Annotated in this window: 56 protein-coding genes (2 of these 56 cut by a window edge); 28 read left to right on the plus strand and 28 right to left on the minus strand. The window is 68.5% G+C overall.

The features are described from left to right. Both U742_RS0104130 and U742_RS0104135 read right to left on the minus strand, forming a co-directional pair. On the minus strand, window positions 1-119 hold the beginning of the coding sequence (locus U742_RS0104130) for a carbohydrate ABC transporter permease (RefSeq protein WP_029350318.1). Its footprint begins 754 nt before the window's first position; the window shows 119 of its 873 coding nt (coding positions 1-119); the start codon lies at window positions 117-119; its stop codon lies off the left edge, out of view. After that, on the minus strand, window positions 116-910 hold the full coding sequence (locus tag U742_RS0104135; protein WP_081852812.1) for a DeoR/GlpR family DNA-binding transcription regulator: 795 nt from the start codon (window positions 908-910) through the stop codon (window positions 116-118). Before U742_RS0104135 ends, U742_RS0104130 begins: the two co-directional genes overlap by 4 nt. Window positions 911-1041: 131 nt before the next feature. Here U742_RS0104135 and U742_RS0104140 point away from each other — a divergent pair, with 131 nt between their 5' ends. Beyond that, complete coding sequence (locus tag U742_RS0104140; protein ID WP_029350322.1) at window positions 1042-2361, plus strand: ABC transporter substrate-binding protein; 1320 nt, start codon at window positions 1042-1044, stop codon at window positions 2359-2361. A 68-nt stretch (window positions 2362-2429) separates the two neighbouring features. Continuing rightward, entirely contained in the window at window positions 2430-3524 is a 1095-nt protein-coding gene (locus U742_RS0104145) for an ABC transporter ATP-binding protein (RefSeq protein ID WP_029350324.1), read from the plus strand. A gap of 18 nt (window positions 3525-3542) precedes the next feature. Here U742_RS0104145 and U742_RS0104150 read toward each other — a convergent pair whose 3' ends face one another. Next, on the minus strand, window positions 3543-4262 hold the full coding sequence (locus U742_RS0104150; protein WP_029350331.1) for an SDR family oxidoreductase: 720 nt from the start codon (window positions 4260-4262) through the stop codon (window positions 3543-3545). Between the two features lie 94 nt (window positions 4263-4356). Here U742_RS0104150 and U742_RS0104155 point away from each other — a divergent pair, with 94 nt between their 5' ends. Beyond that, window positions 4357-5274 (plus strand): LysR family transcriptional regulator, encoded by a 918-nt coding sequence (locus tag U742_RS0104155; protein WP_029350333.1) that lies wholly within the window; start codon window positions 4357-4359, stop codon window positions 5272-5274. A gap of 110 nt (window positions 5275-5384) precedes the next feature. On the opposite strand, the gene U742_RS0104160 is transcribed toward U742_RS0104155, so the two are convergent. From U742_RS0104160 to U742_RS0104205, 10 genes are all read right to left on the minus strand, one after another. Next, entirely contained in the window at window positions 5385-6731 is a 1347-nt protein-coding gene (locus U742_RS0104160; RefSeq protein WP_248310252.1) for an amidase, read from the minus strand. 7 nt (window positions 6732-6738) lie between these two features. Continuing rightward, window positions 6739-8052, minus strand: a complete 1314-nt coding sequence (locus U742_RS0104165) for an amidase (protein ID WP_029350337.1) — start codon at window positions 8050-8052, stop codon at window positions 6739-6741. A 1-nt stretch (window position 8053) separates the two neighbouring features. Further along, window positions 8054-9070, minus strand: coding sequence for an ABC transporter ATP-binding protein (locus U742_RS0104170; RefSeq protein WP_029350339.1), 1017 nt, complete (start codon window positions 9068-9070; stop codon window positions 8054-8056). Then, a complete protein-coding gene (locus U742_RS0104175) occupies window positions 9067-10152 on the minus strand; it encodes an ABC transporter ATP-binding protein (protein WP_029350341.1) in 1086 nt (361 codons plus the stop codon). The genes U742_RS0104170 and U742_RS0104175 overlap by 4 nt, the downstream gene beginning before the upstream one ends. Next, entirely contained in the window at window positions 10149-11048 is a 900-nt protein-coding gene (locus U742_RS0104180; protein WP_029350342.1) for an ABC transporter permease, read from the minus strand. Before U742_RS0104180 ends, U742_RS0104175 begins: the two co-directional genes overlap by 4 nt. Next, window positions 11048-12001: an ABC transporter permease gene (locus U742_RS0104185; RefSeq protein ID WP_029350344.1), complete on the minus strand. Its 954-nt coding sequence runs from the start codon at window positions 11999-12001 to the stop codon at window positions 11048-11050. The genes U742_RS0104180 and U742_RS0104185 overlap by 1 nt, the downstream gene beginning before the upstream one ends. A 16-nt stretch (window positions 12002-12017) precedes the next feature. After that, window positions 12018-13622 (minus strand): ABC transporter substrate-binding protein, encoded by a 1605-nt coding sequence (locus U742_RS0104190; RefSeq protein ID WP_248310253.1) that lies wholly within the window; start codon window positions 13620-13622, stop codon window positions 12018-12020. Window positions 13623-13931: 309 nt separating this feature from the next. Continuing rightward, window positions 13932-14666: a GntR family transcriptional regulator gene (locus tag U742_RS0104195; protein ID WP_029350349.1), complete on the minus strand. Its 735-nt coding sequence runs from the start codon at window positions 14664-14666 to the stop codon at window positions 13932-13934. Window positions 14667-14687: 21 nt separating this feature from the next. Then, window positions 14688-14885 (minus strand): hypothetical protein, encoded by a 198-nt coding sequence (locus tag U742_RS0104200; RefSeq protein WP_248310254.1) that lies wholly within the window; start codon window positions 14883-14885, stop codon window positions 14688-14690. A gap of 11 nt (window positions 14886-14896) precedes the next feature. Next, a complete protein-coding gene (locus U742_RS0104205; protein ID WP_029350353.1) occupies window positions 14897-16348 on the minus strand; it encodes an amidase in 1452 nt (483 codons plus the stop codon). A 279-nt stretch (window positions 16349-16627) separates the two neighbouring features. Here U742_RS0104205 and U742_RS0104210 point away from each other — a divergent pair, with 279 nt between their 5' ends. The 3 genes from U742_RS0104210 to ybaK are packed head-to-tail and all read left to right on the plus strand — an operon-like array spanning window position 16628 to window position 19485. Continuing rightward, a complete protein-coding gene (locus tag U742_RS0104210) occupies window positions 16628-18421 on the plus strand; it encodes a monovalent cation:proton antiporter-2 (CPA2) family protein (RefSeq protein ID WP_029350354.1) in 1794 nt (597 codons plus the stop codon). Then, window positions 18418-18981 (plus strand): DUF924 family protein, encoded by a 564-nt coding sequence (locus U742_RS0104215; RefSeq protein WP_081852814.1) that lies wholly within the window; start codon window positions 18418-18420, stop codon window positions 18979-18981. Before U742_RS0104210 ends, U742_RS0104215 begins: the two co-directional genes overlap by 4 nt. 30 nt (window positions 18982-19011) lie before the next feature. After that, window positions 19012-19485 (plus strand): Cys-tRNA(Pro) deacylase, encoded by a 474-nt coding sequence (ybaK, locus tag U742_RS0104220; RefSeq protein ID WP_029350358.1) that lies wholly within the window; start codon window positions 19012-19014, stop codon window positions 19483-19485. 27 nt (window positions 19486-19512) lie between these two features. Here ybaK and U742_RS0104225 read toward each other — a convergent pair whose 3' ends face one another. The 3 genes from U742_RS0104225 to U742_RS0104235 are packed head-to-tail and all read right to left on the minus strand — an operon-like array spanning window position 19513 to window position 21616. After that, window positions 19513-20133, minus strand: coding sequence for a TPM domain-containing protein (locus U742_RS0104225; RefSeq protein ID WP_029350360.1), 621 nt, complete (start codon window positions 20131-20133; stop codon window positions 19513-19515). Between the two features lie 3 nt (window positions 20134-20136). Further along, a complete protein-coding gene (locus tag U742_RS0104230) occupies window positions 20137-20985 on the minus strand; it encodes a TPM domain-containing protein (RefSeq protein ID WP_029350362.1) in 849 nt (282 codons plus the stop codon). A 13-nt stretch (window positions 20986-20998) separates the two neighbouring features. Beyond that, complete coding sequence (locus U742_RS0104235; RefSeq protein WP_029350364.1) at window positions 20999-21616, minus strand: LemA family protein; 618 nt, start codon at window positions 21614-21616, stop codon at window positions 20999-21001. Window positions 21617-21918: 302 nt separating this feature from the next. Between U742_RS0104235 and U742_RS0104240 the strand changes: the two genes are divergently transcribed. Next, window positions 21919-23187, plus strand: coding sequence for an AmpG family muropeptide MFS transporter (locus U742_RS0104240; protein WP_248310284.1), 1269 nt, complete (start codon window positions 21919-21921; stop codon window positions 23185-23187). Here the strand turns inward: U742_RS0104240 and recR are convergent. Next, window positions 23184-23789: a recombination mediator RecR gene (gene recR, locus U742_RS0104245; protein WP_029350368.1), complete on the minus strand. Its 606-nt coding sequence runs from the start codon at window positions 23787-23789 to the stop codon at window positions 23184-23186. The two genes, U742_RS0104240 and recR, sit on opposite strands and share 4 nt — an antisense overlap. Before the next feature lie 169 nt (window positions 23790-23958). Here recR and U742_RS0104250 point away from each other — a divergent pair, with 169 nt between their 5' ends. Next, window positions 23959-25398: a sodium:proton antiporter gene (locus U742_RS0104250; protein ID WP_029350369.1), complete on the plus strand. Its 1440-nt coding sequence runs from the start codon at window positions 23959-23961 to the stop codon at window positions 25396-25398. Between the two features lie 22 nt (window positions 25399-25420). Here U742_RS0104250 and U742_RS0104255 read toward each other — a convergent pair whose 3' ends face one another. The 3 genes from U742_RS0104255 to U742_RS0104265 all read right to left on the minus strand — a co-directional run bounded on the left by U742_RS0104255 (window position 25421) and on the right by U742_RS0104265 (window position 28635). Then, window positions 25421-25954: a DUF3016 domain-containing protein gene (locus U742_RS0104255; RefSeq protein ID WP_197028167.1), complete on the minus strand. Its 534-nt coding sequence runs from the start codon at window positions 25952-25954 to the stop codon at window positions 25421-25423. After that, window positions 25954-27552, minus strand: coding sequence for a phosphoenolpyruvate carboxykinase (locus U742_RS0104260; RefSeq protein ID WP_248310285.1), 1599 nt, complete (start codon window positions 27550-27552; stop codon window positions 25954-25956). Before U742_RS0104260 ends, U742_RS0104255 begins: the two co-directional genes overlap by 1 nt. Window positions 27553-27903: 351 nt before the next feature. Beyond that, entirely contained in the window at window positions 27904-28635 is a 732-nt protein-coding gene (locus U742_RS0104265; RefSeq protein ID WP_029350375.1) for a HugZ family pyridoxamine 5'-phosphate oxidase, read from the minus strand. 271 nt (window positions 28636-28906) lie between these two features. On the opposite strand from U742_RS0104265, the gene U742_RS0104270 reads away from it, so the two are divergent. From U742_RS0104270 to ahcY, 6 genes are all read left to right on the plus strand, one after another. Continuing rightward, window positions 28907-29605, plus strand: coding sequence for a response regulator transcription factor (locus U742_RS0104270; protein ID WP_029350377.1), 699 nt, complete (start codon window positions 28907-28909; stop codon window positions 29603-29605). A gap of 70 nt (window positions 29606-29675) precedes the next feature. Further along, a complete protein-coding gene (locus tag U742_RS0104275; protein ID WP_081852862.1) occupies window positions 29676-31577 on the plus strand; it encodes a sensor histidine kinase in 1902 nt (633 codons plus the stop codon). A 12-nt stretch (window positions 31578-31589) separates the two neighbouring features. After that, window positions 31590-32045, plus strand: a complete 456-nt coding sequence (locus U742_RS0104280) for an HPr kinase/phosphorylase (protein ID WP_029350381.1) — start codon at window positions 31590-31592, stop codon at window positions 32043-32045. A gap of 144 nt (window positions 32046-32189) precedes the next feature. Beyond that, window positions 32190-32591 carry a PTS sugar transporter subunit IIA gene (locus U742_RS0104285; protein ID WP_029350383.1) on the plus strand — a complete coding sequence of 134 codons (402 nt, stop codon included), beginning with the start codon at window positions 32190-32192 and terminating at the stop codon, window positions 32589-32591. After that, a complete protein-coding gene (locus tag U742_RS0104290; RefSeq protein ID WP_029350385.1) occupies window positions 32588-32881 on the plus strand; it encodes an HPr family phosphocarrier protein in 294 nt (97 codons plus the stop codon). Before U742_RS0104285 ends, U742_RS0104290 begins: the two co-directional genes overlap by 4 nt. A gap of 154 nt (window positions 32882-33035) precedes the next feature. Next, window positions 33036-34442: an adenosylhomocysteinase gene (gene ahcY / locus U742_RS0104295; protein WP_029350387.1), complete on the plus strand. Its 1407-nt coding sequence runs from the start codon at window positions 33036-33038 to the stop codon at window positions 34440-34442. Window positions 34443-34528: 86 nt separating this feature from the next. Here the strand turns inward: ahcY and U742_RS0104300 are convergent, their stop codons facing one another. Next, window positions 34529-35020 (minus strand): GNAT family N-acetyltransferase, encoded by a 492-nt coding sequence (locus tag U742_RS0104300; RefSeq protein WP_029350389.1) that lies wholly within the window; start codon window positions 35018-35020, stop codon window positions 34529-34531. Between the two features lie 232 nt (window positions 35021-35252). Between U742_RS0104300 and U742_RS0104305 the strand changes: the two genes are divergently transcribed. Both U742_RS0104305 and U742_RS0104310 read left to right on the plus strand, forming a co-directional pair. Beyond that, entirely contained in the window at window positions 35253-36059 is an 807-nt protein-coding gene (locus tag U742_RS0104305) for an HIRAN domain-containing protein (RefSeq protein ID WP_156034122.1), read from the plus strand. A 115-nt stretch (window positions 36060-36174) separates the two neighbouring features. Continuing rightward, the gene (locus U742_RS0104310; RefSeq protein ID WP_051660852.1) at window positions 36175-36501 is read left to right on the plus strand and encodes a hypothetical protein; all 327 of its coding nucleotides are present in this window, start codon (window positions 36175-36177) and stop codon (window positions 36499-36501) included. A gap of 11 nt (window positions 36502-36512) precedes the next feature. On the opposite strand, the gene U742_RS0104315 is transcribed toward U742_RS0104310, so the two are convergent. Then, window positions 36513-37286, minus strand: a complete 774-nt coding sequence (locus U742_RS0104315) for a ferredoxin--NADP reductase (RefSeq protein ID WP_029350394.1) — start codon at window positions 37284-37286, stop codon at window positions 36513-36515. Window positions 37287-37346: 60 nt separating this feature from the next. After that, window positions 37347-38804, minus strand: a complete 1458-nt coding sequence (locus tag U742_RS0104320) for an APC family permease (protein ID WP_248310255.1) — start codon at window positions 38802-38804, stop codon at window positions 37347-37349. A gap of 260 nt (window positions 38805-39064) precedes the next feature. Between U742_RS0104320 and U742_RS0104325 the strand changes: the two genes are divergently transcribed. Next, a complete protein-coding gene (locus tag U742_RS0104325; protein ID WP_029350400.1) occupies window positions 39065-39475 on the plus strand; it encodes a VOC family protein in 411 nt (136 codons plus the stop codon). A 12-nt stretch (window positions 39476-39487) separates the two neighbouring features. Here the strand turns inward: U742_RS0104325 and U742_RS0104330 are convergent, their stop codons facing one another. Then, complete coding sequence (locus U742_RS0104330; RefSeq protein ID WP_029350402.1) at window positions 39488-40975, minus strand: sensor domain-containing diguanylate cyclase; 1488 nt, start codon at window positions 40973-40975, stop codon at window positions 39488-39490. Window positions 40976-41603: 628 nt separating this feature from the next. On the opposite strand from U742_RS0104330, the gene U742_RS0104340 reads away from it, so the two are divergent. Continuing rightward, window positions 41604-42221: an exopolysaccharide biosynthesis protein gene (locus tag U742_RS0104340; protein ID WP_029350403.1), complete on the plus strand. Its 618-nt coding sequence runs from the start codon at window positions 41604-41606 to the stop codon at window positions 42219-42221. 16 nt (window positions 42222-42237) lie between these two features. Here the strand turns inward: U742_RS0104340 and U742_RS0104345 are convergent, their stop codons facing one another. Next, on the minus strand, window positions 42238-42444 hold the full coding sequence (locus U742_RS0104345; RefSeq protein WP_029350405.1) for a hypothetical protein: 207 nt from the start codon (window positions 42442-42444) through the stop codon (window positions 42238-42240). A 246-nt stretch (window positions 42445-42690) separates the two neighbouring features. Between U742_RS0104345 and U742_RS0104350 the strand changes: the two genes are divergently transcribed. Next, on the plus strand, window positions 42691-43086 hold the full coding sequence (locus tag U742_RS0104350) for a DUF983 domain-containing protein (RefSeq protein WP_029350407.1): 396 nt from the start codon (window positions 42691-42693) through the stop codon (window positions 43084-43086). Here U742_RS0104350 and U742_RS0104355 read toward each other — a convergent pair. Further along, entirely contained in the window at window positions 43071-44462 is a 1392-nt protein-coding gene (locus U742_RS0104355; protein WP_051660854.1) for an aminotransferase-like domain-containing protein, read from the minus strand. The two genes, U742_RS0104350 and U742_RS0104355, sit on opposite strands and share 16 nt — an antisense overlap. 145 nt (window positions 44463-44607) lie before the next feature. On the opposite strand from U742_RS0104355, the gene U742_RS0104360 reads away from it, so the two are divergent. Then, window positions 44608-46008 (plus strand): TIGR03808 family TAT-translocated repetitive protein, encoded by a 1401-nt coding sequence (locus U742_RS0104360; protein ID WP_051660855.1) that lies wholly within the window; start codon window positions 44608-44610, stop codon window positions 46006-46008. Window positions 46009-46124: 116 nt separating this feature from the next. Here U742_RS0104360 and U742_RS0104365 read toward each other — a convergent pair whose 3' ends face one another. After that, window positions 46125-46988: a ChbG/HpnK family deacetylase gene (locus U742_RS0104365; protein ID WP_029350413.1), complete on the minus strand. Its 864-nt coding sequence runs from the start codon at window positions 46986-46988 to the stop codon at window positions 46125-46127. Window positions 46989-47088: 100 nt separating this feature from the next. Here U742_RS0104365 and U742_RS0104370 point away from each other — a divergent pair, with 100 nt between their 5' ends. The 6 genes from U742_RS0104370 to U742_RS0104395 all read left to right on the plus strand — a co-directional run bounded on the left by U742_RS0104370 (window position 47089) and on the right by U742_RS0104395 (window position 53726). After that, a complete protein-coding gene (locus U742_RS0104370) occupies window positions 47089-48132 on the plus strand; it encodes a glycosyltransferase family 2 protein (RefSeq protein ID WP_081852819.1) in 1044 nt (347 codons plus the stop codon). Then, window positions 48129-49868, plus strand: coding sequence for an ArnT family glycosyltransferase (locus U742_RS0104375; RefSeq protein WP_051660856.1), 1740 nt, complete (start codon window positions 48129-48131; stop codon window positions 49866-49868). The genes U742_RS0104370 and U742_RS0104375 overlap by 4 nt, the downstream gene beginning before the upstream one ends. An 8-nt stretch (window positions 49869-49876) precedes the next feature. Beyond that, the gene (locus tag U742_RS0104380; RefSeq protein WP_029350419.1) at window positions 49877-50287 is read left to right on the plus strand and encodes a GtrA family protein; all 411 of its coding nucleotides are present in this window, start codon (window positions 49877-49879) and stop codon (window positions 50285-50287) included. A 150-nt stretch (window positions 50288-50437) separates the two neighbouring features. Beyond that, window positions 50438-50863 carry an Hsp20/alpha crystallin family protein gene (locus tag U742_RS0104385; RefSeq protein ID WP_029350421.1) on the plus strand — a complete coding sequence of 142 codons (426 nt, stop codon included), beginning with the start codon at window positions 50438-50440 and terminating at the stop codon, window positions 50861-50863. 13 nt (window positions 50864-50876) lie between these two features. After that, on the plus strand, window positions 50877-53324 hold the full coding sequence (gene lon / locus U742_RS0104390) for an endopeptidase La (protein WP_051660857.1): 2448 nt from the start codon (window positions 50877-50879) through the stop codon (window positions 53322-53324). Window positions 53325-53546: 222 nt separating this feature from the next. Continuing rightward, window positions 53547-53726 carry a hypothetical protein gene (locus U742_RS0104395; protein WP_029350425.1) on the plus strand — a complete coding sequence of 60 codons (180 nt, stop codon included), beginning with the start codon at window positions 53547-53549 and terminating at the stop codon, window positions 53724-53726. A 101-nt stretch (window positions 53727-53827) separates the two neighbouring features. On the opposite strand, the gene U742_RS23115 is transcribed toward U742_RS0104395, so the two are convergent. Then, window positions 53828-53992 (minus strand): hypothetical protein, encoded by a 165-nt coding sequence (locus U742_RS23115; RefSeq protein ID WP_156034123.1) that lies wholly within the window; start codon window positions 53990-53992, stop codon window positions 53828-53830. A gap of 185 nt (window positions 53993-54177) precedes the next feature. Here U742_RS23115 and U742_RS0104405 point away from each other — a divergent pair, with 185 nt between their 5' ends. Both U742_RS0104405 and gndA read left to right on the plus strand, forming a co-directional pair. Next, a complete protein-coding gene (locus U742_RS0104405) occupies window positions 54178-54459 on the plus strand; it encodes a hypothetical protein (protein WP_029350427.1) in 282 nt (93 codons plus the stop codon). 50 nt (window positions 54460-54509) lie between these two features. Next, window positions 54510-55005 carry the 5' end (the start) of an NADP-dependent phosphogluconate dehydrogenase gene (gndA, locus tag U742_RS0104410; protein WP_029350430.1) on the plus strand. Its footprint extends 938 nt past the window's final position, so only the first 496 of its 1434 coding nucleotides appear in the window; its start codon is at window positions 54510-54512; its stop codon lies off the right edge, out of view.

Consider the following 55005-nt stretch of genomic DNA (forward strand, 5'->3'; position numbering starts at 1 on the left):
GTGAAGCTGGCATAGAGCGAATAGACGAGCGGATAGATCAGCACCACCGTGAGGAAGACGGCGGCCGGCAGGAAGAACCAGAGGCCCTGCCGCCCGGTGCGTGCCTTGGGGCCGATCATGCGCGCGCACCCTCGACGGCCGAGACGATGTCGATGCCGGCCTCGCGCATGCCCTGCGGCACCTCGCCGAGCGGGCATCCCACCATGAGCTGATGCGCCCGGCCGAGCGGCAGGCCGCTGACCCGCGCCACCGACATCAGCTTGGGGCGGGTCGCCACCACCAGCACGCGCCGCGACTGCTCCGCCATGCGGCGCGCCAGCGCGGCGTCCTGCGCGTTCATGAAGGTCAGGCCCTGCTCGGGATGCACGCCGTCCGGCGAGATGATCGCGAGGTCGGCGTTGATCTGCGCCGCCATCGCCTCGGCGAAGGGGCCGCTGGTGGCGAGCGAGGTCTGCCGCACGAAGCCGCCGAGCAGGCAGGCGGTGACCTCCGGGCTTTCCGACAGCGTCGCGGCGACGTTCACGGCCGGGGTCGCGACGAACAGCTCGATGCCGCTCTCGACGATCACCTTGGCGATCGCCATCACCGTAGAGCCGTCATTGAGGAACAGCGTCGAGCCCGGAACCAGCAGCGGCACCGCCGCCTCGGCGATGGCCTGCTTCTCCGCCGCGTCGCGCGCCTCGCGCTGGGCGAAGTTCTGCTCGGCCTCGCGCAGCAGCGGCACCACGGCGCCGCCGCGGCTGCGCTCCAGCTCCTCGTTCTGCTCCAGCGCCGCGAGGTCGCGCCGGATCGTCGCCGGCGAGGCGTTCAGCAGGGCACAGAGCTCCTCGACGGTGGCCGCCTGCTGGGTGCGCAGGATGCGGCGGATCTCGGCGCGGCGCACACCGGGGGCGCGTTTGGACTTTTCCATATCACTCACTATAGAGCACCGATTTCGCCAGTATCAATCACTATCGATCATTCTATTTGCCATTCATGATCATTTTCCCCTAGTCTGGTGGCATAGACGCGATCCTGGAAAACCGGACAGAGGGAAAAACCATGAAGATCAAGGGATTGACGCGCCGCGCCGCGGCCGCGCTGCTCGGCGGCGCTTTTCTCATGGGAGCGACGGCCGGCTTCTCGCCCGCCCGCAGCGCCGAGGAGCTGAGGATCATCGCCACCGGCGAGCCCTACGGCCTCGGCCTCAAGGCGCTGGCCAAGGCGTTCGAGGCCAAGACCGGCGTGAAGGTCACCGTCGACCAGTTCCCCTATTCCGACGCCTACAACAAGGAAGTCCTGCTCGGCACCGCCAATTCGGACGAGTACGACATGATGGTGCTGGACTGCATCTGGCTGCCCATCTTCGTGAAGAACAAATGGGTGCAGCCGCTCGAGCCGCTGGAGGCGAAGGCCAAGCAGAAGATCGAGTGGAACGCCTTTCTGCCGGGCATCGTCGACGCCTATGACGTGATCGACGGCCAGCACTGGGCGGCGCCGATCGACTTCTTCATCGAGGTGCTGGCCTATCGCACCGACCTGTTCGAGAAGGCCGGCCTCAAGGAGCCGCCCAAGACCTGGGACGAGTTCAAGGCCTATGCCGCGAAGCTGAACGACCCGGCCACTAATGTTTACGGCGTCGTCTCCATGCCCGGCGAGCAGGATGGCGGCTATTCCGAATGGACGGTGCGCCTCGCCAGCCTGCCGATGCCGCCGAACTCCACCCAGTTCGTCTGGGACCGCGATTTCAAGCCGATGCTGCTGAATGACGGCAACGGCGCCAAGGCGCTCGCCCGCTGGCTGGAGATCAAGCCCTTCACCGCGCCGGGTGCCAACGAGATGGGCTATGCGGAAGCCACCAACGCCTTCATGCAGGGCAATGGCGCCATGTATGTGAACTGGTTCGGCTTCTTCCCGGACATCGAGAATCCGGATTCCAGCAAGGTGATCGGCAAGGTCGCCTACGCCCTGCCGCCGGTTGAATCGCTCTCGGCCAAGCGCCACGACTATCTCGGCGGCTACCAGATCTCGGTGGCGGCGAATGCGCCGAAGCCGCAGCTCTCCTACGACTTCATCGCCTTTGCGACGAGCCATGAGGGCCAGGAGATCATGCTGGAGGCGGGCGCTTCCGGCGCCTACCGGACGGACGTCTATTCGAACCAGAAATGGCTCGACAAATTCCCCTTCCTGAAGCCGGTGAAGGATGCCCAGACCCTGGTCCCGCTGACCTCGGGCCTGGCCGAATATGTCGAGATGCAGCGCATCGTCTACGACCAGCTTTTCGCCGCCTGGGTCGGCAAGATCGACCCCGCCACGGCGATGACGCAGGCCAATAAGGGCCTCGACGATCTGATGAAGTCGCTCGGCTACCAGAAGAAGTGACGCGAGGGGCCGGCTTTCGGGCCGGCCCATCCCTTCAAAGCGATACGATACGGTAAGCGACAAGACACATGGCCGACGTCAACTTTCGCCGCGTCTCGAAGAGCTTCGGCGCCACGCAGGTGATTCCCGAGCTGGACCTGACCATCCGCAGCGGCGAGTTCACCGTCCTGCTCGGTCCCTCCGGCTGCGGCAAGACCACGCTCTTGCGCATGATCGCCGGGCTTGAGGACCCGACGACGGGCACGATCTCGATCGGGCCGCGCGAGGTGACGCATCTGCGCCCGAGCGAGCGCGACATCGCCATGGTGTTCCAGAGCTACGCGCTCTATCCGCATTTGTCGGTCGCCGACAATCTCGGCTTTCCGCTGCGCGTGAAGGGCGTCGCCAAGGCCGAGCGCGCGCGGCAGGTGGAGAAGGTCGCCCGGACCCTCGGCCTCGACGCGCTGCTCGACCGCAAGCCCCGCCAGCTTTCCGGCGGCCAGCGCCAGCGCGTCGCGCTCGGCCGCGCCATGGTGCGCGAGCCGGACGTCTTCCTGTTCGACGAGCCGCTCTCGAACCTCGATGCCAGCATGCGCGAGGAGATGCGCTCCGAGCTCATCCGCTTCCACGGGCAGCAGAAGAAGACCGTCGTCTATGTGACGCACGACCAGGTCGAGGCGATGACCATGGCCCAGCGCATCGTCATCATGCGCGGCGGCGTCATCCAGCAGATCGGTTCGGCCCGCGACGTCTATAAGCATCCCGCCAACACCTTCGTGGCGCGCTTCATCGGCAGCCCGGGCATGAACCTGCTCGACCTCGATCGCGCGGGACCGGCCATCGCCATCGGCGGCGCGCCGGCCGAACCCACGGGCGGCTATGCGCCGCCGGCGGGTGAGCGGCTCATCCTTGGCTGCCGGCCGGAGGACATCCGCATCGAACCCTCGGACGAACCCGGCATCCGCTTTCCGGCCACCGTTTTGGCGCTGCAGCCGCTCGGCGCCTCGCTGCTCGTCGATCTCGAGACGGCCGGCGGCGCCGAGCGGCTCGTCGTGCTCACCGCCTGGCGCGAGCCGATGCCCGAACCCGGCCGGTCGGTCACCCTCTTCGCTCCCGCCGACCGGCTCCGCTATTTCGACGCGCAGACGCATGTGCGGGTCGAGGAGGACGGAGCGAAGAGCTGACGCGATCCTTGCAGTGTGTCAGACCAGCAGGCCGCCGCCCTCGACCACCAGCGTCTGGCCGGTCGCATAGGTCTGGTTCATCAGATAGACATAGGCGCTCGCAATGTCCTGCGGCTCCGCCACATGGCCGACCGGCAGGCGCCTGGCTTCCGCTTCATAGAGCGCGTCGCGCGCCTCGGTCGTCATGTCGCGCCAGAGCGGCGACTTCACCACGCCCGGCGAGACGATATTGACGCGGAGCGGCGCCAGCTCGAGCGCGAGCGCGCGGGTCATCGCCTCCATCGCCGAGCAGATGCTCGCCGCCACCGACCAGCCGGGGCCGGGACGCATGCCGGCGACGCCCGAGGTGAAGACGATCGAGCCGCCGGGGCGGATCAGCCGGTGCGCGTGCTTGGCGGCCGAGAACGCCCCCCAATAGCGCAGCTCGAAGAAGCGGCGGGCGGTTGCGAGGTCGGTACCGTCCAGCGGCGCGAGCTGAAGCGCCTCGCCGGCCGTGTAGACGAGATGGTCGAACGCGCCGGTCTCCTCGAAGAACGCCTTCATCGCCTCCTCGTCGGTCAGGTCCAGCGATTGGCCGCTGGCGCTGCCGCCAAGCGTGGCGAGCGCGTCGGCGACGCGGGCCGGATTGCTGGACGCGACCACGATGCGCGCGCCTTCCGCCGCCGCGGCCTTCGCGACGGCGAGGCCGATGCCGGACGTGCCGCCGAGGATAATAATCTTCCTGTTCTGCAAGGTCATGAGAGCCTCCTGTGTTGGATGCTCAGATCAATGCCTTGGCAAGGAGCGTGCTTCCAGCGCATCATTGTCCAGTCTGTATTGACTGGAAATCATCATGGGTTTCGATGCGCGGCTGCTTTCGGGAATCGGCGTGATGATGGCCGTGGTCGAGGGCGGCAGCTTCGTCCGCGCCGCCGACATTGTCGGGCTCACGCCGTCCGGCATCAGCCGCGCGATCGCCCGGCTGGAGGCCAGGATCGGCGCCAAGCTGTTCCACCGTACCCCGCGCTCGGTCGCGCTGACCGAGGAGGGGCGCCGCTTCTTCGATCAGGTCGCGCCGCTGCTGGCGGGCATCGAGGAGGCGGCGGAGGACGCCGCCGGCGCCGGCTCGGCCGTGCGGGGACGCCTGAAGCTGAGCGCCGATCCGTGGTTCGCCCGCGTCGTGCTGGCGCCGCGGCTGCCCGAGCTCACCGCGCGCCACCCCCTGCTCCTCACCGAGATGCTGACCACCAATCACCGCGAGGAGATGATGGCGGGCGGCGTCGACCTCGCGGTCCGTTTCGGAGCGCCGGACGCCTCCAGCCTGATCGCGCGCAAGCTGCTCGACACCCGGATCGTGACCTGTGCTTCGCCCGATTATCTGGCGCGCCGCGGCGTCCCCGCGACGCCGGCCGACATCGCCGATCATGAATGCGTGCTGTTCCGCGATCCGCAGTCCGGCCGGCCCTTCACCTGGGAGTTCCATCGCGCCGGCGACGTGGTCGAGGTCGATGTCGCCGGCCGCTTCGTCACCGACGACCCCTCCACCGCACTGGCGGCCTGCGAGGCGGGGCAGGGGTTGTTCCAGAGTCTCGAGCTCGGCCTTCGCCCATGGCTCGAAAGCGGCCGGCTGGTGCAAGTCCTTCCCGACTGGTCGGACGAGCGTTTCCCGCTCTACAGCTATTATCCCTCGCGCCGGCTCGTGCCGTTGAAGGTGCGGGCCTTCCTCGAATTCCTCGACACCATCTGCAGGGCGGAAGCCGGCGGCGCGTGAGCCAATGACGAACGAACGGGACGCCCCCGAAGCTCACGGACCGTCCTGCTGTTCGTGATCCCGACCGGGCCGGCCTTCGTCCTGGCTACCCGCTCGCCGGGACTGAACACCTATCCCGTCGGACGGGACCGGCCGGTCGCATCGTCCAGAAGGATCTCGACCGCGGACCCGATGGCGAACAGCTTCTCGTCCTCGAAGCGGCGCGCCACGAGCTGGATGCCCAGCGGCATGGCGTTCGGCCCGCGCCCGCAGGGCAGCGTCAGGCATGGCGTGTAGAGCAGGGTCCAGAGCGAATTGAACCGCGCGTCCCCCGTGCGGGCGAGACCGCTCGGCGCCTCGCCCGCGCTGGCGGGCGTCAGCACCACGTCGAACGCGTCGAATGCCTCGTCCATCCATGCGCGCATGGCCTCGGCCCGGCGCTGCGCCGCCACATAGGCATCATATGGGCAGCGCTCTCCGTCCAGAATCCGGCCCTCATAGAGATCGGGGCTGATCTTGTCCGCGAACAGCCGCTTCTCATGCCCGAAATTGCGGCTGGCCTCGAAATTGGCGATGCGGCGATGCTCGTCGGACCAGCCGGCAAACAGCGCGGCCGGCAGATCGAGCTCGACCACCTCGACGCCGGCCTCGGCGAGCCGGCGCGCGGCGTCCTCGACGGCGGCGCGCGCGCAGGGTTCGGCCGCGTCCCAGTCCGAGGTCCGGCACAGCGCCGCCCTGAAGCTGGTGCCGGCCGGGCTTTCCGGCCGATAGGGGATGCCGACGAGCACCGCCCGCAGCAGCTCGACATCGGCGACGGATCGGCCGCACAGGCCGAGCGTATCGAGCGAACCCGATTGCTGCTTCACCCCCACGCGGCTGATCTCGCCGAAGCTGGGCTTGTAGCCGACGATCCCGCAATAGGCGGCGGGCCGGATGATCGATCCGCTGGTCTGGGTGCCGATGCCAAGCGGTACCTGGCCATCGGCGACCGCGGCGGCGGAGCCCGAGGACGAGCCGCCGGGCGTGCGGCCCGCATCGTGCGGGTTGCGCGTGGGGCCGGGATACCGGTTGGCGAACTCGGTGGTCACCGTCTTCCCGAGGATGAGCCCTCCGGCCTTGCGGATCATCGCCGCGCAGGCCGCGTCGGCATCCGGCACATAGTCCGGGTAGATCGGCGAATTGAAGCCGGTCGGCATGCCGGCGACATCGATGATGTCCTTCAGCCCGACCGGCACGCCGTGAAGCGGCCCGGACGGTGCCGTGGCATCGGCCTGCCGCGCCTGCGCCAGAGCCGCGTCGGCGTCGAGATGTGCCCAGGCCATCACCGCGTCGTCCCGTTCGGAGATGCGCGCGAGGCAGCTCGCGACCAGTTCCCGCGAGGACAGCTCGCGCCTGGCGATCGCCCCCGCTGCCTCGACGGCCGAGAGGTCGCAGGGCTCCGCCGCGGCTGTGCGCCGCATCGTCGTGCTGATCGTCATCATGTCCTCAATGCGCTGCGAGAATCCGGTCGGCCCAGGCCGCGAAGCTCAGATGCCGGTCGTCGTCATGGCGCCGGCCGACGAACTGGACGCCGACCGGCATCCCTGCCGGACTGGTGAAATGCGGCAGCGTCACCGCCGGCATGTACATGTGCGTCCACAGATAGTTGAAGGTCGCCTGCCCGGTGGAGCCGAGCCCCTTTGGTGCCTCGCCCGCCGCGCTCGGGGTGAGCAGCGCGTCGATCTCCCGCTCCGCGAGCGTCTGGTCCATCCAGGCGCGGGCGCGCTCGCCGAGCCGGATGGCATCGCGGAACTCGGCGAGGGTGGCGGCGGTGCCGACATCGACGCGCTCGCGCTTGAAGTCGTCGCTCACGAGGTCGGGCCAGCGGCCGAGCTCATGGGCATAGTTGCGCACGCTCTCGAAGCCGCAGATGAGCCGATGGGCGTGTTCGAGGCCGTCGAACAGCTCGGCCGGCAGGTCGAAATCGACGATCCCGGCGCCGGCCGCCTCCAGCATCCGGCGGGTCTTATCCAGCGCCTCCCGGGTCTCCGGCTGCGTCACGTCCCAGTGCGGCGTCCGGCAGAGGCCGACCCGCGGGCGCGAGACGTCGTCCGGGCGCGGCGGCGCGTAGGGGAGTTGGCCGACGGCTGCCTTGAACAGAGCGAGGTCGTCGACCGAGCGGGCCATAAGCCCGACCGTGTCGAACTGCTCGGTGTTGGTGCGCACGCCGGCATTGCCGAAGAGCTGGAAGCTCGGCTTGTAGCCGTGGACGCCGCAATAGGCGGCGGGGCGGATCACCGAGCCGCCGGTCTGCGTGCCGAGCGCGAGCGGCACGTGGAAGTCCGCCACCGCCGCCGCCGAGCCCGACGACGAGCCGCCCGGCGTGCGGGTCGGGTCGTGCGGGTTGCGGGTCTTGCCGGCGTGGCGGTTGGCGAATTCGGTCGTGACGGTCTTGCCGAGCGCGATGCCACCCTGCGCGCGGGCAAGGGCGACGGTCGCGCTGTCCCATGGCGGGCGATGCTCGCGGTAGATCGGGGAGCCGTAGGTCGCCGGCTGGTCGCAGGTGTCGAGGATGTCCTTCACGCCGAAGGGGATGCCGTGCAGCAGACCGCGCGACGGGCTGGAATCGAGCTGCCGGGCCTGCGCCAGCGCGCCGCCCCGATCGACATGTTCCCAGGCCCGGACGATGGGCTCGCGCCGCTCGACCTGTTCGAGGCAGGCGGCCACCAGCCGGCTTGCCGTCAGGCGGCCATCGTCGATGCGCCGGCGTGCTTCCAGCGCCGTGAGGCGCGTGTCGTCGCCTCGGATCTGCAGGTTCATGTCAGCTTTCCTGGAACTCGCCTGTCGGCGTGGCGGCCATATCGGCGGCCCGCAGGCAGGCAACGATATGCGAGGGGGCGACCTCGCAGGGCTCGGGCGCGGCAAGCAGGCATTCGTCGGCGCGCCGTACGCAGCGCGGCGCGAAGCTGCATCCGGCGGGCAGGCGGCCGAGATCCGGCGGGGCTCCTCCCAGCTCGCCCAGCGCGGCATCCCGATAGCTGCCGCGCACGACGCAGCGGGTGAGCGCCTGGGTGTAGGGATGGCGGGGCGTGAGCAGCACCTGATCCGCGCTGCCGTGCTCGACGATCTGGCCGGCATACATGACGGCGACATCGTCGGCGATTTCGGCGGCGACGCCGAGATCGTGCGTCACGAACACCATGGAGGTGCCGCGTTCCTTCTGGATCTCGCGCAGCAGCAGCAGGACCTGGATCTGGACGGTCGCGTCGAGCGCGGTCGTCGGCTCGTCCGCCAGCAGCAGCTCGGGCTCGCAGCTCATCGCCATGGCGATCATCGCGCGCTGGCGCAGGCCTCCGGACAATTCGTTCGGATAGGCGCTGAGCCGTCGCGCGGCGGAGGGGATCTGGACCAGCTCGAACAGCTCCTTCGCCATGCCCATCGCACACTTCCACGTCGTGCCGCGGTGGCGGACGATGGTCTCGGCGATCTGGTCGCCGATGCGGAAGACCGGATCGAGCGCGGTCATCGGCTCCTGGAAGATGAAGCCGACCCGTCCGCCGCGAAGCTGCCGCAGCTCGGGGTCGGACATCGTCGTGACGTTCCGGGCGCCGACGCGCACCTCGCCCTCGACCCTCGCCCCCTCGTCCCTGAGCAGGCCGACGATGGATCGCAGCGTCACGCTCTTTCCCGAGCCGGATTCGCCGAGCAGCACCAGCGTGCGGCCCGCTTCGAGCCGGACGTCGATGCCTCGGACGACCGGCGTCCACCCCGCCGCGCCGCGATAGGCGACGCTGAGGCTGGCAATGTCGAGGATCGGCGCCGCCATCCTGTCGCTCATTGAACCCGCTCCAGCGGCTTCGCGGCGAGGCTGTGGCCCGACCCGGGGACGGCGGCCCAGCACGCCACCTTGTGGACGGCCGCGCCGTCCTTCGCGGTGTCGTCGAGGGGAGGCGCCACGGTGGCGCAAAGGCTCTCGGCGATCGGGCATCGCGTGCGGAAGCGGCATCCGCTCGGCGGATCGATCGGGTCCGGCGGGTCGCCGGCGAGCGGCGCCGCCTTCACCCGATGGCGCGGATCGAGGGAGGGCCGGGAGGCGAAAAGCGCCCGCGTATAGGGGTGCTTCGGCGTCGCGAAGATGTCCTCGGACGTCGCCTCCTCGACGACCTGCCCGAGATACATCACGGCCACCCGGTCGGAGATGTAGCGGACCACGTTGAGGTCGTGGGAGATGAAGATGTAGCTGAGGCCCAGCTCCTCGCGCAGTTGAACCAGCAGGTTGAGCACCTGCGCCTCGACCGACTTGTCGAGCGCGGAAACCGGCTCGTCGAGAATGAGCAGCCGCGGCCGCATCGCGACGGCGCGGGCGATGTTGACCCGCTGGCGCTGCCCGCCGGAGAGCTGGATCGGGTAGCGCTCGGCAAAGCGCGCCGGCGGCAATCCGACGGCCGCCAGCAGGTCGCGCGCATAGGCATGGGCGGAAGCGGTCGGGATGCCGTGGGCGCGCGGGCCGAAGGCCAGAGTCTCGGCGAGCGTCATGCGTGGATTGAGCGAGGACGCGCTGTCCTGGAACACCATCTGGATCGCGCGGCGGCGCTCGGCCGTGATGCGGCTGCGCGGCGTCCAGTAGGTCTCGCCGTCGAACACGATCTCGCCGGCATCCGCCGGGGTGATCCCGGAGATGAGGCGGGCGGCCGTGGACTTGCCGCAGCCGGACTCGCCGACGATGCCGACCGTCTCGCCCTTGCCGACGGTCAGGCTCAGGCCATCCACCGCATGGACGGCCTTTCTGCCGCCGAAGAAGCCGCCGGAGAGGCGGAACGTCTTGGACAGGTCGCTCGCGGCCAGCAGCGGCTGGAGCGGTCCGCCGCGATCCGGGATCACCGGCAGCGGCGCTTCGAGCCGGGCGAGGTTCGCGCTCATCGCCGCACCTCCATCGCGCGGCGGATGCCGTCGCTGACCAGGTTGAAGCAGATGGAGGAGATGAAGATCATCGCGCCCGGCAGCGCGGCGACCCACGGATTGACGTAGATCGACTGCCGCAGCGCGGAGAGCATGAGCCCCCAGTCCGGATTGGGCGGCGACACGCCGAGGCCGAGGAAGCTCAGCCCCGAGGCGGCGATGATCGACACGCTGACCTGGCTCGAGGCGAACACCAGGATCGGACCGGCGACGTTGCTCAGGACGTGCTCGCGCAGGACCCGCGCCGTCGATGCGCCCGAGAGCCGCGCCGCGATGACGAACTCGTAGGAGCGCACCTGCGTGGTCACGCTCTCGGCCATGCGGGCGATCGGCGGGATGAACACCATCGACAGCGCCAGTATGCCGTTCTCCAGTCCGGGTCCGAGCGCCCCGGCGATGGCGACGGCGAGCAGGATCGACGGAAAGGCGTAGAAGACGTCCATGCTGCGCATGATCGCCATGTTGGTGCGCCCGCCCGCATAGCCGGCGAGGATGCCGAGGAAGCCACCGACGAACAGGCCGATCGCCACCGGCGCGATCGCCATGGTGAGCGAGATGCGTCCGCCATAGATGAGCCGGCTCAGCACGTCGCGGCCGAGCTCGTCGCCGCCGAGCAGCCGGCCGGGCGTGCCGATCTCGGCGAGGCGCTGGGCGACCCGCGTCTGGAACGGGTCCGCCGGCGCGACGTAATGGGCGAAGATCGCCGAAAGGATGATGGCGAGCAGGATGAGGGCGGCGGTCATGGGGACCGGCTGCCGCACGAAGCGCCGCAGCACGACGGCGCGGTAGCTGCGGTGCCGAACCGCCGGCGTCTCGACGATGTCGGCCTCGGCGCCGGTTCCGAGCGTGCCGTGCATCACGCCCTCCGGATCCGCGGGTCGGTCCAGCTCTGGACCAGATCGACGATGAGGTTGAGCAGCACGAAGAACATCGACAGCACGAGCATCGTGCCCTGCAGCAGCGGCAGGTCGCGCTGAAAGATCGCCGAGGCCAGCAGGAAGCCGGTGCCCGGCCAGGCGAAGACCGTCTCCACCAGCACCGAGCCGCCGAGCATGTTGCCGAGCTGCAGCCCCATGACGGCGAGGGCCGTCGGCAGTGCGTTGCGGATGACGTGCCAGAGCACGCGCCGCGGCAGCAGCCCCTTGGCCCGCAGCGTCGTGACGAAATCCTGGTCCAGAACGTCGACCACGCTCGCCCGCAGGGTGCGCGCGATCACCGCCATCGGGATCGCGGCCGTCGCGATGGTGGGCAGGATCAGATGGCTGAGATGGGGCCAGTCCGGCCGCCAGCCGCCGGAGCTGTCGGGACCGATGCCCAGCGGCGGCAGCCAGTTGAGGTCGACCGAGAACACGATCACCAGCAGGATCGCCAGCCAGTAATGGGGGATGCTGACCCCGGAGATGGTGATCAGGCTGACGATGTGATCGACCGGCCGGTCGCGCCACAGGCCGGCGACGATGCCGAGCAGGAAGCCGAGGATGCAGGCGACCAGCCCGGCGCTGATGGCCAGGATGACGGTGTTGCCGACCGCGCCGGCGACTTCCGAGGCCACCGGCCGGCCGCTGCCGATCGAGGTCCCGAGATCGCCGCGCGCCGCATGGCCGAGCCAGGTCGCGTATTGCACGAGCAGCGGCTGGTCGAGGCCGTATTCACGGCGCGCCTGCTCGACCATCTCCTGCGTCGCCTCGTTCGGCAGCAGCGCGCTGATCGGATCCCCTGGCGCGATGTGCACCAGGGAGAACACGATGAACGTGACGCCGATGCCGATCGGTATGGCGTAGAGCAGGCGCCGCACGGCATAGAACAGCATCGCCGGTTCGTCCTGCTTACGGCTGGATGGAGATGGGCGAGAAGTCGACGAACCAGCTCTGCGCGTGCACGTGGCCCTTCACCTTGGGCGACAGGGCCCGCGAGCCGACGTCGTGGACGACCCAGACGAAATTGGCCATGTCGACGTGGCGCTGATGGATCTTGGCGACCAGCTCGTCCTGCTTCTTGGGATCGAACTCGGAGCGGATTTCCTTCGCCAGGCGCTCGATCTCCTCGTCGCGGATGCTGCCCCAGTTCGAGCCCTTCGGCGGAATCTCCTCGGGCGTCAGGTAGCGCAGCACGGCGACGTAGGGATCGTTCGTGCTGTAGCTGTTGTTCAGCATGGTAATGCCCTTGTTCTCCGGTGCCTGGGCGCCGACCCGGCGCCGGCCGCGCAGGGCCTCCCACTCGAAGACCTCGAGTTCGAGCTCGACGCCGATCTCGCGCAGGTTCTCCTGCACGAACTCGTTCATCAGCAGCGGGTACATCTGGCCGGAGCCCGAAGTGGAGATCATCGCCTTGATCTTCAGCGGCTTGCCGGGACCGTAGCCGGCCTCCGCGAGCAGCTTGCGGGCCTCGTCGGGGTCGTAACGGACCTTGAAGCTCGGCTGGCCGAACCAGGGGCTCTGCGGCGAGACGTTGCCGACCGCCGGCACGGCGAGGCCGTTCAGCACCTTCACCAGGCCCTCGCGGTCGATCGCGAGGTTGAGCGCCTTGCGCACCCTGATGTCCGCGAAGGGCGAATCCGGCAGTTCGCTCAGCGTGTAGGGCCACACATGCGGGATGGCGTTGGTCGAGATCGTCATCCCCGCGCCCTTCAGCTTCTCCACCGTGTCGGGCGAGGGGCTTTCCGCCCAGTCCACCCGGCCGGAGAGCAGGGCGGCGGTGCGCGCCGACACTTCCGGGATCGGCAGCAGCACGAGCCGGTCGAGCTTCGGCACGCGCGCGGGGTCCCAGTACTCCTTGTTGGGCAGCAGTTCGAGGCGCTGGCGCGGAACCAGCTCCGCCATCTTCCAGGGGCCGGTGCCCGAGGGATGCTCGCGGAAGGCGTCCCAGTTCTTGCCGAGCTTCTCGTACTGCGCCGGCGAGGCGATCAGCAGGCGCGGCATCTGGTAGGGGAACAGCGAGTCGGGGCCCTTGGTGGTCAGTTCGACCGTGTAGTCGTCGATCTTCCGCCAGCTCTTGAGGCTCGGCAGATAGATCTTGAGCTGCCGCTCGAAGGAGGCGTCATAGGCCGGGAACTCCTTGTTGAAGGCCCGGTCCAGATTGAAGATCACCGCATCGGCGTTGAAGTCCGAACCGTCGTGGAACTTCACGCCCTGACGCAGCTTGAAGACCCATTTGGTCTTGTCGTCGTCGAGCGGATGCCACTCGGTGGCGAGTGCCGGCCGCAGCTTGGCGGCGGTGTCGGAGCGCGACAGGTCGTAGGAGATCAGCGGGTCGTAGAGCGTGTAGCCGGAGAAGCGCACGCCTTCCGTACCCTGGTCCGGCGCCCCGTCCGTCAGCGGAATGTCCGCCAGCGTCATCGCGACGCGCAACGTGCCCTGTGCGAGCGAGGACGTCGCCGTCAGCGCGGCGATCGCGAGGCCCGCCATCAACTTCGTACAGATCCTGATGTTCATCATCCGCTCCGACCGAAAGTTCTATATAGTTTAAAATCTAGTGTTTGACGGAAGCCGTCAACGCGCCGGCCGCCTCAATGGCGGGCAAAGAGAGCGCAAAGTTTGAGCAATCAGAACGGGATGATGCAGCATCGCCGCGATGGCGCGCAGGGAGGGCGTGTCGCCGCTGCCGCTGGGTCAGGCGAGCGCGGCGGGTGCGGGCCGGTTCATGGCCGAACTTGCATTAAGGATGAAACCCTTGGCGGGAGGCGACGGATCGGCCGGGGCGCGCCGCACCCCGCTCCGGCTCAAGGTCTCGGTGCTGCGAATTCAGGCGAATTCGGAGAGGTAATAGGTGTCGTTGCGCGCGCGCATGATGCGCCGCTCGACCGCCCGCCCGTTCAGGTCGTAGGCGACGCGCTCGATCTCCAGCATCGGCTCGCCCGCGCGGACGCCGAGCGCCTCCGTATCCTCGGCCTCAGCCTTCACCGCCATGATCTTCTCGGACACCTTGGCGATGATGATGTGGTACTCGCGCTCCAGCAGGGCGTAGAGCACCTCCGGCTGTGTCGCCCTGATCAGCGCGCCGACGCCGGGCAGGACATCTTCGCGCAGCGACAGGAATTCCAGCACCACCGGCTGCTTGGCATAGAGCCGGAGCCGGCGCACGCGCGTGACGGCGGTGCCGCGGTTCACCCCGAACACCTTCGCCTCGGTCGAGGAGGCGCGCGCCGAGGCGACGTCGAGATAGGACGTCTCCTCGTTCACGCGCTCGCCGTCCTTGGTCATCAGCCGGTAATGGCGCAGCACCTCCTGCCGGTGCGTGTGCATCGCGACCGTGGTGCCGCGCCCGCGCTGGCGCACCAGCAGGCGTTCGTCGGCGAGTTCCTCGATAGCCTTGCGCGCCGTGCCGACGCTCACCCCATACTCGGCGGCGAGGGCGTTCTCGCTCGGAATCAGTTCGCCCGGACGCCACTCCCCGCTCTGAACACGGCGCAGCAGGTCCTCCTTCATGCGGAGGTAGAGCGGCTTGTTCGCCGCCGCCGGCTGTTCCATCACCGCCATGCTCACACCCGTATCGACCCGTCAGAATTCCTCGTGAGGATAGACGGGCGGAATCGGGTCAGTATCGTCCATCTGCACGCCGATGGCAGCTTCGATCTCGTTGAAGGCCTTCATCCACAGGGAAAGCCGGAGATAGACGTTGCGCATCTCCTCCTCGGGAACCGGGATGCCCTGCAGCGCCAGCGCGGCGCGCACATAGTCTTCCGTTACCTCGATCATCGCGCTCTCCTTCAGGCCGCCGCGGACGCCAATGTGGTTTCGAGTTCCGGCAGGTGCCGCCACCATCCGGCGGCACGCTCATAGGCGTGCGCGACGTTGAGCAGGCCAGCTTCGCCAAAGGGCCGCGCGGCGAATTGCAGGGCGAGCGGGAGACCCTCGGCAGAGAAGCCCATCGGCACGGAGACCGCCGGCACATTCGCCAGGCTGAACGGATAGACGCCGATGCGCCGCTCCATCAGCCGCACCACCGCCTCGTCCGAGGATTCGACCTTCTCCTGCTCCTGCTCGATCGGCCTGGTGGCGCGGATCATGGTCGGGCAGACAAGCGCATCGAACCCTCGCGTCGCGTCGAGGATCTGCCCGCGCACGATCGCCCGGGCCCGCATCGCGCGGTTGTAGACGGTCGCCGGAATGAGCGAGGAGGCGGCGAGGCGGGTGCGCGTGCCCACGTCGAAGCGGTCATAGCGCTCGCGCAGATACTTCCCGACGAAATAGGCGGCGACATCGGCATCCGTGCTCAAGAGCTGCAGCGGCACGGCATAGAGCGCCAGCGGCAGCGAGACCTCCTCGATCTGTGCGCCAAGCCCGCGCAGCACGTCGAGCGCCGCGGCGAAGACCTGCTTGACCTCGTCTGTGGTGCCGTTGCCCCAGGCGATCTCGCGCACGACCGCGAGGCGCCGTCCCCTGATCGGGCGATCGAGGCCGGCGGCATAGGCGTCGACCGGCCGCGTGCTGGTCAGAGGGTCGCGCGGATCATGGCCGGCGATTGCTTCGAGGACGCGTGCGGCGTCCGCCACGGTGCGCGCGAGCGGGCCGAGCGTGTCGGTCGTATACGCCTCCATCACGGCCCCGAAGCGGCTTACCCGCCCATAGGTCGGACGCAGGCCGACCACGCCGTTCAGCGCCGCCGGGCCGCGGATCGAGCCGCCGGTGTCCTCGCCCAGCGAGAAGGTGCACATGCGCGCGCTGGGCGCGATACCCGAGCCGGTCGAGGAACTCGACGCCGAATAGGCCGGGTTCCAGGGGTTGCGCGGCTGGCCATAAGCGAAACCGATGGTGCCGCCCTTGCCGAATTCGTGCAGGTTCTGCTTGCCGAGCAGGATCGCGCCCGCCGCCTCCAGCCGCTCGATCACCGCGGCGTTGCAGGGCGCCACCATCTCCTCGGGATCCAGCACCTTCGTCGCGAGGGTGGTGGGGAAGCCGAGGGCGTGCATCTGGTCCTTGACGCCGTAGGGAATGCCATGGAGCGGCCCGCGATAGCGGCCTGCGGCGATCTCCGCCTCCGCCGCGCGCGCCGCGGCGAGTGCCCTGTCGGCGTCCACGGTGATCCACGCGCGCAGCAGGCCGTCCCAGCTCTCGATGCGCGCGAGATAGGCGCTCACCAGATCGACCGGCGATATCTGGCGCGTGCGGATCAGCTCCGCCTGCGCGCCGCCGTCGAGTGCCGTCAGTTCGTCGCCCATCATCCCTCCCGCTCCAGAACAAAGCCTGCTCACACGTCAATTCTATATAGAAATAAAGATATATGTTTGTCGAGATGGCGTGGCCCGTATGAGGGCTCCCCGCGACCCTAGGCCCGCTCGACCGATGTGCGGGGGCTTGCATTCCGGTCACCGATCATGCGGATAACGTCGCAGCAGGCGTCCGTACCTCCGCGCCGAAGTCGCCGATCCTGAGAGGGATTCACCGCGGCTTCGGTGCATGGAGGGGGCGGCGCGAAACGTTGCTTGGAGAGTCTCGGAATGGCTGCCGCCGAAACTGCCGACGCTGCCGCCCATGGCGTGGCGCTTCTGCCCGTCGTCGTGCTTCTCGGCGCGGCGGTGGTCGCCGTGCCCCTGTTCAAGCGGCTCGGCCTCGGCTCCGTGCTGGGCTATCTGGCGGCAGGCCTCGCGATCGGGCCGTTCGGGCTCGGCTTCTTCACCGATCCGCAGTCAATCCTGCACGTCGCCGAGCTTGGCGTCGTCATGTTCCTGTTCGTCATCGGCCTGGAGATGCAGCCCTCCCGCCTGTGGTCGATGCGCGGCGAGATCTTCGGCCTCGGCCTCGCGCAGGTCGGCGTGTGTATCGGCCTGCTCACCTGCGTCGGCCTCGCGCTCGGCTATCCGGTGCCGCAGAGCTTCGTCGCCGGCACCGGATTCGTGCTGACCTCGACCGCCATCGTGATGCAGATGCTGGAGGAGCGACACGCCATCGGCCTGCCCAAGGGCCGGCGGATCGTCGCCATCCTGCTGCTCGAGGACCTCGCCATCGTGCCGCTGCTGGCGCTGGTCTCCTTCCTCGCGCCCGGCGGCGAGAACGTCACGCTGGCGCAGCGCCTCACCGGCGTCGCCATCGGTCTGGCCTCGATCGGCGGGCTGATCCTCGCCGGGCGCTACCTGCTCGATCCGCTGTTCCGCATCCTCGGCAAGGCGAAGGCGCGCGAGGTGATGACGGCGGCTGCGCTGTTCGTGGTGCTCGGCGCGGCGCTCGCCATGCAGCTCGGCGGCCTGTCGATGGCGATGGGCGCATTCCTCGCCGGCGTGCTCCTGTCGGAATCCTCCTTCCGGCACCAGCTCGAGGTCGACATCGAGCCGTTCCGCGGTATCTTGCTCGGCCTGTTCTTCCTTGGCGTCGGCATGGCGCTCGACCTGTCGGTGATCGCCGCCAACTGGCGGCTGATCGTGATCGCCGTGATCGCCTACATGGTGCTGAAGATCCTCGGCATCTACGCGGTGGCGCGGCTGTTCCGCGCCAGCAACCGCGAAGCCGTCGAGCGGGCGGTGCTGATGGCGCAGGGCGGCGAGTTCGCCTTCGTGCTTTACGCCGCCGCGACGGCGGTCGGCATCATCGACGCCGAGGCGAACGCGATCCTGACGGCGACCATCATCGTCTCGATGGCGCTGACCCCGATCCTGATCATCCTGCACGACCGGCTGATGCCCAAGCCCGCGCCCTCGATGGACGGGGTGGAGGCACCGGAGAACCTCTCGGCAAGCGTCCTGCTCATCGGCTTCGGGCGTTTCGGCCAGATCGTGAGCCAGCCGCTGCTCGGCAATAGCTGCTCCATCTCGATCATCGAGACCAACACCGACGCGATCCGCGACGCCCGCGATTTCGGCTTCAAGGTCTATTACGGCGACGGTTCCCGCCTCGACATCCTGCACGCCGCCGGCGCGGAGAATGCCCGGCTGGTCGTCGTCGCCGTCAATGATCGCGAAGCCAGCCTGAAGATCACCGAGCTGATCAAGGCCGAGTTCCCGCTGGTCCCGGTGCTCGCCCGCTCCTTCGACCGCGAGCATGCGATCGAGCTGATCCAGGCCGGCGTCGATTACCAGATCCGCGAGACCCTCGAATCCGCGCTGGTGCTGGGTTCGCAGGCGCTTGCCGTGATGGGCGTCGACGAGGACGAGCGCACGCGGGTAATCGAGGATGTGCGCCGCCGTGACGGCGAGCGCTTCGCCATCGAGATCACTGGCGGCATCTATGCCGGCCGCGAGCTGATCCATGGCAACGCGCCGCTGAAGAACATGCCGGCCAGGCCGGGAGCCTCGAAGTGACCTCCGGCGCCCCACCGGAGGACGAGGCGCTCATCGCCTCGGTGGTCGATTTCTGGACCGACGCGGGTCCCGACCAGTGGTTCGCCCAGGACAGCGCGTTCGACGCTCTTTTCCGCGATCGCTTCCTCGCGCTTCACATGGAGGTCGCGGCACGCCGGCACGACCGCTGGATGGCGACGGCCGAAGGGGGGCTCGCCCTGCTCGTGCTGGCCGACCAGTTCCCGCGCAACGCCTTCCGTGGCACCGGCCACATGTACGCGACCGATCCGCTGGCGCGCCACTATGCGAGGCAGGCGCTTGAGGCAGGGCACGCCGAGCGCTTCGCGCCCGGTCTGCGCCTCTTCTTCTTCCTGCCCTTCGCTCATTCGGAGGATCTGGCGGACCAGGACCTTTCCGTGGCCCTGAACGCCTCTCTGGGCGAGCCTGCGCTCAGCCATGCCGAGGGCCATCGCGACATCATCCGCCGCTTCGGCCGGTTTCCCCACCGCAACCCGATGCTGGCGCGCGAGACGACGCCGCAGGAGGACGCCTTCCTGCGCGCCGGCGGTTTCGCCGGCTGACCGGAATCTGGGCGCCAGCAGGAGGTTCCGATGTCGAAGGTGACGCGCGCGACCCGGGCACTGGAACAGGCTGGCATCGCCTTCACGGTGCATGGCTATGACTACGACCCCGACGCCGATCACATCGGCCTTCAGGCCGCCGAGGCGCTCGGCGAGCCGCCGGCGCGCGTGCTCAAGACACTGATGGCGCTGGTCGACGGCAGGCCGGTCTGCGTCATCGTCCCCTCCGACCGGGAAGTGTCGATGAAGAAGCTGGCGGCGGCGTTCGGCGGCAAGTCGGCGCAGATGATGAAGCCCGCCGATGCCGAACGCATCTCGGGCTACAAGGTCGGCGGCATCAGCCCCTTCGGCCAGACGCGCCGGCTGCCGGCCCTGATCGAGGAGCAGGCGCTGGCCCATGACGCGGTCTATGTGAATGGCGGCCAGCGCGGGCTGCAGGTGCGGTTGCGGCCGACCGATGCGCTCACCGTGCTCCAGGCGCTCGCCGCGCCCGTGGTCGCCTGATCCCAGTGTCCACCGGAACGGTGCGTCTCACACCACGATCACCCGGTCGGAGAGCTCGTTGGTGTCACCCGGTGTGGGCGGGGCGTGGGTGGCGAGGATGAGGCCCGCCTCGCGCACGCCGGCGTTGATGCCCTCCGTGAGCCGGCCGGCGCGGGCACCGGCGAGCACGATGGCGCAGACGCGGCTCCACGCGTCATGCCCGACCCGGGAGTGGATGCCCTCGTCGGCCACCACCTCGACGAGATGTTCCGACAGCGCGACCAGGATGAGCACGCCGGTGCGCTCGCGGGTCTGGTGCATGCCGTGGGCGAGGAAATGGTCGATCGCCGCCGCGCGCGCCGCGCCTTCCTTCGCGACGCCCGGCACGCTGAGCGCGCCGAGCGGGGTCAGCATCAGCACCGCGCCGACGATCACGAAGGTCGCCGCCTGCAGCGACAGCAGCTCGGGGACGTCGAGCGGGGTGAGGAGCGCGAGCGGCCACGGGATGACAAGCGCGCAGAGCGTCGCCCACATCAGCCGGTAGAAGTGGTGGCGGACCAGCGGCTGCGTGGTGATGACGACGCGGATCTCGCCCGCCGTGCCGCGCTCGGCCTCGGCGATCGCCGCCGCTATGGCTGTCTGATCCTCGGTACTGAGCAGCGTGGTCATGGCTCACCAGCTCCCCGAGGCGCCGCCGCCGCCGGACGAGCCCCCGCCGCCGGAAAAGCCGCCGCCGCCGCCACTGCCGCCCGACCAGCCGCCGCCGGAGCCGCCGCGCGGCCAGTCCCAGGTCGAGATGCCGCCGGGCAGCACCACCGCGCCGCCGCGCCGCCCGCGTGTCATGCGCGGCCCGCCGCCTCCGCCGCTGCGCACGGCGCGGTAGAAGATGTAGAGCCAGAAGGCCAGCATCACGAGGAAGAAGATCAGGTTGAACCAGTCGTCGGCGGTCAGCGCGTTCCCGTCGTCAGCCTGCGCCGCGCGGCGCTTCGCCTCCTCGGGATCGAGGTTGAGGATCTCGATCACCGCGTCCGCGCCCTTCTCGACGCCGCCGGCGAAATCGCCGCTGCGGAAGGCGGGGACGATGGCGGTGCCGATGATGGTGCTCGCCACCGCGTCCGGCAGCACGCCCTCCAGCCCGTAGCCGACCTCGATGCGCACCCGCCGGTCGTTCGGCGCCACCAGCAGCAGCACGCCGTTGTTCTTGTCCGCTTGCCCGAGCTTCCAGAAGCGGTACAGCCGGTTGGCGTAGTCCTCGACCGAGGTGCCCTCCAGCGTCGGCACGGTAGCGACGACGAACTGGTCGCTGGTCTTCGCCTCCTGCGCCGCGAGCTTGGCCTCCAGCGCCGCGCGCGCCTGCGGGGACAGGATGCCGGCGGCATCGACCACCCGGCCGGTCAGCGCCGGAAAGGCATAGTCGGCGCCAGCCGGCAGCGCCGCAGCCAGCCACAGGCCGAGCGCCAGCAGCAGCGCCGGCAGAAATCCCGGCCGAATCGCCTGTCCCATGGCGCGGGCGGGCGTCATGGCCGGTCCGCCGTCAGTTGAACTTCACCTGCGGCACCTTCATCTGCTCCTCGGAAATGGTGAAGGTCTCCATCGGCTTGTTGTTGCGATAGAGCGTCATCGCCCACAGCGCGCCGGGGAAGGTGCGCAGCTCGGTGTTGTAGACCCGCACCGCCTCGATGTAGTCGCGCCGCGCCACCGCGATGCGGTTCTCGGTGCCCTCGATCTGCGACTGCAGGGCGAGGAAGTTCTGGTTGGACTTCAGGTCCGGATAGGCCTCCGACACCGCGATCAGCCGGCCGAGCGCGCCGGAGAGCTGCGCCTGCGCGTCCTGGAACTGCTTGAACTTCTCCGGATCGGTGATGGTCGAGGCGTCAACGCTGATCGAGGTCGCCTTGGCGCGGGCCTCCGTCACCTGCGTCAGCACGTCCTTCTCCTGCTGCGCATAGCCCTTCACCGTCTCGACCAGGTTCGGGATCAGCTCGGCGCGGCGCTGGTACTGGTTCAGCACGTCGCTCCAGGCGGCCTTGGCCTTCTCCTCATTGGTCGGGATGTTGTTGACGCCGCAGCCCGCGAGGCTCACCGCGAGGAGGGCGGCGACCAGCGGCGCCTTGGCCCGGGTGAAGAGGCCGGCGAAGGAAAGAGCAGTCATGAAAACCCCCGATGGCGGCCGCCGGGCGAAGCGGCGGCGGTCTCGCGACGTTATAGAACCCCGGCCGGTGGAGAACCAGCCACCTACCATATAACCGCGCCGACGCGGCCACGTTCCCCGGGGTGATGCGGCGCTGGCGATGCGGCTATGATCGTCGCGCTGAGTCGCACCCGATCTCATCCTGCCTCGAGAGGGCCGCTGCCGTGACCGATGCCGTGCGCCGCCCGGAAGAGGGCATTGCGGAGCCCCGCGGGCTGCTGGCCGGCCTTTCGGTCTATCTGCGCCCGCGCGTGCTGGCGGTGATGCTGCTCGGCTTCTCCTCCGGCCTGCCGCTGGCGCTGTCGGGCTCGACGCTGCTGATCTGGATGCGGGAGGCGGGCGTCGACCTCACCACCATCGGCCTGTTCGCGCTGGTCGGCACGCCCTACGCCATCAAGTTCCTCTGGGCGCCGGTGGTCGATGCCATCCGCATCCCGGTGCTGACGCGCCTGCTCGGGCGGCGGCGGGGCTGGCTGGTGTTCGCCCAGCTTCTGCTTGCCGGCTCCATCGCGCTGCTCGCCCTCGTCGATCCGGTGCGCTCACCCTGGCTGGTGGCGCTCGCGGCGGTGCTCGTCGCCACCGCCTCGGCGACGCAGGACATCGTCATCGACGCCTATCGCGTCGAGCGGCTCGACCCGTCCGAGCAGGCCGCCGGCATGGGTGCCTATGTCGCCGCCTATCGCGTCGGCATGCTGGTCTCGACCGCTGGCGCGCTGTTCCTCGTCTCCTTCATCCAGGACTGGCTGGACATCCCGGCGGCCACCGCGTGGCACTATGGCTATCTCGCCATGGCCGCCTGCGTCGGCGTCGGCCTGATCACCGCGCTCGTCTCCGGCGAGCCGGACCCGCCGGCCGGCCGCGAGGCGCAGGAGGAGGCGCACGAGCCGGCCCTGAAGCGCGTCTGGCACGCCGCGCTCGGCGCCTTCACCGATTTCCTCACCATGCCGCTCGCCATCGTCGTGCTGGCCTTCGTGGTGCTCTACAAGTTCTGCGACGCCTTCGCCGGCACCATGACCGCGCCCTTCGTCATCGACCTCGGCTTCACCCGCACCGATTACGCGGCGATCGTGAAGGGGCTGGGGCTCGGCGCGACATTGGTCGGCGGCATCGTCGGCGGCATGGCGGCGCGGGCGCTGCCGCTGCCGACCATGCTGTGGATCGGCGCGATCCTGCAGGCGCTCTCCAACCTCGCCTTCGCTTGGCTGGCGACACGCGGCACCGACTATGCGGCGCTGTCGCTCGCCATCGTCGCGGAGAACTTCACCGGCGCCATCGGCACGGTGATCTTCGTCGCCTACCTGTCCGCTCTCTGCCGGAACCCGCTGCACACGGCGACGCAATATGCGCTGCTGACCGCGCTCGCCGCCACCGGCCGCACCTATCTCTCGGCCGGCGCCGGTTTTGTCGCCGCTGAAGCCGGGTGGACCTGGTTCTTTGTCGGTTCGACGCTGGCTGCCGTCCCGAGCCTGCTGCTGCTGGCCTTCCTGCAGGCGAGGGGGCATTTCCGCACGCTGGTGCAGGACAGGGGCTAGAACGTCGTCCGCGCCCTCAGCGCCGCCGCCAGCGTGCCCTCGTCGAGATAGTCGAGCTCGCCGCCGACCGGAACGCCATGGGCGAGGCGGGTGACCTTCACGTCGATGTCGCGCAACAGGTCGGTGATGTAGTGCGCCGTCGTCTGCCCGTCGACGGTGGCGCCGAGCGCCAGCACCACCTCCTTGATCGCGCCGTCATGGGCGCGTCCGACCAGCGTCGAAAGGTTGAGGTCGTCCGGCCCGACGCCGTCGAGCGGCGAGAGCGTGCCGCCGAGCACATGGTAGCGCGCGTTCATCGCCCCTGCGCGCTCCAGCGCCCAGAGATCGGCGACGTCGGCGACGACGATCAGCACCGAGGGGTCGCGCGTCGGATCGGTGCAGATCGTGCACGGGTTGCGCACGTCGATATTGCCGCAGATCTCGCAGGTCACGATCTTCGCCAGCGCCTCGTCGAGCGCCCCGGCGAGCGGCGCCATCAGCGCCTCGCGCTTCTTGATGAGATGCAGCGCGGCACGGCGCGCCGAGCGCGGCCCGAGCCCCGGCACGCGGGCGAGCAACTGGATCAGGCGTTCGATCTCGGGGCCGGCGACGGCGCGGGGCATGGCTTCCTCTCTAAACCCCCTCTAGCCCAGTGGGGCGAGTCGCGCCATGGGGCGGCATTTGCTGAACCCGACGTGACCCGACGTCGGTCCGGTTTCGCTCGACAGCCGGGGAGGGGGTTGCTAACCGGGGATCAACATTCAGAAAACGCCGATCCTCAGGGGGATGCCGATGCTGCGAATTGCCACCGTGTCTGCCCTTGCCGTCTTTCTGGTGGCGGGCATCGGTCCGGCGACCGCGGCAGCCGAGGGCGTCAGCCTCGATGGCGCCGGGCTTTCCCTGCTCTGGGGGCTGCCCTTCGCCGGCATGCTGCTCTCCATCGCACTCATGCCGCTGCTGGCCGGGCATTTCTGGCACCATCACTACGGCAAGGTCGCGCTGTTCTGGGCGCTCGCTTTGCTGGTGCCCTTCGTCGCCATATATGGCGCGGGCCTCGCGGTGCACGAGGTCGCGCACGCCGCGCTGCTCGAATACATCCCCTTCATCATCCTGCTGTTCACGCTGTTCACCATCTCGGGCGGCATACTGCTCACCGGCAATCTGCACGGCAGCCCGGGCGTGAACACCGCGATCCTTGCCATCGGCACCGTGCTGGCGAGCCTGATCGGCACCACCGGCGCTTCCATGGTGCTGATCCGCCCCCTGCTGCGCGCCAATGACGATCGCCGCTACAACGTGCACACGGTGGTGTTCTTCATCTTCCTCGTGTCGAACATCGGCGGCTCGCTCACCCCGCTCGGCGACCCGCCGCTGTTCCTCGGCTTCCTGAAGGGGGTGAGCTTCTTCTGGACCACCGAGCACCTGTTCCACGACACGGTGGTGGTCGCCGGCATATTGCTCGTCGTCTTCTATCTGCTGGACCGCCACTTCTACGCGAAGGAAGACGGCCTGACACATTTGAACGACCCGACGCCCGACACGCCGGACGCCATCCCGATCGGCCTGCAGGGCATCCGCAACCTGCCGCTGCTCGCCGGCGTCATCGGCGCCATCCTGCTCAGCGCATTGTGGAAGCCGGGCATTTCCTTCGACATCCTCGGCACCGAGGTGCCGCTGCCCTCCATCGCACGCGACGTGATCATGCTCGGCCTCGCCGGCATCTCGCTCGCCATCACCCCCGCCTTCATCCGCGAGCGCAACGGCTTCGACTGGGAACCGATCCGCGAGGTGGCGAAGCTGTTCGCGGCGATCTTCCTCACCATCATCCCGGTCATCGCCATACTGAAGGCCGGCAGTGCCGGAGCGCTGGCGAGTCTGGTCGATCTGGTGACGGATGCCGATGGCGAGCCGATCAATGCCGGCTATTTCTGGCTGACCGGCCTGCTCTCGGCCTTCCTCGACAATGCGCCGACCTATCTCGTCTTCTTCAACCTCGCCGGCGGCGACGCAGTCGACCTCATGGACGTGCATGCGGTGACGCTGGAGGCGATCTCGGCGGGCGCGGTGTTCATGGGCGCGCTGACCTATATCGGCAACGCGCCGAACTTCATGGTGCTGGCGATCGCCAAGAGCCGCGGGGTGAAGATGCCGAGCTTCTTCGGCTATATGGCCTGGTCGGGCGTCTTCCTGCTGCCCTGCTTCGCGCTGATCACCTGGCTCTACTTCCTGTGACCTTCGCCATCCGGCCGGCGGCTCAGCTCTCGGCCGGACGGAGCGAGGCGAAGCGCGTGCGCATCCAGCGGTCCAGCATCGCCTTCTCGAAACGCAGCGGCTCGCCCGAGCGCACCGCCAGGGGGTCGGAGAGGTAGTCCACATAGGCGATGGCGTCCTCCCCGCGCGCGACGACCTTGCCGCCCCGGCGCAGCGTGAAGCGGAGCGTCGCGCTCGGCCAGGTGTCGGCCCGCATCACCCGCAGTTGCCCGGTGCGCGAGCGCAGCGGATCGATCTTGCCGGCAAGATCGAGCGCCACGACCTCGACATCGAGGCGATAGCCGTCGGGCAGCCGCCGTTCCGCGAGCCGGCCGAAGATGCGGCTGAGGCCCTCGAAGGTCAGCCGCTGGTCGGTGGGGCTCCAGGCGAGGTTCCCGTCGGCATAGCGGTCGGGCGTCGGGAAGGTGACGGCGGCGCTGCCCGCCTGCGCGGCCGGCGAGGCGGCCAGCACGCCCAGCGCGGCGAGCAGGAGGCCCGGCAGGCGGCGCGCATGCGCTCGTTCCCGCCGCCGTGGCATCATTCGGCCGCCTGCATCGCCTGCGGACGGGCCTCGCGCACCTCCTCGTCCACCTCGGCTTCGAAGCGGGCGAAGTTCTCGGTGAACATGCCGACCAGCTTGCGCGCTGTGGCGTCGAACGCCGCCGCATTCGCCCAGGTCTTGGCCGGATAGAGGATGTGCGGCTCGACACCCGGGATCGAGGTCGGCACCGCGAAACCGAAATAGGGATCGGTGCGGAAATCGGCCTCCTTGAGCGAACCGTCGAAGGCGGCCGCCAGCAGCCGGCGCGTCACCCCGATCGGCATGCGCCGGCCGGTGCCGAACGCCCCGCCGGTCCAGCCGGTGTTGATCAGCCAGCAATCGACCTCGTGGCGGGTGATGAGGTCGCGCAGCAGATTGCCGTAGACCGAGGGATGGCGCGGCATGAAGGGCGCGCCGAAGCAGGTCGAGAAGGTCGCCTGCGGCTCCGTCACGCCGGTCTCGGTGCCGGCGACCTTGGCGGTGTAGCCGGAGAGGAAGTGGTACATCGCCTGCGCCGGCGTGAGCCGGGCGATCGGCGGCATCACCCCGAAGGCGTCGCAGGTCAGCATGAAGATGTTCTTCGGCGCCCCGGCGCGGCTGCTGGTGCTGGCATTGGGGATGAAGTGCAGCGGATAGGCGGCGCGGGCGTTCTCGGCGAGCGAGCCGTCGTCGAAGTCCGGCAGGCGGGTGTCGGGATTGATCACCACGTTCTCCAGCACCGTGCCGAAGCGCTGGGTGGCGGCGAAGATCTCCGGCTCGGCGGCGGCCGACAGCCGGATGGTCTTGGCGTAGCAGCCGCCCTCGAAATTGAAGATGCCCTCCGCGCTCCAGCCGTGTTCGTCGTCGCCGATCAGCGTGCGCGAGGCCTCCGCCGAAAGCGTCGTCTTGCCGGTGCCGGACAGGCCGAAGAACAGCGCCGAATCGCCCGCCTCGCCGACATTGGCCGAGCAGTGCATCGGCATCACGCCCCCGGCCGGCAGCAGGTAGTTCAGATAGCTGAACACCGATTTCTTCATCTCGCCGGCATAGGCGGTGCCGCAGATCAGCACCACGCCGCGCGTGAAGTCGCACAATATGGCGGTCTGCGAGCGGGTGCCGTGGCGCTCCGGGTCGGCCTTGAAGCCCGGCAGGCAGACGATGGTCATCTCCGGCGCGAAATCCGCGAGCTCGTCGCGCTCCGGCCGGCGCAGCATAGTGCGGATGAACAGGCCGTGCCAGGCATATTCGGCATAGACCCGGACGCTGATGCGGTGCGCCGGGTCGGCGCCGCCGTAGAGGTCCTGCGCGAACAGCGAGCGGGTCGAGGCATAGGCGATCATGTCCTCCTTCAGGAGGTCGAAGGCCTCGCGGCCGATGCCGGGATTGTTGTCCCACCACACCTCGTCCTCGGTGCCCTCGTCGCGGACGATGAAGCGGTCCTTCGGGCTGCGGCCGGTGTGCTCGCCGGTCTCCGCCGCCAGCGCGCCATGCGCCGTCAGCCGCGCCTCGCCGCGCGCGATGGAGCGCTCGTAGAGAGCCGCCTCAGTGAGGTTCCAGAAGACCGCGCCCGGCCCCTCGAAGCCGAAGCCCTTGGCGCCATTCTCGGGATTGTGGATGCCGGTTTCCTGCAAGGCCGCCTCCTTCGCCCGGTGTTCCCGCCCGGGCTGTCGTGTTCATGGTGGGTCGCGCCCGGTCTTTGCGCCGGTTGCGGCAAGTCTAGTCTCGCATGGTTGGCGGCAAGTTGTGCTGTTTTTGCGGCAAATGTCGAGAGCGCCGCGCCTCTACCCGGCGAAGGCAAGGATGAGCCACCGATCGAGGCGGGCAAAGGCCGTCTTTACGTGGGCGAGTTCTCGATGTTGCTTCGAGATTAGAAGCGAATTGGAATACATGATGCCAGTGCGACTTGGCGCGCGGCAGGGACATATGGGTCAAGGTGAGCTGGGCGCCATCGTCCCGAAGCGCGCAGCTCAGGCGGCGCGGGTCTTGCGGGCGAGCTCGACCATGATCTTGTGGAGGTCCTCGGCGGTGGTGATGCGCCGGCCGAAATCGAGGCGGCGCACCCGCTCGCCGGCCATCAGCTCGCAGCCCTCAGGGTCGACGCCGATCAGCCGCCAGTCGCCCGCCGGCGCGCCGAGCAGCACCGTGGCATAGGCCGCCACCGCATCGGCATGGTCGGTGTTCATGTGCTCGACCGCGCTTGCCTCGGCCGCCACCACCTCCTGCGCGTCGCCGATCGGCGTGAGGATGGCGTCGCGCTCCACGTCGACGATGCGCCCGAAGCCGGCGACGAGGTGGGCGGCCTTCGGCTCGATCCGGTAGAAGGCGAAATCGGCGAAGCCCGCAAAGCCGGCTGAATCGGGGTGGCGCATGAGGAAGCGCCGCCTCACCGCCTCGTCCTCGGTCTTCGCGATGGTGCCGCTGATGCTGGCGCGCGCGCCCTGCAGCTCCTCGCCCGCCCGGCGCTCGTCGACGAGCAGCGAAACGCGCGAATCAGCGCGCAGATTCCGGGTGTGCCGCGCGAGGCCGGAGAGCAGCAGCACCGGCGCGCCGTCGGAGGCGGTCGCCACCTGCACCAGCGAGACATAGGGCGCGCCGTCGGCATCGAGCGTCGCCAGCGCCCCCATGCGCGCCTCGCGCAGCAGCACCCGCACGGCGCGGGCGGCGTCGAAAGTCTCGGCCGGAATGGCGGAACTGCTCATCTTTGCCTCATTCGCGATCTCCCCGGCGCCGGCTCCCCGGCCGGCGCGAGGTGCGGCACCGATCCCCGTCTCACGTGACGGCGGGGCGCCGACAGTGCTCCGCGCCGGGGCCGCGCTCAAGCGGCGGGACGACGCAGCGGTAGCGACGATTTGGCCCCGTGCCCCGAAAGGGCTATTTTCGGCGTGCCGCTTGTTGCCTGTCACATTATGGCCACGCCGGCACGGTTCACCGCGGGACGTCAAATCCGCGGCAGAACAGGAAAGTTCGCTCATGCCGACCATCGCCCTCGTCGACGACGATCGCAACATCCTGACCTCGGTCTCGATCGCGCTCGAATCGGAAGGCTACCGCATCCAGACCTATACCGACGGTGCGACCGCCCTCGACGGCTTCAAGACCAACCCGCCCGACCTCGCCATCTTCGACATCAAGATGCCGCGCATGGACGGCATGGAGCTGCTGCGCCGGCTGCGCCAGAAGAGCGACATGCCGGTGATCTTCCTCACCTCGAAGGACGATGAGATCGACGAGCTGTTCGGTCTCAAGATGGGGGCCGACGACTTCATCAAGAAGCCGTTCTCCCAGCGCCTGCTGGTCGAGCGCGTGAAGGCGGTGCTGCGCCGCGTCTCGCCCAAGGACGGCACCATGCCGCGCGAGACCGACAGCGCCAAGGTTCTGGAGCGCGGCCAGCTCCGTATGGACCCGGAGCGCCACACCTGCACCTGGAAGGGCGAGAACGTGACGCTGACCGTCACCGAGTTCCTCATCCTGCAGGCGCTGGCCACCCGCCCCGGCGTGGTGAAGAGCCGCAACGCCCTGATGGATGCGGCCTATGACGACCAGGTCTATGTCGACGACCGCACCATCGACAGCCACATCAAGCGGCTGCGCAAGAAGTTCAAGGTGGTCGACGACAATTTCGAGATGATCGAGACCCTCTACGGTGTCGGCTACCGCTTCAAGGAGTAGCGCCTCGTTGCTCGACCGGCAGTCCGCGCGCCCGCTCGGCGATGATGACGACGACGGCGAGGTGGGGCCGATGCCGTCCGCTCGCGCGCGCCGTCCGTTCCATCTCGGGCGCGTGGCGGGACTGTTCGCGGCGTTCCGGCGCGCGCGCCGTTTCGTCGCCTTCAAGAGCTTCTCCAGCCTCACCCGGCGCATCGTCTTCCTCAACCTCGCCGGCATGTGCCTGCTGGTCTCGGGCATCCTCTACCTGTCCGAGTTCCGCGCCGGGCTGATCGATGCGCGGGTGCAGAGCCTGCTGGTGCAGGGCGAGATCATCGCCGGCGCCATCTCGGCCTCGGCGCAGGTCGACGCCAACGCCATCACCATCGATCCCGAGCGCCTGCTGGAGCTGCAGGCGGGCGAGAGCTACGGGCCGGGCGAGGAGAGCTTCGCGCCGCTCGAATTCCCCATCAATCCCGAGCGTGTGGCGCCGGTGCTCAAGCGCCTCGTCGAGCCGACCGGCACGCGCGCCCGCATCTATGACCGCGACGGCGCCCTTCTGCTCGATTCCCGCTCGCTCTATTCGCGCGGCGAGATCCTGCGCTTCGAGCTGCCGGCACCGACGACGCGCAAGCCGAACTGGTTCGAGCGCGCCTGGAACCAGGTCAAGGTCTGGTTCGAGCGCGGCGACCTGCCGCTCTACAAGGAGCTCGGGCCCAACAACGGCAAGGGCTACCCGGAGGTTGGCGCGGCGTTGCAGGGGCAGAATTCCAGCGTCGTGCAGGTGAACGATCGCGGGCAGATCATCGTCTCGGTGGCGGTGCCGGTGCAGCGCTTCCGCGCCATTCTCGGTGCCCTGCTGCTCTCCACGCAGGGCGGCGAGATCGACGAGGCGGTGGCGGCCGAGCGCTTCGTCATCGTGCGCGTCTTCCTCGTCGCCATGGCGGTGATGGTCCTGCTCTCCTTCCTGCTCGCGGGCACCATCGCCGGACCGGTGCGCAAGCTCGCCGACGCCGCCGAGCGGGTGCGGCGCCGCACCCGCCAGCGGGTCGAGATCCCGGACTTCACCAGCCGCTCCGACGAGATCGGGCACCTGTCCGGAGCGCTGCGCGACATGACGGATGCGCTCTATTCGCGCATCGAGGCGATCGAGAGCTTCGCCGCCGACGTCTCCCACGAGCTCAAGAACCCGCTCACCTCGCTGCGTTCGGCCGTGGAGACGCTGCCGCTCGCCAAGACCGACGCGTCGCGCACGCGGCTGCTGGAGGTGATCCAGCACGATGTGAAGCGGCTCGACCGGCTGATCACCGACATCTCAGACGCCAGCCGGCTCGACGCCGAGCTGCAGCGGCAGGAGGCCGCGCCGGTCGACCTCAGGCGGCTGCTCAACACCGTCGTCGGCGTGCACAACGACGTCCGGCGTGGCGACGGGGTCAAGGTGAAGCTGGCCTTCGAGGCCGGCCCCGGCGGCTCGGACGAGTTCGTCGTGCCGGGCCACGATTCCCGCCTCGGGCAGGTCATCAACAATCTCATCGACAATGCCCGCTCCTTCTCGCCGCCCGGCGGCGAGGTGCGGGTGACCTGCCGCCGGCTGAAGGACAATGTCGAGATCGTGGTCGACGACGACGGACCCGGCATTCCGCCCCATGCGCTGGGCCGCATCTTCGAGCGCTTCTACACCGACCGGCCCGAGGAGCAGGGCTTCGGCCAGAACTCCGGCCTCGGCCTGTCCATCTCGCGCCAGATCGTCGACGCCCATGGCGGGCGCATCTGGGCGGAGAACCGTGTCGCCGAGATGCCGGTGAAGGGCGGGGCGAAGAAGACGAAGGCCAAGGCGGGGGTGAAGTCGGCGGCGAAATCGGCCGCGGCCATGGCGGGGTCCGGTGCGGGCGAGGGCGGGATCGGAACCGGATCGCCCGGCGAGGGAGCTGCGGCTCCGGCCACCACCGTCGCGCGCGGCGGAGCGCGCTTCATCGTCCGCCTGCCGGCCGCCTGAAGAGCGGCGCGCATGCTGGTCGTGCCGCCCTCCATCCATGCCTCCTGCGTCGCGGTGGGGGAGACCGGCGTGCTGATCCGGGGGCCGTCCGGCTCCGGCAAGTCGCGGCTCGCCTTCCAGCTCATCCTCGCCGCGCGTTCCGGGCTGATCGGGCCGACGCTTCTGGTCGCCGATGACCGCGTGCTGCTCGCCCGCCGCGGCGACGGCCTCGTCGCAACGCCGCCGGCCGACCTCGCCGGGCTGATCGAGGTACGCGGCGCCGGCATCCGCCGCGTACCCCACGCAGCGAGCGCCGTCGTCGGGCTGGTCGTCGACCTTTCGGCAGATGACGGTGCCCGCCTGCCGGATCCCGACAGCCGGCGCCTTCAGCTCGACGGTGTGGTGCTGCCGCGCCTCGCTTTGCCGGCGGGCGTCGATCCGCTCCCGCCGGTGATTGCGGTGCTCACCACGGAAGCGGTCCCGGACTGAGCAATTGCAGGCGCTTCGCGGGCGTTTTGCCTAAGATTCCGGCGCCACTTGCCATTTATGTGCAGTGCAACGATGATGGTGCCCCTGCAACGCAGGTGGCGGGCGACGCCCCTCGGAACGTGCCGCATCCGGCGGCGGAGCAGCATGATCGGTCTTGTACTTGTAACCCATGGTCGTCTCGCTACCGAGTTCCGCGCGGCCCTCGAGCATGTGATGGGCCCGCAGAAGCAGATCGAGACGGTGACCATCGGCCCCGACGACGATATCGAGCAGCGACGCAAGGACATCGTCGCCAGCGTCGAGGCCGCCAATTCCGGCGGCGGCGTGGTGATCCTCACCGACATGTTCGGCGGCACGCCCTCAAACCTCGCCATCTCGGTGATGAACGCACCCGACATCGAGGTGGTCGCCGGCATCAACCTGCCGATGCTGGTCAAGCTCGCCACCGTTCGGGCCGAGCTGCCGCTGAAGGAGGCGGTGGCGCAGGCGCAGGAGGCCGGGCGCAAATACATCAACATCGCCAGCCGGGTGCTCGCCGGGAAATGAGCGCGTCGGGTGCCAAAGCCGCGCTCCGGCGCGAGCTTGCCATCATCAACAAGCGCGGCCTGCATGCGCGCGCCTCCGCGAAGTTCGTCCAGACGGTCGAGAAGTTCGACGCCTGCGTGCACGTCTCGCGCAACGGCGAGACGGTCGGCGGCACCTCGATCATGGGGCTGATGATGCTGGCCGCGGCCCCCGGCACCACCATCGAGGTGGAGGCTGCCGGCCCGGAGGCGCAGGCGGCGCTCGACGCGCTCGACGCCCTGGTCGCCGACCGCTTCGGAGAGGGCGAGTAGCCCTCGTTCGCTTCCTCTTGGAAGTCGTCATATAAAGACATCTTTATATCGTTATTGTTTTTGCGCCGGCAGGCTGCTAAACCGCCGGCACGTCATGACGCGTCCGCTGGCCTCGCCGGGCCGGAACGGAGCAACGAGAACAGGGAAGCCAGCCATGGCCGTCGCCAGCGAATATATCGTCAAGGACATCAGCCTCGCCGATTTCGGCCGTAAGGAGATCGATCTCGCCGAGACCGAGATGCCGGGCCTCATGGCGATCCGCGCCGAGTACGGCCCCGCGCAGCCGCTGAAGGGCGCGCGCATCGCCGGCTCGCTGCACATGACCATCCAGACCGCGGTGCTGATCGAGACGCTGAAGGCGCTCGGCGCCGACGTGCGCTGGGTCTCGTGCAACATCTTCTCGACGCAGGACCACGCCGCCGCCGCCATCGCCGCCGGCGGCACGCCGGTCTTCGCCTTCAAGGGCGAGACGCTGACCGAATACTGGGACTTCACCGCCAAGCTGTTCGACTGGCACGGTGGCGGCGTTCCCAACATGATCCTCGACGACGGCGGCGACGCCACCATGCTGGTGCACCACGGCCTGCGCGCCGAGAACGGCGATGTCGCCTTCCTCGACAAGCCCGGCTCCGAGGAAGAGGAAATCTTCTTCGCGCTGATCAAGCGCCTGCTCGCCGAGAAGCCGAAGGGCTGGTTCGCGCAGGTCGCCAAATCGATCAAGGGCGTCTCGGAAGAGACCACCACCGGCGTGCACCGCCTCTACAAGCTGGCCGAGCAGGGCAAGCTGCTGTTCCCGGCGATCAACGTGAACGACAGCGTCACCAAGTCGAAGTTCGACAATCTCTATGGCTGCCGCGAGAGCCTCGTCGACGCCATCCGTCGCGGCACCGACGTGATGCTGGCGGGTAAGGTCGCCTTCGTCGCCGGCTTCGGCGATGTCGGCAAGGGCTCGGCCGCCTCGCTGCGCCAGGCCGGCGCCCGCGTCATCGTCTCCGAGGTCGATCCGATCTGCGCCCTGCAGGCATCGATGGAAGGCTATGAGGTGGCGACCATCGAGGACGCATTCTCGCGCGCGGACATCTACGTCACCTGCACCGGCAACAAGGACATCATCACCGTCGACCACATGCGGCAGATGAAGGACCGGGCGATCGTCTGCAACATCGGCCACTTCGACAATGAGATTCAGGTCTCCGGCCTGCGCAATTTCAAGTGGACCAACATCAAGCCGCAGGTGGACGAGATCGAGTTCCCCGCCGGCAACCGCATCATCCTGCTGTCGGAAGGGCGCCTCGTGAACCTCGGCAACGCGATGGGCCACCCGTCCTTCGTGATGTCGTCGTCCTTCTCGAACCAGACGCTGGCGCAGATCGACCTCTGGGCCAATCCCGGCAAGTACGAGAAGAAGGTCTACACCCTGCCGAAGGTGCTCGACGAGAAGGTGGCGGCGCTGCATCTCGAGAAGCTGGGCGTGAAGCTGACCAAGCTGCGTCCCGAGCAGGCCGACTATATCGGCGTGCCGGTCGAAGGCCCCTTCAAGCCGGATCACTATCGGTACTGAGCGGCGCCGCGCTGCGCGGACCGCCTGTCGAAATCCGCGAAGGCCGGGCTCGTCCCGGCCTTTTGCTTTCCGGAGGGCGGGGCCGCTCACAACTCCTTCTGCATCAGCACGAGGTCGAGCCGCTGGCCGAACTTGATGCCGATGCCGGGCATGTAGCCGCTCCGGACGAAACCGAGCCGCCCGTGCAGGGCGATGGAGGCCTCGTTGCCGGCGGTGATGCCGCCGATCATCACCTTCTTGCCGAGCCCCCGCGCCGGCTCGAACAGCGCCTCCAGCAGCATGCGGCCGAGGCCGCGCCCGCGACCCTCCCTTGCCACATAGACCGAGTGCTCGACGCTGATGCGGTAGCCCTCGAAGGGGCGGAAGTCGCCGAAGCTCGCATAGCCCAGTACCGCGCCGTCCTCGTCCGCCACCAGCACGGGATAGGACTTCGCCTGTCGGTCGGCGAGCCACTGGGCGCGCCCCTTCAGATCGGCCGGCGTCTCGTTCCAGATCGACGTCGAGTGGAGAACCTCGTGGTTGTAGATGGCGAGGATGGCCGGAAGGTCGGCTTCGGTGGCGGAGCGCAGCGTGATCATCCCGTCCTTCCCCTGAAGAATCGTGCGTTTGCTTTGAATTTCATAGCATTCGGGTCCTGTCTCGAAGGAAGTTGGGGACAAGCGCTGGAGTACCAGAAGGCGGTGTTGACGCCTCTGGGTTGCGCCAGCCTAACTTCACTGCTTTATTGCTCGCAGTCGGCGCAACGGGAAACGGGGGCGCCCTATGGAGACGTGGTCGTCTTTTATTGACGGCTTGGGGCGGGAAGAAAGCGTGGCAGACCCTGCCGCGTTGCTGCGTCCGGGCCTTGAACTCGAGCTTATACGGCTTCCCGCGGATGTGGGACGCCCCTTCGCTGTCGCCGTGCATCGGCGCGGCATGCTGATCGGCTATCTGCCGCGCCCGGATGCGCGGCTCGTCGCCAAGCTCATCGACCGTGGCGGCTCCGCGCGCGCTTTCGTGCTGGCTCTGCACCGGCAGCGCTCGCTGTCCGGCACACGGCTGAAGGACATCGTCATCGAGATCGAGGCCGGCAGCGCCGATGGCTCGCCTTTGCCGCAGGCCGATCTCGCCGAGATCGCCGCGCGCAGCGCCAGTCTTCCGGTCGGCGCCCGCCGAAGCATCCTGGCGCGCAGTCCCGTCGCGGGCAGCCTTTATGCCGGCGCGCTGGTCGCGCTCGGCATCTGGGCCGTCATGCCGGCGGTGACCGGCGAGCTCGACGGAGGCCGCATCGTTCGCGCCTTGACCGCCGAGGTTCCTTCGGGCGGCGAGGGCGCGCTGCCCGAGCCGACGCTGGCACGCGTCACGGGCTTCGAGCTCCCCCAGACGGTGGAAGCACCGCTCGACCTGCCTCCGGAGCTCAGCCCGCATGCCGCGCTCGCGCTCTCGACCGAGTCGATGGGCACGATCACCGAACGTGCCGCGGCGCCCTTTGCCGGGCTGCGGCCGGCGCCCGTCATCCCGGCCTGGGCCTCGGGGGCCGCGAGCGCGCCGCGCGCGGTGCCCGTGCGCGAGAAACTCGTCGCTGCCGTGCCGCTCCCGCCGCGCCGGCCGGACGATCTGCCGACCAAGAAGCGCTGAACGCCTTTTGATCCGCATTCTCTGGCAGGAGCCGCCCCGCATCCCATATCATCCGGGTGCGGGGCGACACCGCGAGCACTCCCGTCGGAGTGCCCCAGAGAGAAAGACGTCAGGGATGAGTTCCACCGACCCCTTCGATCGCATGCGCTTCACGGTCAAGCGTGTGAGCGGCTGGCAGATCGCGCTGGTCGTTGCCGCGGCGCTGGCGATCGGCACCGCGCTGGCGCTCGTTGCCGCCAGCGTGTTCCTCATCGTCCTGCCGATCGTCCTCGTCAGCGGTCTCGCCTACAAGCTGTTCGGCGGCCGCAAACCGGCGCGCGCGCCCGGCGGCATCACCGTCATCGATGCCGAATACCGGGTGCTGAGCCCGGAGGAAGCGGCCCGCGAGGATGCCCGCCGTCCGCGCGTCGGGCCCGCGGGCAGTCCCTATTCGGGCCGCTGACAACCGCGGCCCTATTTCTCGACGAAGGCCTTCTCGATCACGAAGTCGCCCGGCTCGGTGGTCGAGCCTTCCTCGAAGCCGCGATCCTTCATGATCGCCCGCATGTCGTCGAGGAATTGCGGGCTCCCGCACAGCATGATCCGGTCGTCTTCCCGGTCGAGCGGCGGCAGGCCGATGTCGGTGAACAGCTTGCCCGAGGTGATCAGGTCAGTGATGCGGCCCTGATTGCGGAACGGTTCGCGCGTCACGGTCGGGTAGTAGATCAGCTTCTCCCTCACCAGCTCGCCGAAGAATTCGTTCTCCGGCAGTTCGCGGGTGATGAGGTCCTCATAGGCGAGCTCGCCCACGGTGCGCACGCCGTGCACCAGTATGACCTTCTCGTAGGTCTCATAGGTTTCCGGATCGCGGATCAGGCTGAGATAGGGCGCGAGGCCGGTGCCGGTGCCGAGCAGATAGAGCCGCCGGCCGGGAACCAGATAGTCGACCAGCAGCGTGCCGGTCGGCTTCTTGCCGACGATGACCTCGTCGCCGACCTTGAGATGCTGCAGCCGCGAGGTGAGCGGGCCGTTCTGCACCTTGATCGAGAAGAATTCGAGCGTCTCCTCGTAATTGGCGCTGGCGATCGAATAGGCGCGCAGCAGCGGCTTGCCGTCGACCTCGAGCCCCAGCATTACGAACTGGCCGTTCTTGAAGCGCAGGGCTGGGTCGCGGGTGGTGGTGAAGGAGAACAGCGTGTCGGTCCAGTGGTGGACGCTCAGCACCCGCTCGTGATGGAGATTGCTCATTTACAGGCCAATTTCGTATAATTTGGTGGAAAACCATATCCCGATGTGATTGCGAGCGGTTTACTGCGCAAACGGGTCGGTGTCGACCCTCGCCGCGGCGATCGGTGCGGAAGCACCGGCCGTTCGCCGCAGCCGGCCCAGCACCGCACCGGCGGCGCCGACGAGGGCGACCAGCGCCGGGAAGGCCTGCACCTCCGCGCTCTTCGATCCGGCGAGAAGCTCCAGATTGCCGATGACGAGGCCGAGGCAGACGGCAAGGCCCACGGCTGCGACCGCCGGCGCCACCAGCCGGCTGAACGGCCCGGTATCGCCGCCGATCATCGCCGCCCTTCGGTGGAAGAAGGCGATGACGGCGAGGGCGACGAGGATCTGCAGCGCCAGCATGGCGATGGTGCCGAGCGCGCTCATCCACGAGAAGACGATGGCGAACGGGTCCTGACGCGCCAGCGCGAAGGCGGCGATGATGGCGACTGCGGCGGCGCTCTGCGCCAGCCCGGCGTCGGCCGGCGAGCCATGGACGGGATCGATCCGCGCCAGGCGGCGGGAGGCGATCCCGGCACGTCCGAGCGCGAAGAGATAGCGGCTGATGGCACTGTGGAAGGAGAGGGCGCAGGCGAACAGGCTGAGGATCAGCAGCAGCTCCATGGCCCGCGCCGCGAAGGGGCCGAGCAGCGCCCGCGCCGGCCCGATATAGAGCCCGGTCGGATCGGTGCGGGCGGCCTCGACCACCGATCCGATGCCGTGGAACTGCTCGATCGCCCAGCTCGAGCCCGCATAGAGCAGCGTGATCAGGCCGACCGCCGCATAGGTGGCGCGGGCGACGTCGCGGCGCGGCCGGCGCGCTTCCTCGCCGAATATGGCGGAGGCTTCGAAGCCGATGAAGCTCGCCACCACGAACACCATCGCCGCGCCGAGGCCGTGGGCGAACACGTTCTCCGGTCGGAATGGCGCGGCCGTCAGACCTTCAGGTCCGCGCGCCGCCACGATCGCGATCGCCAGCGCGGCGAGCACGGCGATCTCGCAGATCAGGCAGACGCCCAGCACCCGCCCGCTGAAGCGCACATTGCGCCGTCCGCACAGATGCACGACGGCGGCGGCCGCGATCGCACAGCCCCACCACGGCAGGCCGAGGCCCGCTCCGGCGAGCGCCTCGCTCGCGAACAGCCCGAACAGCGCGTAGACCGCCGCCTGAACGGACTGGTAGGCGAGAATGGCGAGAAAGGCCCCGGCGACGCCCGCCGTCGGCCCCAGCCCGAGCCCGATATAGGCGTAGAAGGCTCCCGCATCGGCCACATGCCGGCTCATCGCGGTTACGCCGGCGGCGAAGACGAGATAGAGCGCGCCGGCGAGCAGATAGGCGCCCGGCACGCCGATGCCGTTGCCATAGGCGAAGGCGCCGGGCGAACCGCCGACCACGGCCGTCAGCGGGGCCGCCGCCGCGACCACGAAGAACACGATATGCAGGACGCCGAGCGAACCGGCCCTCAGGCGGTCCGGCGGTCTCAAATCCTGGTTCATGAGCGTCATCCCGGCGTGCGAGGTGCTCCCGTTCCGGAATAGCGGCTTTCGGGTGAGCGGCGCCATGCGGCACTCGCGCCACAGGGGGCCGCTGTGCGACCATGTCGCGCCTCTAGGGCCCCTTCCGATCGGGTGGATCACCTGATCGATAAGAAAGGGCTCTCGATTCAACAGGCTGGAGCATTTTCCGATCGCGAAAGTCGATCAACTTTCGCGATCGGAAAATGCTCGAATCCACCTCGCCATGGACAGGGGGCTGCATGTTCAGCCACATCATTCTCGGCGCCCGCGACCTCGATCTCCTGGCGCGCTTCTATGATGCGGTGCTCGCGCCGCTCGGGCTGGAACGGGGGCCGCTGGAGGAAGGCGGCGATGGCGGGCCGCCGGGCATATTATGGCAGGTGCCGGGCCGCCGCTGGCCGCAGTTCTGGGTCCAGCTCCCCTTCAACGGCCTGCCGGCGACCTGGGGAAACGGCACGCAGGTGAGCTTTGCCGCGCCCTCGCCGGCGGCAGTCGATGCCGCTTGGCGGGCGATGCTCGACGGTGGCGGGACGGACGAGGGTGCGCCGGGCCTCAGGCCGCAATACGGGCCGGACTATTACGGCGCCTATGGCCGCGATCCGGAGGGCAACAAGCTCTGCTTCGTGCACGCCAACGACCTGCCGGCCTAACCGGCGGCGTTGCTAGTTTCGAGACGCTTCCACCTGCATGGCGCCGAAGGCCCGCTTGGCGCGGTACATCTCGAGGTCGGCGCGCTTGACGACGGATTCCAGCCGCTCGCCCGGCTCGCTGGTCGCCATGCCCATGGAAAGGCTGAGCGCGATGGCGGAGTAGAACTGGTTGTTCACCTCCACCAGCTTCTCGATGCTCTCCATCATGGCGAGGCCGCCGGCCGCGTCGGTGCCGGGCAGCAGCAGGGCGAACTCGTCGCCGCCGATGCGGGCGGCGCAGTTCGACTTGTCGAGCGCCTTGGCGATCACCTCGCCGGCGCGGCGCAGCAGCCCGTCGCCGGCCGCGTGACCGAGTTGGTCGTTCACCGGCTTGAGGTTGTTGAGGTCGATCATCACCACGGTGACGGGGAAGGGGCCCTTGCGCTCCAGCCGGTTGAGCTCGTCGACATAGAAGGAGCGGTTGTAGAGCTTGGTCAGCACGTCGTGCTTGCCGAGATATTCGAGATAGGCCTCGGCGCGCTTGCGGGCGGTGATGTCGGTGAGCGCCACCTGCACCAGCGACCAGTCGTGCTCGCGCCCCGGCAGCACCGAGAATTGCAGGTGGACATGCAGTTCCTCGCCGCCGAGCGCGTAGTTCACCACCTCGCGCTGCTGGAACAGCTTGCCGTTCCACAGGTCGATGAGCTGCTCGCGGAAATGTCTCTGCATGTCGTCGCGGAACACGTCCGGCAGGTTGTTGAGCAGCGTCGCCTTGTCCGGCGCGCCGAACATCTCCAGCGTATGGCGGTTCACGTCGATGACGCGGATCTCGCTCATGCACCTCAGCACGAATTCGGGATGCACGTCGGTGAAGACGCGCAGATCCTCGATGCCGCGCATGCGGACGTCGTCGAGGAGCGCCTTGACGGTGGAGAAGTCCTCGACCCACAGCGAGACCGGCGAGTTCTCGAACAGGCCGCGCGCATAGGCCTCCGCCTGCGCGATCTGCCGGCGCGACGTCTCGCGTTCGGTGACATCCTCGACGGCGAGCAGCACGCGTTCCCAGCTCTCCTCATAGCCGGGCAGCACGGTTCCCTGGAGCTGGATGTCCAGCCGGCGTCCGGAGAGCGTGTAGTTGACGGTGTTGCTGAAGAACTGCCGGCGCCCGTCCCAGAGCTGGGAGAGCTCCTCGATATGGGTCTTCAGCATGTCGTCGCGGAACACCCGCGGCAGATTGGCGATGAGATGGTCGAGGTCGCTCGCCTCGAAGAGGGTGAGCGTCTTGCGGTTGGCGCGGATGAGGCGGATGCGCTGGGAGCACTGACGCACGCGGTCGGGGGCGTCGCGCAGATAGTCGCGCAGCGAGGTCACGCCGGCGGAGCGCCATTCCTCGAACAGCGCCTTCACGTCGCTGAAGTCCTCGAGCCACAACGAGACCGGCGCGAGTTCGAACATCTCGATCTCATCGCGCAGCTCGGTTTCGATCGGGCCGAGTACCGACCCTTCGTTCAGGTTGAGCATGCTCGCCTTCGGTCAGTCACGTGCGGACTCATGCCAGTTTATACGCGTGAAAGCTAATCATGCGTAAGTGGCGCGCGCGTACTGCCATTGCGCGGTCCGTTAGGCTAGAGCAATTCCGCACGGAGCAAGCGGTTCGGGTGGAAACGTGCTCAGTTCATTGAACCGGGAGCATTTCCTTTCAATCGATGCCGATCCGATCGGGACATATCTGGAATGCGCCGGGATTGCCCCATGACGGGGCACCAGAGGTTGCGCTAAGGGGGCACTCATGACGATGCACGATTTCACGGCGAAACACTGGATCACGGCGGCGGTCATCATCCTCGTGGCGGTGGGCGCCTTCCTGTTCAGTTGGACCTGAGGGGTCGACCGGAATGTGAACGAGGGCTTCTGGCTATCGTCACATTCCTCGCCTATGTCACGCTGCGCTGCCCTTGCGGCCGGCTGATCGACGGCCGCGCGGCCGCTCCGTCAGGTCAAGAGGATGTCCGACCAGATCGAAACCCTGCCTTCCGCCCGGCCCCCCAACGAAGCGTCCGACTCCACCGGCGACGCGCCGCATCGGCACGCGGCCGGCGGCGAGTCCGCGGACGATGGTGCGACCCGTGGCGAGGCGTCGGCGTGGGACATGGCGGACGACGATGCGGCGACCCGGCTCTCGGACATTCTGCTCGGCATCGCCAATGACGAGGAGCGCGAGCGCATCGCCATCGGCGATCTGGTGAACGCCATGCGCGAGCGTGCTTTTGGCCCGCTCATGTTCATCTTCGCGCTACCGAATGTGCTGCCCACGCCGCCGGGCACGTCGGCTGTGCTCGGCGCGCCGCTGGTCTTCCTGGCTGCGCAGCTCGCCTTCGGACTCAATCCGTGGCTCCCGCGCGTGATCGCGGAGCGCTCGATCGCGCGCAACGACTTCGCCGGCTTCATCAACAAGGCCGCCCCCTGGCTCGCCAAGGCCGAGAGCCTGCTGCGTCCCCGTCTCGGAAGGCTGGCGCATCCGCCGGCGGAATATGCGGTGGGATTCGTCTGCCTGGTGCTTGCGGCGGTGCTGGTGCTGCCGATTCCGCTCGGCAACATGCTTCCCGCGCTCGCCATCTGCATCCTGTCGCTCGGCATATTGGAGCGCGACGGCCTGTGGATCGTGGCCGGCACGGCGCTCGCCTTCGCCTCGCTCGGAATCGTCTGGGGCGTGATCTGGGGTCTGGTGAAGGCCGGGCTCTATCTGCTCACCAGCCTGATCGGCTGAGAAGGTTCTTCCCGCGTCAATAGGCTGCCTGCGCCTGTTCGAGGGCGCGGGTCAGCATGGACAGGCATTCGTCGGCCTGCCGGCGGCCGGCCTCGTCGCCCCCCAGCCGGCGGGCGATGTCGCGCAGATCGCGGATGGCGACGTCGACGGCGGTCATCAGATCGATCTCGGGTGTCAGATCCTCGTCGCGGGACCGGCAGGGGAAGGGAATCACATTCGACATTGCACAACTCACGTCACCGAATCGCCTCACGGCGCAGCGCCACGATTGGCCGGAAATGGTTAACGCCCCCATTCCGCCACCTGATCCGTTCCGAGCTTCCGGGGGTGGGCGCGATACGTTCACGATCCCGTGCATGTCCTGACATATATGCATACAATTGCATTAATGGGTTGACATTGTATGGGTACGTGTCCATCTTGCCGGGCAAGGGCGCTGTCCATCGTGGCGCCCGGAAAGGTCCGTTCCATGTCCACCACCGATTGGCCCCGTCTGTCGCCCTTCGAGACCGGGGTGCGAGGCTGCTGCCCGCGTTGCGGACAGGGCCGGCTGTTCCGCGGCTTTCTCACCCTCGCCCCCCGTTGCGAGGCGTGCGGACTGGACTATTCCTTCGCCGATCCCGCGGACGGTCCGGCCTTCTTCGTGATCTGCTTCGGGTGTCTGCCGGCCGTCATCTTCGGCCTGTGGATCGAGGTCGCGTTCCAGGCGCCCTATTGGGTGCATCTGGTCACGACGCTGCCCTTCCTGCTGCTGACCTGCATCCCGCCATTGCGACCGCTCAAGGGCTGGCTGGTGGCGAGCCAGTACTACTTCAAGGCCGAAGAGGGACGGCTCGTCACGCCGCCGGCTCAGACGACGCCGTGATGGGCCGGCCGCCGCTCGCCGACGATGACGGCGAGCGTGCGCAGCGCTTCGGCGAGGCGCGCGCGGTCCGGGACCGCGCCGAGTGAGACGCGAACGGCGTCCGGCGCCGGTCCGGCGACATTGAAGGCGTCCGAGGCCGTCACGCCCAAGCCGCGTTCGCGCGCCGCTTCCATCAGCCGGTGGCGATCCCAGTGCGGCGGCAGCGGCAGCCAGATATGCAGGCCGCTCGGATGCGCCGCACTTTCCGGCAGCAGTGCGCGGGCCAGTTCCTGCCGCGCCCGCGCCTCCGCGCGCACGGCTTCGAGCACGCGTCGCGCCGTGCCGTCCTGGATCCAGCCCGCCAGCAGCGCCGTCATCAGCGGCGCCGGCATCAGCGTGAAGGCTCTGAGCCCGGCGAGGATGTCGTCGGCTCTGCGGCCGACGGGAAGCAGCAGGAATGCCGTCCGCAGCCCCGGCGTCAGGCATTTCGAGACGGTCGCGACATGGAAGGTCAGCGCCGGCGCCAGCGCGGCGAAGCTCGGCGGCGTCGCCTCCGCGAGCAGGCCGTAGGGATCGTCCTCGACGATGGGCAGATGCAGCGCCGCCGCGATCCGCGCGATCTCCCGTCGCCGCGCCTCCGGCATGGTGACCGTGGTTGGGTTCTGCATGTTCGGCTGCAGGTAGAGGAAGCGCGGCGCGTGCGTGCGGCAGGCGCGCGCGAGCGCGTCCGGCATGATTCCGCCCTCGTCCGCCGCCACCGGCTCGACCCTGACGCCGAGCTGCGCCGCCGCGCCGATGAAGCCCGGATAGGTGCGCGGCTCCGCCAGCACCACCTCGCCCGGGCGGGCGAGCGTGGAAAGCAGCGCCGCGAGGGCCGCCTGCGCGCCGGCGCAGACGACGATCCGCTCGGGCGCAACGGGTCCCGTCACCGGCGCGAGCCATTGCGCACCCGCCGCGCGCTCCGCCGACGCTCCCGGTCCGACGTGATAGGACATCACCAGATCGGCGCTCGCGCGTCGCAGCACCTGGCCGATGCCCTGCTCGATCAGCCGGCCGAGATCGAGACCGCGCGGCGAGGGCGGGATGTTCATCGAGAGGTCGACCGGCGCCGCGCTCGCCCGCCCGTCCGTCAGGAAGGAGCCGCGCCCCGTGACGGCATCGACGAGCCCGCGCCGGCGCGCCTCGGTATAGGCGCGGGTGATGGTGGTGAGATCGACGCCGAGCCGCGCGGCGAGCCGGCGTTGCGGCGGCAGCCGGTCGCCGGCCTTGAGGGTGCCGTCGGACAGGGCAGCTTCCAGCGCCGCGACGATCTGCAGATAGATCGGCCCGCCGCCCGGGTCGACTGCCGTGATCCAGTCGGGGCCTATGAGCTCAGACGGCGCGGCCGGGTTCGGCATCGATACGATGCTCCATACGATTCCGCTCGTGTATGCTCCTTCCCATGAGCGCGTGCAAGCCGCTGTCGGGGCGGTTTTCAAACCGGTTGCGGGCGTGGATAGTGGCGAGGTTCCCGCGCCGGTCGCGCGGCACTCCCGGGGCGCCATGGCCAAGCTGTCGGACACACCAATCCTCTCGATCGCCGGCAAGCCGAGCCGACGCGCCATGCTCGGCAGCGCGGGCGTCGCGCTGGGCTTCGCCGCGACCCAGGCTGTCACCGGCAAGGCATGGGCGGCGCCGGGTGACATGACCCTTGCCGCGACCTCCTTCGGCGTTAAGCCCGGCAGCGGTGATGACCAGAGCCGCGCGATTCAGAAAGCCCTCGACGCGGCCACGCAGGCCCGCCTGCCGCTGTTCTTTCCGCCCGGCTCCTATGTGGCGAGCGAGCTTGTCGCCCGACCGGGGCTGCGGCTTCTCGGCGTGCCGGGCGCCAGCCGGATCGTCCACGCCGGCGGCATAAACATCCTGAGTGCCTCGAAATGCGACGGCTTCTCCGCCGAAGGGCTGGGCTTCGATGGCGGCAAGCTGCCGATCCGCGACGGGGAGGGTCTGCTGACCATCGCCGACAGCGCGGCGGTCTCCATCCGCGATTGCACGGTCACCGGTTCTTATGAAAGCGGGCTCGTGCTGCGCAGCGTCGCCGGCGATGTGACCGGCTGCACCGTGGATGGAGTGGGCGTCACCGGCATCTTCGCGCTCGATTCGCGCGGGTTGGCGCTGCGGGACAATACGGTCCGTGGCTGCGCCAACAACGGCATCCAGGTCTGGCAGTCGGAAGCGCGCGAGGACGGCACGCTCGTCACCGGCAACCGCATCTCCGACATCGCCGCGCGGGATGGAGGCACCGGGGAGAACGGAAACGGCATCAACGTCTTCCGCGCCGGCAACGTGATCGTCGCCAACAACCGCATCTCGAAATGCGCCTTCACGGCGGTGCGCTGCAATTCGTCCTCGAACGTCCAGGTGCTGGGCAACAACTGCTCGGATATGGGCGAGGTCGCCCTGTTCGTCGAGTTCGGCTACCAGGGCGCGGTGGTGGCCAACAACATCATCGAGCGCGCTGTTTTCGGCATCAACGTCACGAACTTCGATACCGGCGGACGCCTCGCCGTCGTGCAGGGCAATGTGATGCGCGATTTCGTCGCCCCGCCCGTCACGGACAATCCCGACGACGTCGGCAGCATCGGCATCATCGCAGAGGCGGACATCGCGGTGACCGGCAATGTCATCGAGGGGGCGAACTATATGGGCATGCGCCTCGGCTATGGCCCCTTCCTGCGCGACCTGACCGTCACCGGCAATGTCATCCGCCGTTCCGGAATCGGCATCGGCGTGTCGCTGGTGGAGGGCGCGGGGCAGGCGGTGATCGCCGACAACCTCATCGCCGAATCGGTGAACGGCGCCCTTGTGGGCTTCGCCTGGAGCAAGGCGACGACCGGCGATCTGCTCGCGCCGGGCGCCAAGGTCGACCCGCGGCTGACGCTGTCCGGCAACCGGGTGCGATAGAGCATTTTCCGCGAAAGTTGAGAGACTTTCGCGATCAGAAAATGCTCCAGCCTATTGAGTCGAGAGCACTTTCTTATCGATCAGGTGATTCCACCTGATCGGAAAGGGCTCTAGCCTCAGGCGCCGATGTCGCGGAATCGGGCGGGGTGCAGGCCGGCGGCTGCGAGGTCCTCGCCGCACGCGTCCGAGGACAGGTAGGCCAGTTCGCGCTCGCGTGGCTCCAGCAGCGGATCGAGCGCACGCAGCTCCTCGTCCACGATGCCGGGATGGCAGTGGACGAGAATGCGCCTCCCCGACCCCTTCAGGCTCGCCCGGAACACCTCGCGATAGGGCAGCCGGTCCGAAAAATCATAGAGCCCGCGGAAGCTGTCATTGGTCGGCACGCCGCGCTTGGCCGCCGCCCGGCCGAGGCCGGCGCCGAGCGAACCGATCACCAGCGCCTTGGAGAGGCCGACGCGGCGCCGCGCCGCCTCGGCGGGAGCTTCCGCGCAGGCGCGCATCCAGATCGGGTGGTCGGCGTAGCGCGCCGCCATCTCCTCGATCACCACGCCGCGTACGCCCGGCAGCAGATGTGCGTGCTGGTGTCCGTCGATGAAGTCTGGCGGCGCCCCCCACACATCCTCGAAGGCGTCGAGCTGCGCGCGCAGCTCGGTGCGCACGGCCTCGGAGGGCAGGGCGCCGGCGAGCGACTGCCGGATGAGCCGGCCGATCGTCGGCAGCCGGCCATCGACCGCAAGGCCGGGAGCGGCGGTGATCGGGCGCTGTTCGGTGAGTGTGAAATGGAGCCCGATATCGGCCGGGCTGCTAGCGACGGTCTGGCGCAGGCTGCCGGCGCGCCGCCGCCAGGCCGGCAGTCCGGTCATCGCTCCGGTCGCCGAGAGCCGCCCCGCCGCGATGAGCTGTTCGATGGCATCGCACACGCCGCCACTCAGACCGTAATCGTCGGCGCAAACTACTATCATCTTGCGTGCAAATACCATCGCGGGAGCAGCCAAACAAATATCACAATCTCTCTATAGCGTCTGCGTCCAAGGAAATCGCATGACGTTTACGTAATATCCCTATCAGAGCAGGCGCGACATGCTGCACGGGAAGCCCGATAATTTTGAAGATACCGCGCGAGCGTCCTATCTGAGATCAGCTCATTCCATCTCGATCGTTATTCCCGTCTATAACGAATCGGGCAGTCTAGAGGCGCTGCACCGCCGGCTTAGCCTTGCGCTCGACGCCTATCCGGCGATGCAGCGCGAGTTTGTCTTCGTCGACGACGGCAGCCGCGACGACAGCTTCGCCACCCTCGCGAGGCTCGGTGCCGGCGATGCCGCCGTGAAGGCGCTACGTTTCGCACGCAATTTCGGCAAGGAGGCGGCGATGGCCGCCGGCCTGAGGGCCGCGACCGGCGATATCGTGGTGCTGATGGACTCCGACCTCCAGCACCCGCCGGAAGTCGTTCCCGCCATGATCGAGAGCTGGCGGCGCGGCGCCCAGATGGTCACGGCGGTGCGCCGCTCGCGCGATACCGACCCGCTGGTGCGCCGCCTGTGGAGCCGCGGCTTCTATCATTTCTTCCGGCTGATGTGCGAGGTCGACATTCCCGAGGGCGCCGGCGATTTCCGCCTGTTCGACCGGCGGGTGGTCGATGCCATCAACAGCCTGCCGGAGCGCAACCGCTTCATGAAGGGCATCACCTCGTGGGTCGGCTTCCGCCAGGGCGAAGTCGATTTCGAGGTCGCCGAGCGTACCGCCGGCGTGAGCTCGTTCTCCTTCATCCGGCTGCTGCGCTATGCCGTGGACGGGCTCTCGGCCTTCTCCATGGTGCCGCTGCGCGTCTGGTCGCTGGTGGGCGTCGCGCTCGCCTTCGTCTCGGCGCTCTACGGCGCCTATCTGATCGTCGAGGCGCTCTATCTCGGCGTGAGGACGCCCGGCTTCGCCACCATCATGGTCAGCACGCTGTTCCTGTCCGGTGTGCAGCTCATCAGCCTCGGCGTGATCGGCGAATATATCGGCCGCATCTTCACGGAAGTGAAGCGCCGCCCGCTCTATCTGGTGGCCGACGAGATCGGCTTCGCCGGTCCTGCGGCCCTGCGTTCCCCCGCCCTCGCGCCGGATGAGATTGCATCGTGACGTTCCGCGTATCCGAGTCCGCCGCGCCGACGGCGCCTGCGCTGCCGGTCTTCCTCAAGCGCGCCTGGCGTTCGAGCTCGCTGACGCGCCTCGCCAGCCTCGTGCTTTTCGCGGCGCTGGTGGCCTGGGTGCTCGCCGTCTTCCGCGACTACGGCATCAGCAATGACGAGCCGGTGCAGCACACTTACGGCCAGCTTCTCTGGGCCTGGTACGAGAGCGGGTTTTCGGACACCCGCGCCTTCCACTACATCAACCTCTATCTCTATGGCGGCCTGTTCGACCTGATCGCCGCCGGCCTCGACGGCCATGTGCCGCTCGAGACCTATGAGCTGCGCCATCTGCTGTCGGCGAGCTTCGGCCTCGTCGGCCTCCTCGGCGTCTGGCGGCTCGGCCGGCTGCTCGGCGGCGAGAAGGTCGGCATCGCCGCCTCCGTGCTGCTGGCCTTCACCGGCATGTATGGCGGCGCCATGTTCACCCACACCAAGGACGTGCCCTTCGCCGCCGCCATGGTGTGGAGCCTCTATTTCACGACGCTGGTGGCGCATCGCCTGCCGGAGCTGCCGTCCTGGCGGACGGTGGCCGGCCTTGGCCTTGCGGTCGGCTGCGCGCTCGGGCTGCGGGTCGGCGGTGTCTTCGCCGTGCTCTATCTCGGCGTGACGATGGCCGCCGGGGCGCTCCTGCTCGGCGATATCCGCCTGTTCGGGCGCCTCGTGCTGCGGCTGTTGCCGGCCGGCGCGCTCGCCTATGCCGTCATGGCGGTGACATGGCCCTGGTCGGTGATGCCGCCGACCAACCTGTTCACGGCGATGGGCACGTTCAGCAATTTCGGCTTCGATCTGAAGACGCTGATCAATGGCCGGGAGGTGCTGATCGACCAAGTGCCGGGCACCTACATGTCGGAATATCTGCTGATCAAGCTGCCCGAGGTGACGCTGCTCGGCCTCTTCGTGGCGATCCCGTTCGCGCTCGCCTTCGTCGGGTCGGGGCTGCGGCGTGGAGGAGCGGACTGGCGCTGGCGCCTCGTCCTCGTTCTGCCCCTCGCGCTCTCGCTCGCCGTGCCGGTGGCGTTCACGCTGCTCGACCATCCCCCGCTCTATAACGGCATCCGCCATTTCCTGTTCGTGCTCCCGAGCGCCAGCCTCATCGCCGCGCTGGGTCTGAAGGCGGGCTGGCGCTGGATGCTCTCGCGTTCGGCGCCGCTCGGCTTCGCCTTCGCCAGCATCGCCCTCGGGCTGTTCCTGTTCAACGCGACGAATTTCGTGCGCCTGCATCCCTTCGAATATGTGAGCTACAACCAGCTCGTCGGCGGCGTCGCGGGTGCGGCTGGCCGCTTCGAGGGCGATTACTGGTCGACCAGCCTGCGGCAGGCGGCGCTCGAATTGCGCCGCGGCATCGAGCAGGAACCCAATCCGACCGGTAAGCCCTATGAGGTCGCGATCTGCGCCGAGGATCAGCAGGTCAAGGACCTGCTCGGGCCGCGCCTCGAACTCATCGACGACTGGGACAAGGCGGATTTCCTGCTCACCGCCACCAATATCGGCTGCGACAATCTCGTACCGGGCATGACCTATCGCACCATCAGCCGTCTGGGCGTTCCGCTGGCCATGGTGGTGGATATGCGTGCCCGCCACGAGCCGGTGATCGAGCCGCTGCCCTGGGACGACGACGAGAACCCCGAGACGCCGCCGGTCGCCTTTGACGGACCCGGCTCGGCGCTCGTGGCGAGCCGCAAATAGAGGCCGCCATGACGCTCGCCCGCCTGCGCCACTTCCTGCTGTTCGCCGCTCTCGGGGCGGTGGGGACGGTGGCGCATTACGCGGTGCTGATCGGCCTCGTCAGCGGCGCGGGCTTCGGCCCGGTGGTTGGCGCGACGGCGGGGTTCCTCACCGGCGCGCTGGTGAACTACCTGCTGAGCCGCGCGGTGGTCTTCCGCGGCTCTTCCAGCCCGCACCATGAGGCGGCGGCGAAGTTCCTGCTCGTCGCCGGCGTCGGGCTTGTGCTGAACGCGGCGCTGATGGCGCTGCTCACGAGCTTCGGCGTGCCCTATATCCTCGCCCAGATCGGCATCACCGCCCTGCTGGTCGTCTGGCACTATGCCGGCAACCTGCTCTGGACCTTCCGGACGGATTCCCCGGCCGCGCCGGCGGCGCATTGAGATATCCGGCCTCTCCCGCGCGTTCCCCATTCTCCCCTAAATATCGTTCGCGATAAAATCGCCCGGCGGGGCTGGCGTGTTGCACTTTGGCCACCCATATCCCGCTCGCAGGTTCCGACGGCGTATAGGTCGGCCTGTGAGGAGCTTCACATGAAGAAGACGGACCCCCGCGCCTGGATGTGGTCGGATGCGCTCGAAATGCTGTCGCGCGCCGAGCGGCTGCATCGCCAGATGTTCCAGCCCGCGGCAGCGAATGCGCCCCAGTCGGCGCGGCGCCATGCGCCGTGCTGGGAGCCACCGGTCGATGTGCTCGAGACCGAGCGTGAACTGCTCGTCCTCGCCGCGCTTCCCGGCGTCAACCCGAACCATATCCACGTCGCGATCAATGGCGGCGTATTGCTGATCTCCGGCGAGCGTGTTCTGCCGCCGCAGCTACGCACCGCGACCATTCACCGGATGGAGCTGCCGCAGGGCCGCTTCGAGCGACAGGTGGCCTTGCCGCCCGGCCGCTACGAGGTGACCCGGCCGACCGTCCTCGATGGCTGCCTCGCCATTGTCCTGCGCAAGACCGTCTGATTGGGGGCCCGAAATGACCTACCCCTTGAATGAACGCATGTCTCTTCTGAAGGCCGCCGATGCCGGCGGCTCGTCCGGCACGCCCATGGAAGCGGCGCCGGCCACCGCCGCCGATGCGGACTCGTTGATCATCCTGCCGGTGCGCAGCTTCGTGCTGTTCCCGGGCGTGGTCATGCCGGTCACCGTCGTGCGGCCCGGCTCCGTCGCCGCCGCCCAGCAGGCGATCCGCGAGGGTCGTCCCGTCGGCATATTGATGCAGCGCGACCCGGCGCAGGACGATCCCTCGCCGATGGACCTGCATCGCATGGGCGTCGTCGCCAACATCCTGCGCTACGTCACGGCGCCGGACGGCACGCACCATCTCGTCTGCCAGGGCGAACAGCGCTTCCATGTCGAGCAGTTCCTGAAGGAGAAGCCCTTCATGACCGCTCGGGTGAAGCGGATCGAGGAACAGGACGCCCGCACCTCCGACATCGAGGCGCGTTTCGTCCACCTGCAGGGCCAGGCCGCCGAGGCGCTGGAGCTGCTGCCGCAGGTTCCGCCGGAGCTGATGGCCGCCGTGCGCGGGGCGAGTTCGCCCTCGGCGCTGACCGACCTCGTGAGCGCCTATGTCGACGTGTCGCCGGAGGAGAAGCAGGAGCTGCTCGAGACGGTCGACATCGTCGCCCGCATGAACAAGGTGGCGCGCCTGCTGGCGCACCGCATCGAGGTGCTGCGCCTGTCGCAGGAGATCGGCCGCCAGACCAAGGCGTCGCTGGACGAGCGCCAGCGCGAGGTGCTGCTGCGCGAGCAGATGGCGGCGATCCAGAAGCAGCTCGGCGAGGACGGCGGCAACAATCAGGAGATCGCCGATCTTGAGAAGGCGATTGCTGAGGCGGGCATGCCCGACGATGTCGAGCAGATGGCGAAGAAGGAGCTCGGCCGGCTGAGGCGGATGCAGGATGCCAGCCCCGAATACGGGATGGTCCGCACCTATCTCGACTGGCTGATCGCGCTGCCCTGGAAGCTGCCCGAGGAAGCGCCGATCGACATCGCCGAGGCGCGCCGGATTCTCGACGAGGACCATTTCGGCCTCGACAAGATCAAGCGCCGCATCGTCGAGTATCTCGCCGTGCGCAAGTTGGCGCCGAACGGCAAGGCTCCGATCCTGTGCTTCGTTGGCCCGCCCGGCGTCGGCAAGACTTCGCTCGGCCAGTCGATCGCCCGCGCCATGGGCCGCAAGTTCGTGCGCGTGTCGCTCGGCGGCGTCCATGACGAGGCGGAGATCCGCGGTCACCGGCGCACCTATGTCGGCGCTCTGCCCGGCAACATCATCCAGGGTATCCGCAAGGCGGGCACCCGCGACTGCGTGATGATGCTGGACGAGATCGACAAGATGGGCTCCGGCATCCAGGGCGATCCCTCGGCAGCGATGCTGGAGGTGCTCGACCCCGAGCAGAACGGGACGTTCCGGGACAATTATCTCGGGCTGCCCTTCGACCTGTCGCGCGTGGTCTTCATCGCCACCGCGAACATGCTCGACACCATCCCGGGGCCGCTGCGCGACCGCATGGAGATCATCAGCCTCTCCGGCTACACCGACCAGGAGAAGCTGCAGATCGCGCGGCGCTATCTCGTCCGGCGCCAGCTTGAGGCCAATGGCGTCAAGCCGGAGCAGGTCGAGATCGACGACGAGGCGCTCAAGGGCATGATCCGCGCCTATACGCGGGAGGCCGGTGTGCGCAACCTCGAGCGCGAGGTTGGGCGTGCCGTCCGTCATGTGGCGGTCGACATCGCCGAAGGCTCGGTCACGCAGGCCCGCATCACCGCGGACCGGCTGCCCGAGCTGCTCGGCCCGCCGATCTTCGAGGACGAGGTGGCGCTGCGTGTCAGCGTTCCGGGCGTGGCCACCGGCCTCGCCTGGACGCCGGTCGGCGGCGACATCCTCTTCATCGAGGCGACAAAGGTGCCGGGTCGCGGCGGGCTGATCCTCACCGGCCAGCTCGGCGACGTGATGAAGGAGAGCGCCCAGGCGGCGATGAGCCTCGTCAAGAGCCGCGCCGCCGAGTTCGGCATCGACCCGGCGGTGTTCGAGAAGAACGACGTGCATATCCACGTCCCCGCCGGCGCGACGCCGAAGGACGGGCCGAGCGCGGGCGTGGCGATGTTCACCGCGCTGGTCTCGCTGCTCTCCGGCCGCACGGTCCGCAAGGACACCGCGATGACCGGCGAGATCTCCTTGCGGGGTCTCGTCCTGCCGGTCGGCGGCATCAAGGAGAAGGTCGTGGCGGCTGCCCGCGCCGGCCTCACCCGGGTGATGCTGCCGGCCCGTAACCGCCGCGACTACGAGGACATTCCTCAGGACGCGCGGGAGCGGCTGGAGTTCGTCTGGCTGGAGCGCGTCGACGATGCGGTGGCGGCCGCGATCGAGGGGGCGGGTCCGAGCTCCGGACGCCCGCTGGCGGAGACCGTCGCGGCCTGATCCGGGTGCCATACGCCGAGGCAAGCAAAGCGCCGGCCGTTCCGAAAGGAGCGGCCGGCGTTTCTTTGTCCGATTCAGCATACCGAAGTTTATATTCGCGATATCAACCTATGAATCGGATGACCATGCGCCTGATTCCGGCGGGATCGGCGCCCGACTACATTCCAATCGTCAAGTTGATCGAGGCAATCGCGCTCTCGACGGAGACATTGGAGACGTCAAATGATCACCAAGACTGTGTCTGCCCTGCTCGCCCTCGGCATCGTCGCCTTCCCGCTGGTCGCCAATGCGGCGCCGCGCGTGGTCGAGGGCCGCAACGCGACCTATACCAACCAGGCCGCCCAGAACGGCGCCGACGCCATCCTCCTGCAGTCGCAGGGCAACGCCCGCTCCAGCCACTGAGCGGCATGGACGGCCCATGGCCTGCCCTCGCGCCGTCGTCCGGCGTGAAGGGCAGGTCCGCCTTCCGGAGCATCACGAATGTCCGGCGTCGGCCGCTTCGCTCAGCTTGCCGCGTCGCCCATGACGTGGATCAGCGTGCGGACCTGGGCGATCGCCTCGGCGATCCTTCCGGCGAGTTCGGGATTCGGCTTCTCGCTTTCGTGAACGCGCCGCTCTTCGGCGATCTCGAGCAGGAGTTCGATCGCCTTTCGCATCTGCATGTCCATTTGAACGTCTCCCCCGTTCAATGTCCTCGGCGTGTCACAACGCACGAGGTTGCCGTTGCGTTCACTATGCCGGGTTTCGTCTCGAAGCTGCACCCCTCCCGCAAAAAGGGGCGTACGAATCTCCGCCCCGGTGATATTCCTCGGGCCGGCTTCCCCGCCGGAGCCGCTGTTCCCAACCGGAGGAGATGATCGTGACCTCGCCTTTCGACACCTGGGAAAAGGATGCCGGCGGCCATCTCAAGGTATGGCCGATGCTCGGCTTCACCACCGCCCTGTTCGGCCGCGACGCTGTCGGCCTGCGCATCGAGATCGGCACGGCGCAGCCCAAGCCCGGCGAGCAGGTGCCCGCGCTCCAGCTCGTCCTGCAGCCGCAGCAGGTCCGCCAGCTCGCCGATGCGCTGGCCGAGGCCGAGGCACGCCTTGCCGATGCCCGCTTCGCGGCGGCCACGCCGGGCGGCAACGCCTGATCGCCCGATCACACTCATCAGCCAAGACTCCCACCAGCCAAGAGGACACGATGGCAGAGCTCGCGGATATCGGCGTGTACGGCCTCGCGACCATGGGCGCGAACCTCGCCCGCAACGCCGCCGGCAAGGGTTTCGGCGTCGCCGTCTACAACCGCAATCCGGCCCGCACGCAGGCGCTGATCGCCGAGCATGGCGGGGAGGGGCGTTTCGCGCCGGCGGAAGGTATCGCCGAGTTCGTAGCAGTGATCGCCCGCCCGCGGCCGATCATGATCATGGTGAAGGCCGGCGCTCCGGTGGACGACGTGATCGCCGAGCTGCTGCTGCACCTTGATCCCGGCGACATCATCATCGACGGCGGCAATTCGCTTTTCACCGACACCAAGCGCCGCCACGACGCGCTGAAGGAGCAGGGCTTCCGCTTTCTCGGCGTCGGCGTCTCCGGCGGCGAGGAGGGGGCGCTCACCGGCCCGTCCATGATGCCGGGCGGCGAGCGCGAGGCTTATGATCGGGTCGCGCCGATCTTCACCCGCATGGCCGCGCAGGTCG

This window comes from Allobosea sp. 117 (genome assembly GCF_000702305.1).
Taxonomy (GTDB): domain Bacteria; phylum Pseudomonadota; class Alphaproteobacteria; order Rhizobiales; family Xanthobacteraceae; genus Ancylobacter.

Excerpts from the sequence above, each read along its gene's own strand:
- U742_RS0104135 (WP_081852812.1), bottom strand. The coding sequence starts at position 910 with ATGGAAAAGTCCAAACGCGCCCCCGGTGTGCGCCGCGCCGAGATCCGC.
- U742_RS0104140 (WP_029350322.1), top strand. The coding sequence starts at position 1,042 with ATGAAGATCAAGGGATTGACGCGCCGCGCCGCGGCCGCGCTGCTCGGC.
- U742_RS0104145 (WP_029350324.1), top strand. The coding sequence starts at position 2,430 with ATGGCCGACGTCAACTTTCGCCGCGTCTCGAAGAGCTTCGGCGCCACG.
- U742_RS0104150 (WP_029350331.1), bottom strand. The coding sequence starts at position 4,262 with ATGACCTTGCAGAACAGGAAGATTATTATCCTCGGCGGCACGTCCGGC.
- U742_RS0104155 (WP_029350333.1), top strand. The coding sequence starts at position 4,357 with ATGGGTTTCGATGCGCGGCTGCTTTCGGGAATCGGCGTGATGATGGCC.
- U742_RS0104160 (WP_248310252.1), bottom strand. The coding sequence starts at position 6,731 with ATGACGATCAGCACGACGATGCGGCGCACAGCCGCGGCGGAGCCCTGC.
- U742_RS0104165 (WP_029350337.1), bottom strand. The coding sequence starts at position 8,052 with ATGAACCTGCAGATCCGAGGCGACGACACGCGCCTCACGGCGCTGGAA.
- U742_RS0104170 (WP_029350339.1), bottom strand. The coding sequence starts at position 9,070 with ATGAGCGACAGGATGGCGGCGCCGATCCTCGACATTGCCAGCCTCAGC.
- U742_RS0104175 (WP_029350341.1), bottom strand. The coding sequence starts at position 10,152 with ATGAGCGCGAACCTCGCCCGGCTCGAAGCGCCGCTGCCGGTGATCCCG.
- U742_RS0104180 (WP_029350342.1), bottom strand. The coding sequence starts at position 11,048 with ATGCACGGCACGCTCGGAACCGGCGCCGAGGCCGACATCGTCGAGACG.
- U742_RS0104185 (WP_029350344.1), bottom strand. The coding sequence starts at position 12,001 with ATGCTGTTCTATGCCGTGCGGCGCCTGCTCTACGCCATACCGATCGGC.
- U742_RS0104190 (WP_248310253.1), bottom strand. The coding sequence starts at position 13,622 with ATGAACATCAGGATCTGTACGAAGTTGATGGCGGGCCTCGCGATCGCC.
- U742_RS0104195 (WP_029350349.1), bottom strand. The coding sequence starts at position 14,666 with ATGGCGGTGATGGAACAGCCGGCGGCGGCGAACAAGCCGCTCTACCTC.
- U742_RS0104200 (WP_248310254.1), bottom strand. The coding sequence starts at position 14,885 with ATGATCGAGGTAACGGAAGACTATGTGCGCGCCGCGCTGGCGCTGCAG.
- U742_RS0104205 (WP_029350353.1), bottom strand. The coding sequence starts at position 16,348 with ATGGGCGACGAACTGACGGCACTCGACGGCGGCGCGCAGGCGGAGCTG.
- U742_RS0104210 (WP_029350354.1), top strand. The coding sequence starts at position 16,628 with ATGGCTGCCGCCGAAACTGCCGACGCTGCCGCCCATGGCGTGGCGCTT.
- ybaK (WP_029350358.1), top strand. The coding sequence starts at position 19,012 with ATGTCGAAGGTGACGCGCGCGACCCGGGCACTGGAACAGGCTGGCATC.
- U742_RS0104225 (WP_029350360.1), bottom strand. The coding sequence starts at position 20,133 with ATGACCACGCTGCTCAGTACCGAGGATCAGACAGCCATAGCGGCGGCG.
- U742_RS0104230 (WP_029350362.1), bottom strand. The coding sequence starts at position 20,985 with ATGACGCCCGCCCGCGCCATGGGACAGGCGATTCGGCCGGGATTTCTG.
- U742_RS0104235 (WP_029350364.1), bottom strand. The coding sequence starts at position 21,616 with ATGACTGCTCTTTCCTTCGCCGGCCTCTTCACCCGGGCCAAGGCGCCG.
- U742_RS0104240 (WP_248310284.1), top strand. The coding sequence starts at position 21,919 with ATGCTGCTCGGCTTCTCCTCCGGCCTGCCGCTGGCGCTGTCGGGCTCG.
- recR (WP_029350368.1), bottom strand. The coding sequence starts at position 23,789 with ATGCCCCGCGCCGTCGCCGGCCCCGAGATCGAACGCCTGATCCAGTTG.
- U742_RS0104250 (WP_029350369.1), top strand. The coding sequence starts at position 23,959 with ATGCTGCGAATTGCCACCGTGTCTGCCCTTGCCGTCTTTCTGGTGGCG.
- U742_RS0104255 (WP_197028167.1), bottom strand. The coding sequence starts at position 25,954 with ATGCCACGGCGGCGGGAACGAGCGCATGCGCGCCGCCTGCCGGGCCTC.
- U742_RS0104265 (WP_029350375.1), bottom strand. The coding sequence starts at position 28,635 with ATGAGCAGTTCCGCCATTCCGGCCGAGACTTTCGACGCCGCCCGCGCC.
- U742_RS0104270 (WP_029350377.1), top strand. The coding sequence starts at position 28,907 with ATGCCGACCATCGCCCTCGTCGACGACGATCGCAACATCCTGACCTCG.
- U742_RS0104275 (WP_081852862.1), top strand. The coding sequence starts at position 29,676 with ATGCCGTCCGCTCGCGCGCGCCGTCCGTTCCATCTCGGGCGCGTGGCG.
- U742_RS0104280 (WP_029350381.1), top strand. The coding sequence starts at position 31,590 with ATGCTGGTCGTGCCGCCCTCCATCCATGCCTCCTGCGTCGCGGTGGGG.
- U742_RS0104285 (WP_029350383.1), top strand. The coding sequence starts at position 32,190 with ATGATCGGTCTTGTACTTGTAACCCATGGTCGTCTCGCTACCGAGTTC.
- U742_RS0104290 (WP_029350385.1), top strand. The coding sequence starts at position 32,588 with ATGAGCGCGTCGGGTGCCAAAGCCGCGCTCCGGCGCGAGCTTGCCATC.
- ahcY (WP_029350387.1), top strand. The coding sequence starts at position 33,036 with ATGGCCGTCGCCAGCGAATATATCGTCAAGGACATCAGCCTCGCCGAT.
- U742_RS0104300 (WP_029350389.1), bottom strand. The coding sequence starts at position 35,020 with ATGATCACGCTGCGCTCCGCCACCGAAGCCGACCTTCCGGCCATCCTC.
- U742_RS0104310 (WP_051660852.1), top strand. The coding sequence starts at position 36,175 with ATGAGTTCCACCGACCCCTTCGATCGCATGCGCTTCACGGTCAAGCGT.
- U742_RS0104315 (WP_029350394.1), bottom strand. The coding sequence starts at position 37,286 with ATGAGCAATCTCCATCACGAGCGGGTGCTGAGCGTCCACCACTGGACC.
- U742_RS0104320 (WP_248310255.1), bottom strand. The coding sequence starts at position 38,804 with ATGAACCAGGATTTGAGACCGCCGGACCGCCTGAGGGCCGGTTCGCTC.
- U742_RS0104325 (WP_029350400.1), top strand. The coding sequence starts at position 39,065 with ATGTTCAGCCACATCATTCTCGGCGCCCGCGACCTCGATCTCCTGGCG.
- U742_RS0104330 (WP_029350402.1), bottom strand. The coding sequence starts at position 40,975 with ATGCTCAACCTGAACGAAGGGTCGGTACTCGGCCCGATCGAAACCGAG.
- U742_RS0104340 (WP_029350403.1), top strand. The coding sequence starts at position 41,604 with ATGGCGGACGACGATGCGGCGACCCGGCTCTCGGACATTCTGCTCGGC.
- U742_RS0104345 (WP_029350405.1), bottom strand. The coding sequence starts at position 42,444 with ATGTCGAATGTGATTCCCTTCCCCTGCCGGTCCCGCGACGAGGATCTG.
- U742_RS0104350 (WP_029350407.1), top strand. The coding sequence starts at position 42,691 with ATGTCCACCACCGATTGGCCCCGTCTGTCGCCCTTCGAGACCGGGGTG.
- U742_RS0104355 (WP_051660854.1), bottom strand. The coding sequence starts at position 44,462 with ATGCCGAACCCGGCCGCGCCGTCTGAGCTCATAGGCCCCGACTGGATC.
- U742_RS0104360 (WP_051660855.1), top strand. The coding sequence starts at position 44,608 with ATGGCCAAGCTGTCGGACACACCAATCCTCTCGATCGCCGGCAAGCCG.
- U742_RS0104365 (WP_029350413.1), bottom strand. The coding sequence starts at position 46,988 with ATGGTATTTGCACGCAAGATGATAGTAGTTTGCGCCGACGATTACGGT.
- U742_RS0104370 (WP_081852819.1), top strand. The coding sequence starts at position 47,089 with ATGCTGCACGGGAAGCCCGATAATTTTGAAGATACCGCGCGAGCGTCC.
- U742_RS0104380 (WP_029350419.1), top strand. The coding sequence starts at position 49,877 with ATGACGCTCGCCCGCCTGCGCCACTTCCTGCTGTTCGCCGCTCTCGGG.
- U742_RS0104385 (WP_029350421.1), top strand. The coding sequence starts at position 50,438 with ATGAAGAAGACGGACCCCCGCGCCTGGATGTGGTCGGATGCGCTCGAA.
- lon (WP_051660857.1), top strand. The coding sequence starts at position 50,877 with ATGACCTACCCCTTGAATGAACGCATGTCTCTTCTGAAGGCCGCCGAT.
- U742_RS0104395 (WP_029350425.1), top strand. The coding sequence starts at position 53,547 with ATGATCACCAAGACTGTGTCTGCCCTGCTCGCCCTCGGCATCGTCGCC.
- U742_RS23115 (WP_156034123.1), bottom strand. The coding sequence starts at position 53,992 with ATGGACATGCAGATGCGAAAGGCGATCGAACTCCTGCTCGAGATCGCC.
- U742_RS0104405 (WP_029350427.1), top strand. The coding sequence starts at position 54,178 with ATGATCGTGACCTCGCCTTTCGACACCTGGGAAAAGGATGCCGGCGGC.